This is a genomic window from Pseudarthrobacter adonitolis, from assembly GCF_055412845.1.
The window spans coordinates 1-56,343 of sequence record NZ_JBVAYW010000001.1 but is presented as its reverse complement, the minus strand read 5'-3'; the positions used below and the strand labels follow the sequence as shown (position 1 = coordinate 56,343).

Genomic DNA, 56,343 nt, shown 5'->3' with positions numbered 1-56,343 from the left:
TCGTCCAGGTAGACCTGTCCCAGGGGGCCGATCTTGCCTCCGTCGATGGCGTGGACGGTTGCGCCCTTGGCGAGCAGATCGTCGATGTCTTCCGGGCCGAGCATGGTGTCTCCTTGGATTTTCTATATGCGCAGGTTGGGGTGGCTTGTGGAAAAGTATGCGCAGGTTGGGGTGGCTTGTGGAGAAGTGAAATATCCGACGCTAAGGTCGTGTTCTTCGGCGTGACGTGTTCTTAGTAGATGACGGTGCCGGTGGCCTCCACTGTGGTGCCGGAAATGGCGTTTCGGCCGCTGACCTCGAGCTGTATTCCTGTCCGCCGCAGCGGTGTTTCCAAGGCCGTGGAGAGGTCCGGAATGACCCGGGTGTTGATCCTGTGGAGGACGTCCTGGATGTCGGCGCGGTTGTTGACCGTGACTTTCATCGTCAGATCCGGGTCCACGGCTGTGCCGCGCAGCAGTGCCGAGGAACCCACAACCCCGGGCAGGGTATTGATCTCGTTTTCCACCGCGGAGCCCAGCACTGAGGCTTCACACAGCGTGGTTCCGGAGGCGGGGTCCTGATGCAGCCGGTACCTGTCGGCGGGATTCCTTCGTGGAATCTGTGCCAGGATCCACGACAATCCCAGGGAGCCCATGACAACCCCGGCCACCAGGATAATGGCTTTAGCAGCGGCAGGGCCGAAGACCGTGTGCAGGTCCCCTGTCACGACGGGACTCTCTGCAGCGACCGTTGAGGGGTTCATGGCGTGCAGCGTTCCGCTGGCCATCAGCAGTATCAGGACGCCGCCGGCCAGGGCGAGAATGCCAAGGATGACCAGGCACGTGCGGTTCAGCGCTCCGGCGTGTTGTCGCATGGGGTGCCTTCCTTCCGGAATGCGTGAGGATGGTGGCCGCGGTCATTCCTTGGACCGGACGGACGCCGTGATCTTTGGGACCGGGTTGAGTCCGGCACTGGCCAGTTGGTCCCTGGCCTCGGCAATGACACGGCCGTGCAGCTCCCGTGTTTCATGCAGGGCCGTGGTCACGTTAAGATGGACCGCGCGCGCCGAGGCCGTGGCCGATGCTGAACCGACGCCGTCGACGTATTCACAGTGCGCCGCCACGTACCGCGCAACGGCCCGCCGCGTCATGACAATCTCCTGCGTGCCTGCCACCGGCACTTGCCCCTCGTCCCCGGGCGACTGCAGCCGCAAGGCGTTAAAGCGGCCCGGAACCAGTGCTGCCGCCAGCAGGACCAGTCCCACGACCGCCGCCGCAGCTCCGACGGCCCAGACTCCCGGATCGTTCCAGGTCACACCGGCCAGCCAGTCACGGGGGCCGGCCAGAAACACCGGCCACGAACCCGTGGCCAGCCGGGCCAGTGCCGCCCATACCAGTGCCACGCCGGCGGCCAGAAGCAGCGTTCCCAGAATCAGGGCAGGAACCGCCCGGCTGGGACGGTGCCGCAGGGGTGTGGCTTTCCCATCGTGCCGGCTCATAACAGCCTCCGGCGGCCGGTGGATTCATCGGCAGGTTTCAGCCAGGACACTGTGATGTCGATCTGGCGCACCTCCACCCCGGTCAGGGCGGTGACGCGTTCGCTGATCCGGCGGCGCAGCTGGTCGGTTACCTGGCGCAGCGGTACCGGGTAGAGCAGCCCTATTTCCACGCTGAGCACGGCGATATTGCCCGCCAGCTCGACCGTAACTTTGGGCCGGGCGGAAAAGTCCGAATGTGCTCCGATGCCCAGAAACCCACCTGAGGACCCGCCGGCAAAGGACTCTTCGCTGGCGACCTGACCTGCGATCTTCTCCAGCACCTTCCGGTCAAGGACGGTGCGCCCCCGCGAATCCAGGTCCCGGGAGCCGGCATCCGCTGCGGTGGTATTCATCGGCTGGATGCTTTGCCGAACAAGGCCTGCAGATCCAGTTTCCCTTCCGCAATACGGCCCACTACCAGCCCAATCAGGCCAAAGAGGACCGCTATCACCAGGGCTGTAAAACCTCCGAACGCCAAAACGATTCCAAGTACCAGGCCGACTGCCAGACACCATCGTGTAGTGGACATGCGGCACTCCTTCCAAAATCGGTTACCGCCCGAGAACGGGACGGAGCGGGTGAGCTGGTTACTCCAGTGGCGTCTTGGCGTCCTGTTCGGGCCGCTCATCCTCGGGCAGATGAACATCGGTGACGTGGACATTCACTTCCAGCACCTCCAGACCGGTCGCGCGCTCCACCGACTGGATGACATTGCGCCGGATATCCTGGCTCACCTCGACAATGGACGTTCCGTACTCGACGACGATGCTCAAGTCGATGGCGGTCTGGCGTTCACCCTTCTCCACGCTCACCCCACCGCTGACATTCGTCTGGGAACCTGGAATGCGCTCGGTCATCGCGCCGAACGCACGCCGGGCAGCGCTGCCCATCGCATACACCCCGGGAACCTCACGCGTAGCCATGCCGGCCAGCTTCTGGACCACGGTTTCCTCAATGGTGGTATCCCCCCGGTCCGTGTGCAGCAGGTCGGTGCTGCGGCGCGTCTCAACGGGGGCGTTCCGTTTCCGCCCCTCCTCGGGAGCCGCCATGCCACCGGACTGTCCAGGGAACTGCGGGGCTTCTGTCACGGGAACCATCTCCTCAATCAACCGATGCGATGTTGCCTACATGGTTAAAGACGCACGTCACCGCCAAACGTCACGCGGATAGGCAAACTGATTTGTCTCTGCTTCCCCGCACCGGGGCATTCCCATTACCGGCGCCGTCTGAAAACATTGGTCATAAGCCCCGGAACCCGGGTGGTGCGGTTCGGAGGCACAGAGGACGGCGGTGACGATGGATGAACGTGAACCCGTTGTCCTGACACGGCTCGATGATCTGGACGAGGCGACCGTCGTCGCCCGGGCCCAGGACGGCAACCTGGACGCCTTCGAATACCTCGTCAAGGCGTATCAGGGCAGACTTTTCCGTCTCGCTTTCCGGATGCTGCATGACCGGGGCGACGCCGAAGACGTCGTGCAGGACACCCTCGTGGCCTGCTGGAGAAACCTGCCGCTGCTGATAAACAGGCAGGCTTTCAGCGGGTGGCTCTACCAGATGGCCACCAACCGCTGCCTGGACAGGCTGCGGCGACGGACCAGCCAGCCGGAGGTCGTCCAGGAACCGGCCACTCTGCAAACAACCGCCGATTCCTCCACCGATCCGGGAGCCGGAGGCGATCCCGCCCGCGAAGCGGAAATCTCCTGCGAGATCGACGGCCTGGCCACAGCGCTGCTAACCCTCCCGCCCGAGCAGCGCGCCTGCTGGCTCCTGCGGGAAATCCACGACCGCAGCTACGCTGAAATAGCCGCAACACTGAAGGTCAGTGAACAGACGGTCAGAGGCCGCCTCGCCAGAGCACGCGCAGAACTCGCGGAAAAGATGAGTCAATGGCAATAGACGAAACCATCCCCCGCCTGGGCTGTGGCCGCAGCATCGACGAATCCTGGGCAACCATCAACCAGCCCCCCACCGCCCACGAAAGCGGCTGCGTCCAGTGCCGGACGGCACGGGCCAGCCTGGCAAGGCTCGCGGAGGCCACCCGCGCGCTTCGGGAAAACGATGCAGAAGACGCCTCCCTGCAGCCCCATCACGCCGTCAAGGACGCCATCATGAACCTGGCCCGGGCCGAAGTCCGGAGGGGCAACCGGCTCCCCGTCTACCAGGCTGACCAGGGGGGCATCACCATCAGCGAACAAGCCATCACCTCAGTCATCTGGTTCGGCGCGGACGCCCTTCCGGGAGTACGGGCCCGTCGCTGCCGTGTCCACCCTGACCCGGATACCGCGGAGACCCGCTCTGCCGGGACCGCCGACATCGCGGTTAACCTTCGAATCGCCGTGGCCTCCGGCACCGACATCCCCGGAACCGCCGAGCTGCTGCGTGAACGGATCACCAGCATGATCACAGCACACGTCGGACTCAACGCCGGAGCCATCAACATCACCGTGGAGGATTTCTACGATGTCTGAGCATCCCCTCGAAGCCCGGCTGATCAGCAGCCACCTCATTGCCGACCTTGCTGCCCGCACCGCCCTCGATACACCAGGTGTCCTCCGACTCGAACCGACCCTGAAAAACCTTCTCACCCGCCTGGGAACAGGAACAATCCAAAATCTCCGCAGGACAGACACCCGAACCACTCCCGCCCGGCACGACGGCGTCTTCGTCACCGTCCACAACGGCATCGCCGACATCCAGCTCGACATCGCCACCGATATCGCCTTCGCAGCCCTGAACGTCGCCCAGGCCGTGCGGGAGCAGATCGCCCGGACCATCAGCCACACCGGCCTCACCCCCGGGCGCATCGACATCTCAGTCCTGGCCATAGAGCACCCACCCACCGCCACAGCGGCCCACCCTCCCAAGCCCCTATGATCCAGGACACCAGCATGACGGCCACCCCACCATCATCGTTACGGATCAGCCTGACGATTCCGAACCACCGCACCGCACCCGGACTCCCGAACGCTACTCTTCCCGGCATGGAACCGGCATGAACTCTGAACACAACCAGGAGAATCCGGCCGAAGGAAACACGAGCGGAACCGGCCGGCACCAAGGCAGGACATTCTGGGCAACGGCCATCCTCCTCCCGCCGGCGCTGCTGCTGTGCGGCGTCTGGATGCTGCTGATTGCCAACTACCTTCCCGCCACCGTGTTCTTCTTCGCCGCCATGGCGTCTCTGGCCTACTTCGCAGCCAGACGCCGACACGGCCGCAGCCCAAAATAGACGCCGGAACGGCCTTCCGGCCGGCAGGCCAACTTTCCCTGTTGGAACAGGTCTCAGCTTTAAGCATCGGGTGCCGTCTGCCTGTTTTACCTCCGGGGTATGTGGAATGCTTCAGCCATGCCGTTTTACGTCGAATACACCGTTAATCAGAATGCCGACATCCGTTCTGCGCTGGACGCCGCTGACCGGGAGGAAGCTCTGAGCAGGGCCACCGATGCGGTGAGGGAGGCCGGGTGCCGGGCCGCCCTGCTGCGCTTCGAGGCCACAGCGAGTACCTCTTTCGGCCAGGGTGTCTTGGTTGCCCGATACTCGGAAACCGTTGGCTGGGAAACGCTGTAGGACGGCCCTCGGGGAGCCCTGCGGATCACTCGTCGCGGCAGCACTGTGAAGGGTCACGACTGCGGGCGGACAAGCTCCTAATCAAGCCAGGACCAGCGGGTCAGGCCGGCGCCGGCAGTTCAAGGGACACGTCAAAGGGAAGGCACGCGCATTTGCGGCCAGCATTCTCGAGGGTCACCTCTTGCTGCCGACACCAACCCTTCCGGATCAACCCCTCCGGGGCCACCTTAAGACTCACAGTGTGCTCGTTCGTCCCGTGTTGCCACGGTGAGTGAGGATCACAGAAGTAGACCGGAACGCCGGTGACTGCGGTGAATCCGGCATGCTTGGCCACCTCACTTCCCTGATCCCAGGTCAGCGTTTTCCGCAAACCCGCCGGAAATGGAGTCAGGGCCCTGATGAGTCCGTCGCGCAGTCCGTCGGCACGGTTATTCCCGGGCACGTGCACCAAGAGCAGGTATCGGGTGCTCCTCTCGACCAACGTAGCGATAGCGGAACGGTTCTGCGTACCCATGATCAGATCGCCTTCCCAAGACCCGGGAACGGAACGTCGCCCGCCTCCTCCGGCCGGTCCCTGATCATCAATACGTCCCCGGCGAATCCAGGAGCGTGACCGATGACGCGGCAGGGCTCCGGGATCGCTGGCGAGGAAAAGATAAACGACGACTGGAACATGCTGGCAGGCCGCACCGTCGAGATTCGCTGCGACGACAAACACATCCGCACTGCAGAACTCGAAATAGCAGCAGCAGATTCCACCATCATGTGGTTGCGGTCCCACGGCAACGACCCTCGGCAAGCCATTCTGCAAAGCGATGGCTACGCCATTCACCTCATCGGCTGACCCGAAACCGCCGGCGGCTCTATGCAATAACCAGCCAAACTTCAGAATCCGGCAGTGTCCCAGTTCCTTGGGAGGTGGAACACCCTTGGTGGAACGCTCCCTCGCCGGCTCGGACACGACCGGCGTGAAAGCTGTTCTACGTTTGGGATAGACCGTGCATCAGCTCTGCCATTGGACGATGTCTGCGCGGCTGCGCTCTGCTCGGCGAGGAACTCTGCCCAGCTACACATCATGCGCTGCGCCACGGGACCGGCTAAATTCTCACCGGCCCCACGTACACCCACGCACCCCTGCCCCCTCGGATGCAGACGCCAGCACCGACAGGATCCCGGCCCTCGCTCAGGCGCCGGGTCTCGTTCACGGGCTCACCATCACGCTACCCGGGAACCCAGCAGCCAGAAAAGCCCAACGCGCAGCCGCAGTTACGGCGAAGAAGGCAACCCGCACAATGGGGCGGGCGCTACAACAACACCGCCGCATAGTATCGGTGGTCGCCGCGGCCGCGGCATTCATGGTCGTAGTGGGCGCCGTGGCCGTGTGGTGGCGGCACATGTCGGAGAAGAGTGGCCCGGAGGGAGAGCGCGAGACCGACACCCGACCTTCGCCGCTTCCCGAGGAACTGGCCGGCCGGATGTCGCCCTAGGCAGTCTTCCGACCCACGCATCCGCTCCGCCCGCCGCGGTACCGTCAGCGCAGCGGACTTCGGCGATCTGATCCGCGGCCCGCGATTGGTATAGCCACGTTGTCCCGCCGGTCCCCATACGTTCCGGCAGGACTTCTCTTTTACCCCGTCCCACATCCTTGGAACCGGGACACCCCCGGTGGGACGCTCCCCACTGATCGGGATGTCGTTTTCCGACTTGCTTGCACGGAATGTCCAAAGTCGTTGGCATGCAGATCCTGACGGCGCTTCCTCCGGCCTAAGCAGCCGCCCGGCTTCACGCGCGCTATGCGTGGCGTGCCGGTGGCTGGTGCAGGCCGAATGCTGAGCCCTGATCATCCCTGCAGAGCTTGAACCGGCCGTATCCGCGGCGCTGCCCTCGTCACCCAGTCAACGTCTTCCGCGGTGCCGCCCAGCTCCCGCACCGTGGCCAAGGCAGCGTCCAAGTCGTCCACGTGGAAGAAAAGGTATGGAGCCGCGCCGGCATCGGCGCCATGCATCCCGCCCGGGATTCCCGGCGTTTCAAATCGTGAACCCTACTTCTCCGGAAGGTCCGGGGGCAAAGTCCCAGCCGAAGAGCGCGCTATAGAACGCCCTGCCGCGCTGGGGATCTTGGACCCCAATCTCAAAGAACACCGGTTCGCCAGACATCGTTTCCTCCTGGCTCGGGAAAAGGACGAATCAACCTTAGACCCCCGCGCGCCCGTGGGCAACGGGTGTGCCTGCGGCCTGGTGCGTTCCCACACCGTGCCGGCCGGTGGGGCATCCGTGACGATCTTGGAGCCGAAGAGCGATATCGCGGAAGGCAATTCGGTCACCGGCAATGACAAGACCGGCATTCGCCAGGCGAAAAGCTGCTGTCCCACATCCTTGGAACCTGAACACCGCCAGTGGGACACTCCTCCACAGAGCGGGATGTCGCTGTGCGAACTCATCTGCACTGAATGTCAGAAGTCGCGTGCACTGATCGTTCAGCCCGTAACACTCGTGAATTGTATGTGGGCAGAATAGCGGACAAACTGGAACCCGTCACCGGGCTGCCCCCGCCCACCAGCTTCTCGGACTCGAGGGGTCGGTTTCCTAAGGTCTTATCCCAGCCTGCGCCCGCTTCCGGGACCAGCTTCAGCTGCTTTCCTTCTTGGCGGAAGCGAATCCAAGCCAAATGTGGCGGTTTCCCGCCCAGCACCAGCCCACCTTCGGCGCTCCCTTGTTGGTGCGACCGTCACGCCCCGTGCCGCCGCTGATCCAAATAGCCGGTGTGCGGGTGTCCAGTGCCTTGCCCTTCTTTTTACGAGAGGCGATTGTCATAAAGCAGTAGCCCGGCTCCAGACGTTCCGGTTGTTGCAGAAGCCAGGAGATCCCTTCATTCACAGTGAGCGGCCGGCGCCCCTCGTTTTCGATGTGAGGCAGCGCCTCGTCGGGGCTCCAATTCGACATTTCGTCTCCTCGGTTCACCTCATCTATGACATAGAGGGGTTCGGACGGAATGGAAACGCCTGTAATTGGAGTGAAGTCGTTGAGGTCATTCATGTCTGAAACGACAAAACCCGCCTTTCCCTCCCGGTTGAGTAACGGCGTCAGGAGGGTAGGTGAGACAAAAGAGGGGTGGACCACAACAATCCCGTCCGACCCGCCAACAGACAACGAGGCTGCGTGCTGGCGGAATTCCGCTGGTGTGCACCCAGCCAGAGCCGGTACTCCCAACTCCACGAGTCTGTCGATCTGCGCCGGTACGTCAGGGGAAGTGGGCGGCAATGTAGCTTCAAGAACCAAGGAGGAACCACCTATCGTCGAGGATGCGGGGACTGGTACAGCCAAGGGGGTGTGTTCTTTATTCCCACGCTTGTTCCTCACCCGGGCGGCGTTGCCTCCACTCGACGACGCGGGGACGGCTTGCCGGAGCGTCGGCGTACGTGCCCTGCGCCGCGCCGATGGTGACGCTCGCTACGCCGCCACTGAGTGACTGCGTGATCTCGGTGGTGCGCACTGAGCCGTTCTCGTAGTCGACCGTTGCGCCGTCGTCCTCAAAGAGCGTGAACGCGCTCTGCTGCTCGTCGGAGAAGACGCGGGCGATCAGCTCCGGGTGGGCAACGGAGTCGCTGCGATCGCCTTCGATGTTCTTCGTGTTCGAGTCCACGAACGCCTTCGGCAGGATCGCCCCGGCCCTGGCGTATGCGGGGAGTGTGAATTCCCCGTTCCGCCAAAATGGAACATCCTGAATCCATTGCCCGGTGCTCTGGATCCGTTCGTTCGTATGCAGATCGATCCACTCGCCGGCGGGCAGGTAGATGTTGCGTTGGCGCTCACCCTCGCTTGCCACGATCCCGACCAGGAGATCGCGTCCGAGCATCTTCTCGTGGCCCATCTCCCGCACTGCGTCATCGTCCTGGTAGTAGTAGGCCAGGGGCGGCGCCAGCGGTTCACCGTAGCGGTTGGCCCGGTGCGCGAGGGAGTAGTAGTACGGGGCCAGTTCGTACCGCTGCCTCAGGTTCGAAAGGTTGCTGGCCGCGTGGCCAATTGAGTCCGGCGTGGTCTCGAAGCAGTTGCACAGGTTCTCCGTGTGCGGGCGCAACGGGGTGTCGAACCAGGCGCTATTTGCGAACCATTGGGTGTAGAGCTCGTTGAGATCGGAGTTCTGTCAGCTCAGGGCTTCAATGCAGTCGATCGCGGCGAAAGATCTGTCGGGGAAGATCCGAGGAATCCATGTAGCAGCGATGCTGTTCCCTGCAGATGATCTTGCGCCGCCCTAAAAGCTTCCTCGTCGTCGCCCCGGAGTATGGCGTCCACGATTTCCTGGTGCTGCAAGTTGGAATGTTCCAGGTTGGGCTGGAGAAGAGGTATCCGGTCCAACAGGTCGCTCACCTTAGAGCGGACATCCGCCACCGCAAGGGCAAGGCTTGGCGATCCAACCACTTCTGCGATCGCCACATGGAACCTTGCGTCCTTCGGCCGGTACAGATTCGCAGGTGCACCGGCCACCTCGGCCAAAGTCCTCAGCAGGTGGCTGCGCTGGGCAGGGGATAAAGTCGCCCTGGCAGCCAAGGACGCGGCTGCCGGTTCGAGTACGCTGCGAAAGATAAGAACGTCTTCTACCTCGGCCGGATCGAGTTCCGGGTAGGACCCCGACCCTGCAGCTGGCCGGCTGCACACGTACGTTCCTCCATAGCGGCCGCGCTGAACCTCGACGTATCCGGCCTTCTGCAGCTCGGCTAAAGCATCCCGCAGCGTAGCGCGCGATACGCCCAGCATCTCGGCAAGTTCCCGTTCAGCTGGCAGTTTGGTCCCTACGCCGAAGAGACCGAGTTTGATGTTCTGGAGCAAGCGTTCGATCGTTTCCTCGAAAGCATTGCCGTGCCGGACGGGGCGGAGAATCGGGGCGGGAGTTCCGAGCAGTTCCTCTTCCATGCCCCTATCATAATCGGTCCAAAAAAAGGCCTATGACCGGGGATCAATGGACCGAGACAAACCTCGGCACTCGCGGAAGGCTGGTTGATTCGAGAAAAAAGGCCGCACAAATCAAGGAACCTCTTGACCGTGCACGTGATCTGACCCACACTGTAACGAGCTTATGGTCTTATTCCATACCAATACCCTTGGACGAAGGGAACTTACAGTGCCATCCTCTGATTCAACCCAGCTTACCGACGACGACAAGCAATATCTCCAGCACCGCCAACTGAAGCGCGGGGCCGCAGGCTGGGTCCTGCTTGCCGGACTTGGAGTTGCTTATGTCATCTCCGGCGACTTCGCAGGCTGGAATCTCGGCCTGGCCCAAGGCGGATGGGGCGGGCTCCTCATTGCGTTTGTTCTCATGGGCATTATGTACACCTGTATGGCTTTCGGCTTAGCCGAGCTATCCTCCGCACTGCCTACCACCGGCGCCGGATACGGCTTCGCCCGTCGGGCACTCGGTCCCCTGGGCGGATTCGCCACCGGAATGGCGGTGCTCATTGAATACGCCGTTGCACCGGCTGCGATAGCCATCTTCATTGGCGGCTACGTTGAAGCGCTGGGACTCTTCGGCTTGACGAACTCTTGGCCGGTCTACTTGGTGACCTACGCTGTTTTTGTGGGCATCCATCTCCGCGGCGTGGGAGAGGCTCTCAAGATGATCTTCGGCATCACCGCAGTCGCCGTCGTTGCCCTGGCCGCCGTAGTCGTGGGCCTGATCCCACATTTCAACGCCCAGAACCTCTTTGACATAGTCCCTGACGGCTCGCCCACCTCGAGCGCTTTTCTCCCGATGGGAATCAGCGGCGCCGTCGGTGCGCTCGTGTATGGCATCTGGTTCTTCCTTGCAGTCGAAGGGGTTCCCCTGGCCGCTGAAGAGACGGCCAATCCGAAGAAGGACATGCCGCGGGGCATCATGGTCGCTGTTGTGATCCTGGTGGTCTTCGGGGCCCTGATGCTCGTCCTCGTTCCGGGCGCCGCAGGGTCAGCGGCCATGAGCGAATCCGATAACCCCCTCCCGGAAGCCCTGCGTCTGGCGTACGGTGGCAACACTTTCCTGGCAGACTTCGTCAACTATGCTGGCCTCGCCGGGCTGGTAGCCAGCTTCTTCTCCATCATTTATGCCTACTCCCGCCAGCTCTTCGCGCTGTCCCGGGCAGGGTATCTTCCCAAATGGCTGTCCCTGACAGGCAAACGGCGAACCCCCTATTGGGCACTGATCATCCCCGGCTCAATCGGCTTCATGCTGGCGGCAATAACCGGTGACGGCGCACTCCTGATCAACATCGCCGTCTTTGGTGCCACAGTCTCCTATGTCCTCCTGAACCTCTCGCACATTGTTCTGAGGAAGAAAGAACCGGACCTGCCCCGCAGTTACCGGACCCCAGGAGGGGTCGTCACCACCTCAATCGCGCTGGTTCTTGCTGCGGTCGCGGTCGTCGCAACATTTGTGGTCGACGTATTCGCCGCGTCCATAACAGCTGCAATCTTCGGCGCAGCGCTCCTTTACTACTGGTTCTACGGCCGGCACCGCATTGTTGCAGGCGCTCCCGAAGAGGAATTCGCGCAGTTGGCTGCGGCCGAGGCCGAACTCAAAAGCTGACACCCATCCCGTCAGGGTCCAAACACTTTCCCTCATAAATACGATCAAAGTTACGGAAATCAAATGACGAATCAAACACCCGGTACGTCCGCGCAAGGCCAACTCAGCGTCGATGAGCTGCGAAACCTGGTCGCTTCCGGTGACATCGACACCGTTGTCGTTGCCATCACCGATTCGATGGGACGCCTGCAGGGTAAACGCTGTGGGGCAAGGTCTTTCCTCGAAGACGTGCTGGGGCACGGGGCCGAGGGCTGCAACTACCTCCTCAGCGTGGATGTGGAGATGAACACCATCGAGGGGTACTCCATGTCCTCGTGGGCGAACGGCTATGGAGACATGGTGATGCGGCCTGACGTCTCAACCCTGCGCCGGGTGCCGTGGCTGGAAGGCACTGCCATGATTCAATGCGACGTCCTCTGGCTCGACGGCCGCCCCGTCTCCCAGTCCCCACGCCAGATCCTGCGCGCGCAGATCGAGCGCCTGGAGGCCTTGGGATACCGCGCCCATATCGGCACCGAGCTCGAATTCATCATGTTTGACGACAGCTACGAGGAAGCATGGGACAAGAAATACGAGGGCCTTACCCCCTCCACCCGCTACAACGTGGACTACTCACTGCTAGCCACGGCAAGACTGGAACCGGTCATCCGAAGCATCCGTACTGGGATGGAAAAGGCTGGGCTGGTCGTTGAGTCTTCCAAGGGCGAGTGCAACCTGGGCCAGCAGGAAATCACGTTCCGGTACGCAGAAGCGCTTACTGCGTGCGACAACCACGCCTTCTACAAAAACGGGGCCAAGGAAATCGCCGCGCAGCAGGGCAAAAGCATTACGTTCATGGCGAAGTACAACGAACGTGAAGGCAGTTCCTGCCACATCCACTTCAGCTTGACCGACCTGGACGGCAATCCGGTCCTGGCCGGCGATGGCGAGCACGGCTTCAGCCCTGTTATGGAGCACTTCATCGCCGGCCAACTCGCCGGGCTGAAGGAGCTGGCATACTTCGTCGCCCCGAACATCAATTCCTACAAACGCTTCGTCGAAGGCAGCTTCGCTCCCACAGCCATCGCCTGGGGGCTGGACAACCGCAGTTGCGCACTGCGCATCGTCGGACGCGGTCCCAGCCTTCGGGTGGAAAACCGCGTTGGAGGCGGGGACGTCAACCCTTATCTCGCAGCCGCCGCACTTATCGCCGCCGCCATCCACGGTATCGAGAATGAGCTCCCCCTCGAGCCCATCATGACCGGTAACGCCTACCAGTCCGACGCTGATCGCATACCCACCAACTTGCGGGACTCCCGTGCGCTGCTGACCAACAGCGAGATTGCACGCAAATCCTTTGGCGATGAGGTTGTAGACCACTATGTCTTCGCAGCAGATGTCGAGCTGAAGGCTTTTGATAGCGCCGTAACGGACTGGGAGCGCAAGCGTGTCTTTGAACGTCTCTGATACCTACCGCCCACGGATCGGGCTGACAACCTACTTCCAGGAAGCTTCCTGGGGCGTCTGGACAGCAGATGCAGCAGTTCTTCCGGGAACCTACCTTCACGCCGTCGTCGCTGCCGGCGGCACTCCTGTCCTGTTGCCGCCCGTCGGGACCGACCCCTCGATCGTGGAGATGCTGGACGGACTGATCATCTCCGGAGGCAGCGATGTGGACCCGGAACAGTATGGGGCGCAGCCCCACCGGCTCACCCGCGCCCAACCAGCCAGGGACGTACACGACATCGCCCTGACCAAGGCAGCTCTGGACGCTGAAATTCCCCTCTTCGCCATCTGCCGTGGAGCGCAGATCCTCAATGTCGCCATGGGCGGATCGCTGATCCAGCACATCCCGGATGTGAACCCGGAGGCCGACTACCAACCGGCGTCGGGTGTCTTCGGCAACGTGGAGTTCACGACGGCGCCCGGCAGCATCAGCCGGCTTCTGCTGGGGCCATTGTCCAGCGCACCCTGTTACCACCACCAGGCCATGGACCGGATCGCTGACGGCCTTTCCGTCACGGCTGTGGCTGCTGACGGCACGGTGGAAGCCCTCGAAACGACAACGGGCGGATGGGCGCTAGGGGTCCAATTCCACCCGGAACAGAATCCCAACGACCTCAGGCTTTTCAATGGATTCATTGAGGCTGCAACGAACTACCGCAAAAATCGAACGGAGAGCTCCGGCAATGTCCACCAGCACGTTTGACGTACTGAATCCGGCAACGGAAGAGGTAATCGAGACCATAACCCTTGCAACACTTGAGGACACTGACAGGGCGATCGAAAAAGCCGTCCAGGCATTTGAGACCTGGCGCCATGTTGCCCCTGCAGACCGGGCTCTCCTGCTGCGCAGGTTTGCCGCGGCAGTAGACGCCGACCTGGAAAATCTTGCCCAGCTCGAAGTACGCAACGCCGGGCACACCATCGGTAACGCCCGATGGGAAGCAGGGAACGTCCGCGATGTCCTCACGTACTACTCCGCGGCCCCCGAACGGCACCTTGGCCAGCAGATTCCAGTAGCGGGAGGGGTCAACGTCACCTTCAATGAACCCCTCGGGGTCGTTGGGGTAATCGTCCCGTGGAACTTCCCCATGCCCATCGCCGCGTGGGGCTTCGCCCCCGCCCTTGCTGCTGGCAATACTGTCGTTCTGAAACCGGCGGAACTGACTCCCATGACTGCCATTCGGATCGGACAGCTGGCCAGGGAAGCAGGCCTGCCCGAAGGAGTCCTGCAAATCATCCCGGGCAAGGGCTCAGTCGTCGGGGAACGGTTCGTAACCCATCCTGCAGTGCGGAAGGTTGTCTTTACCGGTTCAACCGGCGTCGGTAAGCGGATCATGGCTGGCTGCGCTGAGCAGGTCAAGCCCGTGACCTTGGAGCTGGGCGGTAAGAGCGCCAACATCATTTTCGCCGATGCGGATCTTGAAGCCGCTGCTGCAGCAGCACCCGGAGGAGCTTTTGATAACGCCGGGCAGGACTGCTGCTCCCGCTCCAGAATTCTGGTCCAGAACAGCGTCTATGAAAAATTCCTCGAACTCCTGGAACCAGTAGTGAAGGCCCTGCGGGTCGGGGACCCCAGCGACGAGGCTTCGTTCATGGGCCCGCTGATTTCTGCAGCCCAGCACCGCACAGTTTCCGGCTTCGTCCCGGACGGCTCATCTGTGGCTTTCCAGGGATCCGCGCCGGACGGAAAGGGGTTCTGGTTCCCCCCTACTGTGCTTACACCTTCCCGCGAGGACCGGGTAATGCAGGAGGAGATCTTCGGCCCCGTCGTGGCAGTCGTTCCCTTCAAGGACGAAGCCGACGCACTACACCTGGCGAATGACTCGATCTACGGACTCTCCGGATCCATCTGGACACGGGACATCGGTCAGGCGCTGAGGATGGCCCGAGGACTTGAGTCGGGAAACCTTTCGGTCAACTCCCACTCCTCGGTGCGCTACTCCACGCCCTTTGGCGGCTTCAAGCAGTCAGGACTCGGACGGGAACTCGGCCCGGACGCCCTGAACGCGTTCACAGAAACAAAAAACGTCTTTATCTCCACCAACCCGTAAACGTCCCCACCACCTTAAAGGAAGCAAAAAATGATTGAAGTAATCTCCAACCGCCTCAAGGGACGCAGCGCTGTCATCACCGGCGGCGCCAGCGGTATCGGGCTCGCCACAGCTCGCCGCTTTGCCGCAGAAGGGGCCCATGTGGTTATCGCTGATCTGGACCCGACCGCTGGGCAGCGAGCCGCCGACGAGGTCGGCGGCCTCTATGTGAAGGTGGATGTCACCAGCGAAGAAGAAGTAAAGAACCTCTACGCCGTGACCAACGAAACCTATGGCAGCGTTGACATCACCTTCAACAACGCCGGAATTTCGCCGGCAGACGATGCCTCAATCATCGATACTGGGATCGATGCGTGGCGCAGGGTCCAGGAAGTGAACCTGACTTCCGTTTTCTACTGCTGCAAATACGCACTCCCCTACATGCAGGCCCAAGGCAAGGGCTCCATCATTAACACGGCGTCGTTCGTTGCGGTCATGGGTGCAGCCACCTCCCAGATCTCCTACAGCGCATCAAAGGGCGGGGTGCTGGCCATGAGCCGGGAACTCGGCGTCGAATTTGCACGGCAGGGAATCCGAGTCAACGCACTCTGCCCGGGACCCGTCAACACCCCCTTGCTGAAGGAACTCTTCGCCAAGGATCCCGAGAAGGCAGCCCGCCGCCTTGTTCACGTTCCCTTGGGCCGATTCGCTGAACCAGAAGAGCTGGCAGCAGCAGTCGCCTTCCTGGCCAGCGATGACTCATCCTTCATCACCGCCTCGACCTTCCTGGTCGATGGCGGCATCGCAGGCGCCTACGTCACACCTGAGTGACGGTCAGGTCCTGCGTGGACCCCATCCAATAGAACCAGTAGAGCCGATCCAGGTCCGGATCGCCTTCTGGCGTGGGGTAACCATCGAGGAGTAGCGGCTCCCGTTCCGGAACGGGAGGGGGATAAACGCGAACATAGCGGACGACGGCGGGACTTCCCGCCGTCGTCCGCTTTCGTTTGTCAGGCGTCGCCTTGCTCCAGGCTGCCAATTTCGCTTCCCACCCCGTCCCTTTCGACGAACCGTGGAGGTGCCCCCCGGTGCGGTAAGGTTCTGCACCATGAACCTGTCATCGTCGGCCATGCTTTACGCGTCGGGCTGGCCTGCACAGACCACGGCGTCGCATCCATCGGCGTACCTTTCGCCCCCTGACCCCTGACCGCTGACCGCGCGTCGAGCCCCTACCCACATCAGGAATACCGTGCCTCACAATCCGCTCTTCCTGCCCGACGACGGCCTCCGGGCAGCGCTCCGATCCACGCGCCGGAAAGCGACGTCCGACGTCGACTGGCTGGCGTTCGAGGCGCGCTTCGACACTGAATTCCCCCGCCTGAAGTCGCTGTTCCACCGCATTTACGGGCCCGGGGCGGATGATGAACTCCTGCGCGTGGTGCTGGACGCCGCAGCATCCTGGCAGGACCGCCCCGCGGACCTCAAAGCCATCGATGCCTCCCGTGCCAAGGCACCGGACTGGTTCCAGTCCAACCGGATGCTCGGAGGTGTCTGCTACGTCGATCTGTACGCCGGCAACCTCGCAGGCCTCCGCGAGCGCATCCCCTACTTCCGGGAACTCGGGCTGACCTATCTGCACCTGATGCCTCTGTTCCTGGCTCCCGAGGAGAATTCCGACGGCGGATATGCAGTCTCAAGCTACCGTGATGTCAACCCGGCACTCGGCACGATGGACGAACTGGCGGACCTTGCACGCGAGCTCCGCGAGAACGGCATCGCCCTGGTTGTCGACTTCATCTTTAACCACACCTCGACCGAGCACGAATGGGCCCGCCGGGCCGTTGCGGGGGATCCCGAATATCAGGATTTCTACTTGATTTACCCGGACCGTGAGATGCCGGACGCCTACGAGCGGACCGTTCGGGAAATCTTCCCCGACGACCACCCGGGCTCCTTCGTGCAGCTCGACGATGGCCGGTGGATCTGGGCCACGTTTTACTCCTTCCAGTGGGACCTCAACTACAGAAACCCGCGAGTGTTCAGGGCCATGGCCGGCGAGATGCTGTACCTCGCGAACCAGGGCGTCGGGATTGTCCGCATGGACGCCGTCGCCTTCATCTGGAAGCAGCTGGGCACGGCGTGCGAGAGCCTGCCCGAGGCCCATCTCCTGTTGCAGGCCTTCAACGCGGTATGCCGGCTCGCCGCGCCGTCGCTGTTGTTCAAGTCCGAGGCGATCGTGCACCCGGACGAGGTGGTGCAGTACATCGACCGCGGTGAGTGCCAGCTCAGCTACAACCCGCTGCAGATGGCGCTCATCTGGAACTCGCTCGCCACCCGGGAGGTCTCGCTGCTCGCCCAGGCCCTCGAGCGCAGGCACAACCTCCCCGAGGGAACGGCGTGGGTTAACTACGTGCGGAGCCATGACGACATCGGCTGGACGTTCTCCGACGAGGAAGCCGCGGAGCTGGGCATCAACGGGCAGGACCACCGCAGGTTCCTGAACAACTTCTTCGTCAACCGGTTCCCGGACAGCTTCGCGCGCGGAGTGCCCTTCCAGGACAACCCCCGCACGGGCGACTGCCGGATCTCAGGCACGACGGCGTCGCTCGCCGGGCTGGAAGCGAACGATCGCGCCGCCGTCGCGCGCATCCTCCTGCCGCACTCAATCGTCCTCAGCACGGGCGGCATCCCCCTGCTTTACCTCGGGGACGAGGTGGGCCAACTCAATGATTACTGCTACCTCGGGGACCCCGCCAAAGCGGACGACAGCCGCTGGGTGGGCCGGCCCGCCTATCCGGCGGACCGCTACGCGTCGAGGAATGACCCCATGACCGACGCCGGTGCGATCGCCACAGGGCTCGGCCGCCTCATTGAGGTCCGTAGGCAGGCGCCGGAATTCGCCGGCGGAAGGCTGGTGCCGTTCCACACGAACAACCCCCATGTCCTGGGCTACCAACGCCCGGGAATCCTCGACGGCGAGGAATCGACGGTCGTCGTGTTCGTGAATTTCGCGGAAACCCCGCAGGACGTCAGCGCCGAGACGCTGTCCGGCCTGCCAGAGACTGCGCTGGAACTGATCAGCGGGGTGGCCGTCCTGCTGCGTGCGGGCGTCACCCTGGAACCGCACGGAGTGCGCTGGTTCAGGACCTGAGAAAGTCCTGTCCGGCTGCTCCGCACTTAGAGGAGATGACGTCGTGGCCCTGTTGGGCGCCCACCACAATGAGGATTTACAAGCGTCACCGTCGCCGCACGGATCAGCAGGCATAAGCTGATACGAGAACGTCTCTTCCAGCACCGGGGAGGTCATCGTGGACGCTGAAACCGCCGATGTGATCGGTCATGATGTCACCACCATCACCTGCGTGTGCGGGAACACCGTCAGCAAGGACGGGTTGATTCAGGCCAACTCAGAAGGCGTCCCCGTCTACATCGGAGAGAACACCCCGGTCCCGGCGGAGCTGGCGGAATGGCCTGCTGACGAGGATGTCCACACCCTGTGCCCCTCATGCGGCCGCGTGTACCGTGACGCGATCATCGAGGAGACAGGGACCGCGCCCGTTGCTTTCCGGGTCGACGTCACCGCTGGCCCAATGGCAGAGGCCATCCGGGTCCACTGGAGCCTCAGCACCTGACAGGCGAATCCTCATCAGCGAGAACCTGGTGAGCGGACGACGGCGGGACCTCCCGCCGTCGTCCGCTTCCGTTTGATGACAAACCCAGCAGCTGTAGCCTGTACGTCCGGTCCGGTGACGTCACGGCTCCGAATCCCTAGTAGAGATCAGCAACGGAAGGCGGGCATGAGCGTTCGGCAGGAATCCGCGACGTGGGTGGCCACGCTGCGGCGGCACACAATTCCAACAGAGCTGGGCCCGTGCACTGTGCGAGTCCAACAGGGCATCGGAAGCGGGGCTCCGGCGTCCGGCACACCGGAGGTGTACCTGCACGGCGCCGCGGGATCCTGGACCACCTTCCGGCCGCTGCTTTCCGAAGCATCGCCCCACGATCGTGTCCTGATTGACCTGCCGGGCTGGGGCGAATCCACTAAGGGAGCCCGGCTGGAACACTTCGGCATCGAGACGATGACACGCGCAGTCACCGATGTACTGAACTTTCTCAACTACCCGCGATGGAACCTCGTGGGCCACTCCATGGGAGGCTTTCTGGCTTTGCATATTGCCGCGACGTGGCCGGAGCGGACCGCCAGCGTCGCTGCCATTTCGCCCACGACATTCGGCGTGTCTGAGGCCGCCCGCGAGCCACTGCGCAGCCTGTCCCGGTTCCCGGCGTTTGTCGGCATGATGCTGCTCATGCGCTCACTGGCGGCCCTAGGTCCAGCCGGGCTGGCAATGGTCCGTGCAGTCGGTGCCACACCCGTGATGGGACCGTTGATGTCACCGTTCTTCGCAGATCTCCCAGGCATGTCAGCTGGGGTGATCCGCGGGCTCGGCCATAACGCCCGTCCGGCCAGCTTCTCCGCGGCTGCCCGGGCAGTGGCGTACTACGACTTTGACCAGTGGCGCGGCATCCGCTGCCCTGTGCTGGCGACCCGCGGGGAAACTGATGTATTCACGTCTCCCTCCGACCTGGACCGGCTGGCCGCCACAGTGCCGCAAGTCCAGACTGTGACGATCCAACATTGCGGGCACTTCGCCAACGTCGAGCAGCCGGAACAGGTGCAACGACTGCTCAAGGACCTGTGGTCACTGTGACCGGGCAGGGGGCCAAGCGGACGACGGCGGGACCTCCCGCCGTCGTCCAGTCCCCGCGCCCCAAGCTACGGGACAGAGCTGTTGGCTTCACGCTTGGTGCCGTGGCTAGAGCCAGTAGCCCGATGAGGCAGCCGCGATTAAACCCGCACTGCGCCCGGTTTGCCGTCTTCGACCTCGAACACCGCATGCGTGTACTGCCCTGCGGTCCGGGTGCCCACCCCGGTGGCCATGCGAAGCTCCGTGCGCCAGCGCTCGGGAGTGACCTGGCAACGGACGTAGCCCCGCCGGTCGCCATCGAAGAATTTGATGTGCGGGTTGAACCCGATCATGGGCTCATAGTAGGGCCCGTAAACTGGCACGTCGCCGTTCGTGCTGATGGAGGTCCCGACGAACTCGGTGGCCACCACCGGGGAGTCCGGCCGGTCGAAGTCGAGGTGGACGTCGTTGACGAAGGTGGAGTGCCAGTCGCCCGTGACGAACACAGCGTTGCGCACCGCCGGCTCGGCGATCACATCCAGCAGCCTCTTGCGGGCGGCCGGAAAGCCATCCCAGGCGTCGTGCCACAGCAGCTCGCCCGCAGCACCGTCGTGGTCGAGGCGGGAGACCATGACGTTGTTCCCCAAGATGTTCCACCGCACGTCTGAGTCTCGCAGGCCGGCGTAGAGCCACTGCTCCTGCTCTGAGCCGAGCATGCTGATTGACGGGTCGTAGGCCGCTTCGCATGCCTGGGCTTCGCCCCAGCCGCACGGTGGGGCGTCGCGGTACTGGCGTCCATCCAGAACGTCCAGCTGCGCGAGGCGACCATAGCGTAGCCGCCGGTAAAGCTGCATTTCCGTTCCGCGGGGCAGCGACCGTGCCCGCAGGGGCTGGTGCTCGTAGTACGCCATGTAGGCCGCGGCCCGCACTGCGGTGAAGGCCTGGGTCTGCCCCTCCCAGCCCCCGGCGTAGTCATTCTTGACCTCGTGATCGTCCCAGGTCACGATGAACGGGAACCGGGCGTGCGCAGCCTGCAGGTCGGGATCCGACTTGTAGAGAGCGTAGCGGGCCCGCCACTGCTCAAGCGTCTGCGGGGCCGGCTGGGCAGCCGCCGGCACAGGTGTGCGACGCAGCCCGCCGCCTGCGGCAATCTCGTACTCGTACACGTAATCGCCCAGATGCACCACAAAGTCGAGGTCCTCTGCGGCCATGTGGCGGTAGGACGGAAAGAAGCCATCCTCCCACTTCTGGCAGGAGGAGAAGGCAAAATCGAGCTGCCGTACATCCGCCCCGGGGGCCGGCAAGGTTTTGGTTCGGCCCACCGGGGACCAGTGGTTACGGAACTTGAACTCGTAGAAGTACTCACTGTCCGGTGCCAGGCCATCGACCTCCACGTGAACCGAGTGCCCCAGCTGCGCCGGGGCGTGCGCGCTCCCGCGCTGGACAACATCGCGCATCCCGGCGTCGGTGGCCAAACGCCACTCCACGACGGCGTGGCCCGAGGGCATGCCGCCGTTCGGGTCGAACGGCTTCGGGGCCAGGCGGGTCCACAGCACCACGCCGGAGGGCGTGGGGTCGCCGGAGGCGATTCCCAGCGTGAAGGGATCATCCTTGGCTCGCGCCGGCGTCGACGCAGCGTCCGCCCTGGTAGCTGGGGCGGCGGCCAGCGCAGCGGCCGCCGAGACACCGGCGACGCCCGCGAGGAAGAGGCGGCGGTCGATCAGATGGGAGTTACCAGGCAGTAGGAGAGGCATGGAGCCAGCTTGGTCGGGGGCGGTGAACAGGAAGTCTCTCTCCGGGAACTCCACGGGAACCCGACGGCTAACAAGCCATGAACCGGAGTACGCTCGACCGGGTCATGGCTTCGGACCTCCCGCCGTCGTCCGCTTTCTGTTTGTTAGGCGTGGATTCAGTAGAAGGAGATGAGCTCGACGAGCTCCCCGACCCTGTCCTCGGGGTACTTACGGGCGATGTCTGCCTGGCTGAGAATGCCCACCAGGTCGTGGCCGTCGATGACCGGCAGCCTACGCACCTGGTGCTCCCCCATGGTCCTGATCGCTTCTTCGATGGAAGCGTCCGCACCGATGGTCACCGGCTTGCCCTGGCCAAAATCCCCGGCCTTGCCGTTCGCGGGTCACCACCTTCCGCGAAGCATTTGATGACAATGTCGCGGTCCGTGATCATGCCCTTGAGCCGGTTGTCCTCCCCGCATATCGGCAGGGCGCCGACGTTCAGCTCCTTCATCTTCCGGGCGGCTGCTTCCAGCGTTTCGTTTTCACCGATGCATTCAACGCCGCCGGTCATAATCTCACGTGCTGTGGTCCTGGCATTCTCCTCATACGATCCGAAGGGCACTTCTAGAGCTGCTGGCCCGTAGGCCCGGTGTCCTCGACTTCGCCGCGCCAGGCGCCGGTTTCGGTACCACGCGATTCGATGAAGTCCTTGAACTTACGCATGTCGGCCTTTACCTGCATCTCGTCCATCTTCAGGGCCGCACCCGCCTTTTCTGTGAAGGTTTCCGGCGCCCATTCAAAATGGACCTTGACTTTGGTGTGATTGGCATCGAGCGGTGTGAACCTGATGATGCCGGCATGGGACTTGCCGTCGGTGCTGCGCCAGGCGATCCGGTCGTCAGGCTCCTGGTCAACTATTTCAGTATCGAATTCCCGTTGAACACCACCGACCTTGGTAACCCAGTGGTTGGTGGTGGCAGTCAGCTGGGTTACGGATTCCACACCGGACATGAACTGCGGAAAGGATTCGAACTGGGTCCACTGGTCATACGCTGTGCGCACCGGTACTGCGACTTCAACGGTCTCTTCAACGGTTTCCATCTGCTTCCTCCTGTCATGACGGACGGCCCGCAATAGCGGACCGGCGGCCGTTGCCGTCCGGTCAGTCAGGCAACCACCACCTCTGCACGATAAATCCGGCGCCTACCTGTGTCCAGACCTTCCGAGTCCACAGGACATCGATGTCACCGCTGGCCCGATCGCAGACGCATTCCGGGTCCACGGGGAGGTCAGCACGTAGGCCGGAGATACGGCCGACGACGGCGGCAGGCGTCCGCCGTACTCGGCTTTCGTTTGTCAGGCGGCGGCCATGTGCTCCGGCGTCGTACCGCAGCAGCCGCCCACGAGGCCTAGGCCGAATTCGCGCACGAACTGCTCGTGCGCGGTGGCGAGATCGGTGGGTGAGAGCGGGTAGTGCGCGCCGTTGGGGCCGAGCACCGGCAGTCCGGCGTTGGGCATGCAGGCGATCGCCACGGAGGACTGCTTGGACAGGTGGCGCAGGTGCTCGCTCATCTCGTCCGGGCCGGTGGCACAGTTCAGGCCGATGGCGTCGACGCCGAGCGGCTCGAGCGCGGTGAGCGCGGCGCCGATCTCGGAGCCCATCAGCATGGTTCCGGTGGTTTCGACAGTGACCTCGACGAAGATCGGGAGCCGTACGCCGCGGGCCACGATGGCCTGCTTGCAGCCGTTGACCGCGGCTTTGGTCTGCAGGAGGTCCTGGCTGGTTTCGATGAGGAAGGCATCCGCTCCCCCGTCGATGAGGCCCTCGGCCTGCAGGGCGAAGGTCTGCTTAAGGTAGTCGTAGCTGGTGTGCCCGAGGCTGGGAAGCTTGGTGCCAGGCCCCATCGAGCCCAGGACCCACCTCATCCGTCCGTCCACGGCTTCCGCAGCCTCCGCCCGCTCGCGGGCGATCTCCGACCCCTTCCGCGCGAGCTCTTCAATCCGGTCGTCGATGCCGTAGTCGGAGAGGTTTGACCAGTTCGCGCCGAAGGTGTTGGTTTCGACCGCATCGATTCCCACTGCGAAGTACGCGTCATGAATGTCCGCGAGGACGTCCGGTCGAGTGGCATTGAGGATCTCGTTACAGCCCTCCAGCCCCAGGAAGTCTGCCTCGAGCGACAGCTCCCGCTCCTGCAGCATGGTGCCCATCGCCCCATCGGCAATGACGACCCGGTGGTTCACCGCATCCAGCAGCTCCTGCGAACGGACGGGGCGGGGGACGGACTCAATATCAAGCGCAAAACGAGGCATCTAAACAGAGTACGGCGGGGCCCGAAACATTGCGCCGTGTTTCCATGTACTACGACGGCGGGTGGTGGGTAGTTCTGCTTCAACCTCCGCCACGGCTGCGCCATGTTTCCCCTACCTGCGTGAAGAGGACACGATGGAAATCGCCATCGAGAGGCTGGTCGGGCAGGAGCAGAAGCTGGTCAGCTTCCAGCGGTAACTGCTGAGGCGCAGAGACGGAGCGGACGACGGCGGGACTTCCCACCGTCGCGCGCTCACGCTTGATGCCGCTCCCTTACAGCGCCGACCAGCGGCCGTCGTCCGTTTCTGTTCGTCAGGCGTCATCGTGGGCGAGGTTGATGGAGAGCTCGTTGCGGCCAACGGGCCGTTTGCAATCGGGTTTTATGCCCTGTAGATCGGGCCCGCTTGCCACCGCCAAGGAGAGGACTGCTCCGAGGACATGCGAGACTCCCCACTGGCTGTCTCTCAGGTCAGGAAGCCGGGTCCGATTCAAGCTGGGTTGCAATCTTGCGGCGCTTGACGTTGGCATAAATCCCGAAGGCAATACAGGCAACGAAAAGAACTGGCCCGACTCCCGGTATCAAGCCCAACAACGCCCCCACAACCACCATCAGGATAATCATGGACACGCCGGCCGCACGGTGAACTGTCGGGCTATGCTTTCGGTCCGCCGGGGTAAGGGACACCACCTTCCTGGGCATAGCCGCGCGCTGTACTTCTGGTTTCTGCTGGACTGGCGCGGCAGATCTCGCTTTGTCCTGAACACGGATTCGCTCAGATTCACCGAAAGCTTCTGGAACGAGATAGGAATGCCCTTCAGCAATCAAGGCAGGCAATGACGGCAGCTCCTTGAGCCACGAATCGGGCAAATCTGTGGCACGCGCGCCCTGGATGATCAGCTCAGCCGCAAGGCCTGAGCCTTTAAGCTTGGCCCACACTCCCAGGAACTTGCCCATATCTTCTGCGTGCCCGATGCTTGGGAGGTAGTGAGCCGATGTGGCCGCAGTAAGCTGACCGACCCTTTCACCGTCGAGGCGCACCTCAACAAGCTCCCGCTCCGTTCCGTTTTTCAGCGCGTGGACGAGTTTGTGCAGTGTGAGAATCACCAAACCTTCGCCTAAGGCTGGCACGTAGTTGAAGAGATAGCTGAAGTGCTTGTCCTCCCCCGTAACCTGAAGCGCACCACCCCAAGGGAGTAGGGCGACACCTTCCGAAGGGGGGATATTCAGCGGCACCATGTGCTCGGGTGCTGGCATGTAGATGCTAACCCGTGAACGGAAGTCCGTCCGCTTCTCGTCCGTCCACGACCTAGAAGTCGTGGCCCATACACGTGCAGATGTCACTGCTTTGTGCCCGCTAGCAGCAATCCGATGAAGCACAGAGACATACGCAAGCGCATCTTCACGGCTGAGATAGCCAACAACGTGGTCTTTGATTCGGACTGAGATGGCATTGGAATCGTGGGGATTATCGGGTTCAGGCACCAGATGAGCTTCGTGCTGTTGTTCCACGTCCTCATCAAGTTTGGGAGTTCGACCGACGACAGCCTTTATTTGCTTACTTCGGTACGTTTCACCGACAATTTCCATGTTTTGCCAAGTGCTGGCTCCTGGCAGGATGTAATTGCTCATTTCCCCCAACTTTCCTTGTCTGCGTGCCGACGCACAACCGAAGTTGATGAAAGTCTAGGGCCGGGCCGTCCAATTCGACGGTTGATGACGCTGTTCCGTTTGCCTCGGTTAAGCAGGCTTGACGCCGGGCGCCATTTCGGCCCTCACGGATTGCGAGGAATCGCATTTTCGTGCCGACCCAAGATGGCTGTACTCACCCATATGGACGCAACTGACGCGTACATGCTGACGAACGCTGCTCCCTCGTCCCAGCATTGAGCGGGCGACGGCGTGACGTCCCGCCGTCGCCCGTTGACGTTTTGTTAGACGTCGGCGTGGGCGAGGTTGCTGGAGAGTTCGCGGTGGGCGTCGGCCTGGATCTGGAGGGCCTTGCCCCGTGCTTCGAAGACGCCCACGGCGTCCGCGCCGGCGGCGAAGCGCAACGGCGGCGAAGCGCAACGGCGGCTCGTCCAATTCGGCCAGCTGGATGGCCGGCGGGGTGTACGGCGCGACGACGTGTGCCTCTGGCGGCCCTCGCTGCGGCTGTTCGCTGAGCGTGGGATATGAGCAGACCTCCACAGAGGACGTCGCGAGCATCACTATTTCCACGTTGAGCCGCTCGCTCTGGCCCAAGTGCTGCGCCGCTGAGGGATCTTTGCTGTCCGAACTCATGGCCGCGCTATAGCACTCTAGATTCCTTTTTTTCGACAAGCAGATCTGTCAACGCCGCGTCAATCGTGGGGAAGCGAAACTTGAATTCAGAATTTTGGAGAACTGTCGGCAGACATCTTCGACCCGTAAGCGCCAGAGCGGGGTCTGTGCCTAGGAGCAAAGAACCCAATTTGATCATCCAGCTCGGTGTGGGAGGGGACCATCGCGGTCGATTCAGACAACGGCGAAGGGCGGCCATTAATTCGACATTCCGGATCGGCTCCGGTGCACAGATGTGAAGCACTCCCTCGAAAGAAGACAGTGAGCCAGGAGCTAATGCGGTGGAGGTGGGAGCAGGTACCAACGTATCGATTGCCCGCAAGAAATCAGTGATGTGGATCCAGGTCACCCATTGTCGACCGCTTCCAACTGTCCCTCCCAGGCCCCAACGGGTAATTAGTGACAGTCTGTCTAGAGCCGGGGAGCCAGATTGAAGGACTACTCCTGTTCGAAGTATCACCAAACTAGTGATCGCATCTGCAGGTGCGACTGCGTTCTCCCAGGCAAGCGCAACACCGGTCATCTGCGAAGGTCCGCGTTGAATTGAAGAGTCTTCTTTGATGAATTTGTCTCCAGCATCCCCATATACCGCTGTCGTACTCATCTGCAACCAGCGAATCGGAGGGAATTCCTCCGCTGCTTTCAGGAGGGCCTGGACAGGCAGCGTGCGTGACGACCGGAGCCTATTGATTGTTCGCTTCGTGGGTCGTTGATCGACAGTTTCTCCTGTTAGGTTCAGGAGAACGCTGCCCGCAATCTCTTTCGCCCAAGGCCCTATGTTGGTGCCGTCCCATAAGACCTGCTTCACCGCTAGGTCATGCCGTGGGCGCCGGGTCAATAGAACTACTTCGTCTCCCAGCGACGCTCGGTGAGAGGCTACCGCCCTACCGAGCGACCCTGTTCCACCAGCAATAACAAACTTCATCAGAACCGTCCCTAAGATTTGGCTTCTCTGGCCCAAGTTGCACATGTGCCATGAATCAACCGTAATGATGCACCGGCGTTGGAATGTCATCGTGACCGAGAGGCACAACGTGCATCGACGGCGGCTGACGCCGCCGAGGAGAGCGGGTCTTGCCTGCTCTCCTCGGCGAGTATGTTCTGTTTGGTTGATCAGCGCTGAACGGACGCGACCAATGAGGGCGAACCGCACAGTCCCGTCAAGCAGTTGAAGCCTTCGTTATCCTTATTGAACAATGTGACCCAGAATTCGGCTCCGGTATTGTTGAACCTCACGTAGCCTTCGTGGTTAGGAACAGGATAACGGTTACCTACTACTTCCACGAGCCCAGAGCGATAAAAGCGGGTGAGGACGTTGTACGTAATTTCACCTGGGCTGCAAAATGGGTTGCCCGCCTTGTGGTTGAACCTTGATTGTGCGTAAGAACCGCTTCGGTAGGTGTCTTGGAATAGCATCTTATCCATGCTTGCAACTCGCGTTTCGACAAGGGTTCCATTGTGATACTTCTTCGTTGCACCGATGCCTTTAACCGCAATCATGGAATATTCATCCGGATTACCCCAACTAACATTCATAAACATCATCGTTCGATAATCTTGGATGTTGTCCGGTTCGGCTATGCGAGGCGTACGGAATGACCGGTTGTCACCGCCAAACGTGTATCCAGAGTGACCGAGCACGCCGCAGGCAGTGGCTCCGACAAGATCAACAGAAGTTTGTGCATCCGGGATAAAGGTCTTGTAAATGAAGGCGGTATTGTAGGGCTGATACGTAAGCGGCTGAATCGTGGGAACTTCAAGCGACTTTGGGTCATCACTTGCAAGCGTCGTCACTGGTACTGTCCTTGTGACTTCTTGGATGGATCCATCACTGTTGTGACCCAGAATTCCCACTACCTCATATGTGTATTTAGTTCCTGGTGAAAGATTCTTGTCCTTAAAGTTCGTTGTAGCATTTTCTGATATGCGCACCCCATCTCTGGACACTTGATACTTCTTTATGCCCGGTGTTGGTGTCCATGAAATGGTGACTGTTGTACTTGTAACGCCCGAAGCTATGGAAGGAACCATCTCCGGGTTCGTGGCAGGGGCCTGAACTATTGGCACTTCCTCGATTGTCCGATTGGTTGGTGACCACGCTTTCGTCCAGTCCGTATCCGAGAGTTCGAGTGACTGCTGCGCAGGGTTAGAATCAAGCGGTTTACTGTAAACTACGACCCTCACGCCTTTTTGTTTTGAATCGACAGCGTCGATGGTGCGTTCGCCTGTTTCGTTTGTTGACTTCAAGACGCTTAGGGCTTTGCCAGCTGAATCTGTCATCTGTAACGATTGACTTATGTCGATGTCTACTGGTTCGGATGCATTCGAACCAGGATCGGCTGTAGACGGCGCGGAGGTTATCCCTGTAAGTAGAACGGCCGCAACGCTCACCGTACACAACAATCGTGAACTTCTAATCATGTTTCCCCCATTTTTTGGTCGCAAGCGCGAGCATCCTGACTATATATGCATTTGATGGACTAATCCAAGTTGCGGTTAGCCCCTTAAAGGTCTCCGAGGGCGTCAAACCAGAGGGCGGGCTGCGTTGATTGGACCGAGATCGGCACTGCACCAGCCGGACTTCAACTCTTTCCGCTACAGCCACTGCTTTGTGCTGCGCCCTGATAGCTGGTTTGGGTTAGAGCCAAGCATGAGCAGGGGAATGGAGCTGATTCGGGTGGAGGTTCTCGCCTATTTTTGTGCTGATGGAGCGCCTGAGTTGGAAGGACCTCCGAGCAGCTAGCCCTACGGGGCGTGCTGCACGCCCGACGCTGATAGACGCCTGTGACCCCGGCAAAGGGCGCCTTTCAGTTCACCAGTGGAGGACGGCAGGTGGAGCAGTGTCACCATGATTCGGCTAGTGTGTCGCCCATGGTACTTTCCACCTCACGACGTTCGAACAGAGTTGCACTGCCGCTCTTGGTCCGGGCGATGTTTACGGGGGCCATGTTGGGCGCATGCATCAGCGCGGTTTTCTCGGTCTTTTCTTCGGTTCAGGCCGCCCTGTATCCCGCGGAGTTCGGGCTTTGGGGTATGAACGGCGGACAGATAGCCTTCATAGTCGTGGTGGGGTCCCTTGTTGGAGCCTTTGCCGGCCTTGCAACAGGTGCAGGTTCAGTAGTGGCACTCTGGGTTGCGGCCAAGATGGCACCCGCTGGCGCGCTGCCACGAGCACTTACTTCAGGACTAGGTGCAGCTGCAGTTACGGCTGTTTACAGTCTCATCACTTTAAGTGTCATTGGGGCAACGGGCATGGGTCTGATCGGGCTCGGGGTTAGCCTCGCCGCTGTTTCAGGCCTGCTAGCGGGTCTATATACAAGACGGTTGAATCGCAAACGTCGGTCCTCTAACTGATGCAGATCCACCGAACATCGTTCCAGAAGCTATGTCCCCAGCTATGGGTTCGTTGCCCTCGACTTCGAATTTCCGGCGGGAGACGTACTGATGAACGGTAGTACTACGTTCCCTTATGCTCTTCCTCTTCCTGAATTCGCTGATCCCAACGAGTGGGAGTAGCGTCCTGAACACCGCCGCAACCAGAGCTCGCCTAAGCGGATTGAGTCCGCCTGAGAACATTGGGCCAGTGCCGCGAGATACGTTTCCTGCACCAAGTTCATTGCAGTGGAGGCGTTATGCCGGCGATTGCGCCAATCTCTGCTGGCCGCATCTAGCTTGTCATCTAAGTCCAAGGCAACCTCCGGTCCGGACTGTTCAACGGGGCGTTCCCAGACATTTTCGTTGAACGACTTCAACCACGAACGGTAGGCCGGACCGTCGAAGTCGAGCCCGGTTTTAGACTTTACTTGCCGTTCGATTTGCCACCGCGTGAACCCTAGCCAACCGCTTACTTTCTTGGCGAGTAACTTGGCATGCGGAGCCAAGATCTTCTCGACGTATGGTGCGACTACTTCCACCAGTTTGGCCCCCAGATATGAAATGTCGCGTGTTCGTCACGGGATTCCCCGAAATTCAGCCTAAGGCTTTGAGTAACAGCGGAGTTACCACGTTCAAAGGCTGGCCTCTGGCCCGCTACCTGTGCAATAGCTGTTCTCCCCGGAGTTGGCGCTGCGTTGCAGGCAAGTCGTGCATTATCTCCGCCGGATGCCCACTCAGGCCTGAATTTGCGTCCGATATATCGACACGCCCGTGAGGCCAATCTCCCGCGTCACGGAGAGTCCTTAGACCTCAGAGCCACCGGTGCCGCGAACTGCGCCTCATACAGCCGCGTAAACCCCGACCGCAGCCAACAAGGACGCGTGCGTCCCCTGCTCCACGATCTGCCCGGCCTCCATCACCAGGATGAGGTCGGCGTCGCGGATGGTGGACACGCGGTGCGCGATTAGAAAGCTAGTCCGGTCGGACCGCAGCGCACGCATGGACTTCTATGCGAGCACCTCGGTCCGGGTGTCGACGGAGCTCGTCGCCTCATCCAGGATCAGGAACCGACGGCCGGGCCAGGAACGCCCGGGCAATCGTCAGCAGCTGCTTCTCACCGGCGGACACATTGGAGCCCTCGTCCTCCAGCACCGTGTCGTAACCCTCCGGAAGCGAATGCACGAACCGGTTCCACATACGTCGCCCGCGCCGCCTCCAGGATGTCGTCCTCCGTAGCAGTAGTCCTTCCGTACGCGATGTCGTCCCGGATGGTCCCGCCGAACAGCCACGTATCCTGCCCAGCACCATGCCCAGCCGCGAGCGCAGCTCGCGCCGGGGCACTGAGGTGACGTCCACGCCGTCGAGCGCTATTCGCCCCGCATCCAGCTCGTAGAACCGCATCATCAGGTTCACCAGCGTGGTCTTCCCCGCCCGGTGGGAGGGAGCAAAGCAGTTAGCGGACCACGACGGGACCTCCCGCCGTCGTCCGCTTCCGATTTGTCAGGCGTCGGCGTGCGCGAGGTTGCGTGAGAGTTCGCGGTGGGCGTCGGTCTGGTCCCGGGCCACCGTTCAGGCCTGGTCGGTGGGCATGATCCAGAGCTCTCCGATGGAGGCGTGCCGGGGCCTGGTGACCATGTAGGCAACGCCGTCGGCGATGTCCTCCGGGGCGAGGACCTCGGTCTGCTCGTAGAAGGGGTCGATCATTTCGCCGCGGACCTCGGCGGTGTTGTGTGAGCCCAGCTCGGTGTCGACGCCACCGGGTTCCAGGACGCCGACGCGCACGTGGCGCTGGGTGACTTCCTGGCGGAGGGACTCGGTGAAGCCGTTGACGCCGAACTTGGTGAGGTTGTAGACGCCGTACCCGTTCCAGGCGACGCGGCCGGCGATCGAGCTGATGTTGACGATGTCCGCGACCCGGCGGGGACTGTCCTCGGCGGCTTTGAGCAGGTGCGGCAGGGCGGCGTGGGTGGTGTGGAGCAGGCCCTGGACGTTGACGGCGATCATGCGGTCCCAGTCCTCGGCGTCGGCGCCGACTACCGGGCCGAGGAGCATCAGGCCGGCGTTGTTGACCAGGATGTCCAGTTGCCCGAAGCGCTCCACGGTCTGGTCGACGGCGGCCTGGGCCTGGGCGCGGTGGGTGATGTCTACTTCGATGACCAGGGCTGTGCCGCCGGCTTGTTCGATCTCGGCGGCGAGGGCTTCCAGCCGGTCACGGCGCCGGGCGACGAGTGCCACGGAGGCGCCAAGTGCGGCGAGCTGCCGTGCGGTCGCGGCTCCGATGCCGCTGCTGGCGCCGGTGACGAGGGCGGTGGTTCCGGTCAGTTTTGATGTCATGGGGTGTTCTCCTCGGGGGTTGGTGCCGGTTTTTGGGCAGCCGGAAGCTGCTGGCGTCCGGCTGGACTGTGGTCGTGGGGCCTTGCGTTGGTGGGTGATGGACGACGGCGGGACCTCCCGCCGTCGTCCGTTTCCGTTTTGTCAGGCGTCGCTTAGGGCGAGGTTGCTGGAGAGTTCGCGGTGCGCGTCGGCCTGGACCTGGAGGGCCTTGCCTCGGGTCTCGAAGACGCCCACGGCGTCGGCTCCGGCGGCGAACCGCAGCGGAGGCTCTTCCAGCTCGGCCAGCTGGATCAGCGCGTCGGCGAGCTTGGCCGGGTCCCCGCCCTGGAGGCCGTTCATGCTCTTCCAGCCGGCGACGGTCTGCGCGGTGCGTTCGGCGTAGTCCCCGATGGTGGATTCCGCGTAGCTGGTGGATTCCGGGGTGAGCAGCTCGGTGCGGAAGAACCCCGGCTCCACGATCATGCTGCGGATGCCGAACGGTGCGACCTCGGGGGCCAGCGACTCGGCACAGCCCTCCACGCCGAACTTCGACGCGGCGTAGGCGGACAGGAACTCGCCGCCTGCGAGGCCGGCGGTGGAGGAGATGGTGACCACCAGGCCGGAGCGCTGGGCCCGCAGGACCGGGAGGGCGGCGCGGGTGACGTTCATGGGCCCGAACATGGTGGTTTCGATCTGTGCCCGGAAGTCCGCGGGGGTGATTTCCTCGAAGAACCCGGCGTAGAAGTTGCCGGCGTTGTTCACCAGGACGTCGATCCGGCCGAACCGGTCCACGGCTGCCTGGATGGCGGCGGCCGCGTCGGCGGGATCGGTGACGTCGAGCTTGACGGCCAGCAGGTCCTCGTTTTCGCCGACGGCCTGGGTGACCTTTTCGGGGTTGCGGCCGGTGGCGACCACGGCGTGGCCGGCAGCGAGGGATGCCTGTCTCATCTAAGTTGAGGCAGTCTCACTACAGATGATGAATTGGCGTTTTTTGTCTCATTACAGCTAAGGCCGCACCTGCTCCCACTCGTCTTTCAACATGAGGGTTGCGTGGCACATTGGTGAGCCGCCGTTAGATAAGCCGCTGGTTGTGAGACGAGTAGTACTGAGAGAGTAGCTGTTTGGCTTGTTTGGGGTGCACAGTTGTCTCGTAATCTCTGAGGTGTCTACCGACTCGGCTGGTGCCAAATACTGTTGTGAGAGAAGCTCGGGGCCTGAAGGGGCGCGCCTCCAGCCGTAGCTGAAGCCGGGTTTCAGTTCTGGCGGGCCCGGTCGAGCTCGCGGATGAGTCCGAACGGAACGTCTGCTGAAAGAGCCACAGAGAAATGGTCAAAATCGTGACGGGTCACGAGAACTCCGTGACTCCGGTCGTCCAATGCATCGCCGTAAGCTGCCGCGACAGCAGCATCCAGTTTTTCGTACAACTCTGTCTTGCGCTCAACTCGGAAGTCAGCAATAACGTGCATCATCTTCTTGTATCCTCTCGGGGTCATTTGAACGTGAGTGGCAGCCGACAGTTAGCTCTTCCCGCTGTTACAGAGCATGCGACCGCGCCGTGGGCGCGGCGGCCCTGAAACCACTGGGCTAGTCGGCGTAGGGGTCGGCGATGCCGATGTACTGGGTGGTGGTGTATTCGGCGATGCCTTCGGAGCCTCCTTCGCGGCCCAGGCCGGATTGCTTGACGCCGCCGAAGGGCGCGGCTGCGTTGGAGATGACGCCGGCGTTGAAGCCGACCATGCCGAATTCGATCTGTTCTGCCACGCGCAGTAGCCTGTTGAAGTCGCGGCTGTACAGGTAGGAGGCCAGGCCGTATTCACTGGCATTGGCCAGCCGGATCGCGTCCTCTTCGGTGCTGAAGGTGGTGACCGGGGCGACTGGTCCGAAGATCTCCTGGCGGAGGATGGCGGCGTCATTGGGCACGTTGGCCAGCACCGTGGGCGGGTAGAAGTAGCCGGCACCCCCAAGCGGTGCGCCACCGGTGAGCGCTGTGGCGCCGGCGTCGACGGCGGCGCTGACCAGGGCGTGCACGTCATCGCGGGCGCCGGCGTCGATCAGGGGCCCGACCTGAATGTCGGGTTCGGTGCCCCGGCCAACGTTCAGGGCGCCCATGGCCGCGGCCAACTTCTGCGTGAATTCGGCCACCACGGACTCCTGGACCAGGAAGCGGTTGGCGGCGGTGCAGGCCTCGCCCATGTTCCGCATCTTGGCGGCCATGGCCCCCGCGACGGCCTTGTCCACGTCCGCGTCTTCGAAGACGATGAAGGGCGCGTTCCCGCCAAGCTCCATGGAAGTGCGCAGCACGTTGCTGGCGGCGTCGGCCATCAGGCGCTTGCCGACCCGGGTGGAGCCGGTGAAGGAAACCTTGCGCAGCCGCAAATCGGCCAGCAGCGGCCCGGAGATCCCGGCGGCGCTGGCGGATGCCACGACGTTGAGCACGCCTGTGGGCAGGCCTGCCTCCAGCATGGTCTGCGCGAATAACTGGGCCGTCAGCGGGGTCAGCTTGGCAGGCTTGAGCACCATAGTGCAGCCGGCCGCGATGGCCGGGGCGACCTTGCGGGTGGCCATGGCCAGCGGGAAGTTCCACGGCGTGATCAGCAGGCAGGGGCCCACCGGCTTTTTCTGCACCAGGATCTTGTTCTTGCCCTCCGGGGTGGTGAGGTAGCGGCCATAATCCCGCACCGTTTCCTCGGAGAACCAGCGCAGGAACTCGGCACCGTAGGTGACCTCGCCGCGGGCTTCCGCCAGCGGTTTGCCCATTTCCAGGGTCATGAGCAGCGCGAAGTCCTCGGCGCGTTCGGTGACCAGGTCAAAGGCGCGGCGCAGGATTTCGGCGCGTTCACGCGGCGGCGTCCGGGCCCAGGAAGCCTGGACCTTGTCCGCCGCGTCGAGCGCGGCCACCGCGTCCTCGCTGGTTGCCGAGGCGAGGGTGGCCAGCACCTCCCCGGTGGCGGGGTCGTGGACATCAAAGGTGCCGCCGTCGGACGCATCGCGCCACTGCCCGCCGATAAGCAGGCCCTTAGGGACGGAGTCAAGAAGCTCCGCCTCACGCTTGCGTGAGGCGGAGGGCGGACCTACGAGGGAAGTAGTCATAGAGTTTTTTCCTAAGAACGTGTATGTCGGTGATGGCCCGTCAAGGAATTGACGGGCCATCACCGTTCTTCGATTGATCAGTCGGGCTCCAGCCCCGGGGGCCCGACTGGCCCCGCGGGTCCTGCCAGGGGATGCACCCCATCTCAGTCAGGTTGCGCGGTCCCTGACGAAGCCGGCGATGTCGTTGACCGTTTGTTCGCCGCGTTGGATCCGCCCGGCGGAGGTGAGCAGTCCGTGCGCGTACCCGGAGAGGTGCTGGTATTGGACCTCGGTTCCGGCCTGTGCCAGGGCTGCCGCGTAGTTTGCCCCCTCGTCAACCAGTGGGTCGTTATCCACTGTGATGACGTAGGCGGGTGGAAGCCCGGCAGGGAGCTCCGCCAGGGCGGGGCTGATGTCGGGCCGCGCCCGGTCCGTTCCCTCGGGCAGGTAGTGGTCCGCGAACCAGGCGATGGTGTCCGCAACTAAGGGGAAGCCTTCAGTGACTCGGTTATATGACGGAGCAGACATCGTCAGGTCGACCATCGGGTAGATGAGGACCTGCGCCGCGATCGGCCGCGGATGAGCGCTTTTCGCGTTTTCGATTGCCAGCACCGCGGCCAGCTGCCCGCCTGCACTGTCACCGACCAATACGGCCTTGGTTGCGTCCAAGCCGCGAACCGGACCTGCGGTGAACAGCCAGTTCAGCGCAGCCCGGCTGTCCTCGATTGCCGACGGGTACGGGTGCTCCGGGGCGAGCCGGTAGTCCACCGCCACGACCGGTAGGCCCGTGAGGGCAGCCAGACGACGACACAGCCCGTCATGGGTGGAGAGACTTCCCATGACCCATCCGCCGCCGTGGAAGAACAGCACGACGGCGGTGGGCCCACCCTGGGCCCGCGGCTCATAGACCCGTACCCCAAATTCCTGCACCCTGAAGTCGGAAACCGAGAAGAGCGAATCGCCGCTGAGACCGTTGGCGGCACAGCCGTGCTCGTACATGTCACGCACCTCGCCCACGGGGTAGGTGTGGAACGGGCGTCCACCGGAGGCCCGGAACCTTTCCAGAACGGCTGCTGCGTCCTCGGCTACGGGCCTTCCGCTGAACAGATCCTGGCTGGTCACTTACCCGAACCGGTCGCGGCCAGCTGGAGGTAGTCCTCGAGCTGGAGTTCCTGTGTGTGGGCTCGGTACTCGTTGACGGTCCCGGACCAGTTGTTGATAACGCGGCCGTCTTCGTTCTTGTACCAGGAGGAGCACTCGGAAGAGAAGGCGGACTTATCGAGCTCTTCCTGAATGTGAGCGTTGAAATCGTCGAGCACGCTGCGGTCAACTTCCAGTACCCTCGTCTCGTCGGCCGCAATGTACGCAACAGCCTGCGCGATGTAGCGGTGCTGGGCTTCGAGCATGGACACCACGGAGTTGTGGTTTAGGTTGGTGTTCGGTCCGTAGACCATGAAGAGGTTGGGGAAGTTGTCGACAGTGATGCCGAGGTATGCCTCGGGGGCGCTGCCCCACCTCTCGTCCAGAAGGAGTCCGTCGCGTCCTGCGACGCGCATAGAGCCCTGGAATGCGTGGCTCTTGAACCCGGTGGCGTAAACGATCACATCGAATTCGTGCTCGACGCCGTCTGCAGTCCGGATCCCACGGGCTGTGTATTCGGTGATCTTCTCGGTCACAAGGTCCACGTTTTCGCGGGTCAGTGCGGGGTAAAAATCATCGCTCCGGAGAATGCGCTTGCAACCGAAGTCGTAATCGGGGGTGAGCTTGGCTCGCAGTTCAGGGTCCGCCACCTGGCTCTCGAGGTGCTGGCGGGCCTGCTGGACGCCTTCCTCGGACGCTGCACTGTGGCGGCGGGTACGTTCGAATCCGGCTTCACGGACCTCATGGATCTCTTGGCGCTTCGTCCGGTAAAGGTCCGGGTCCGCGAGAAATGCTGCGGTTTCTTCCGCCGTAAAGACGTACTGGTCGCGGGGGAGGATGTAGTTGGCCGAACGCTGGAACACCGTGAGGTTCGAGGCGATCTTGGCTATCTCGGGCACATATTGGACGGCGGTGGCCGCGGAGCCGATGGATGCGACGCGCTTACCGGTCAGATCCACGTCGTGGCGCCAGGAGGAGGAGTGGAACACCTCTCCTTCGAAGGACTCAATGCCCGGGATCTCCGGGATGTTTGGCACATTCAATTGGCCCCAGGCTGCCACGACGGAACGGGTCAGGAATTCGGAGCCGTCTGCGGTATGCACGGCCCAGAGGCGGCGGTCCTGATCCCATTCGGTTGCTGTGATGTTCTGGTCGAAGCGGATGTGTTTGCCGAGGCCGAATTCCTCCACCAGGGAACGCAGGTAACCCTGCAGTTCTTCCTGGCCGGCGAACAGCCGGGAAACTTTCAGGTTGAGGAAATAGCTGTAGCAGTAAACGAGCGCCTGAGTGTCACAGGCGGCGCCCGGGTACGTGTTCTCGCGCCACACACCTCCGACGTCGTTGCCGCGCTCAAGGATCAGGAAGTCCTCGACGCCTTCCTGCACGAACTGGGCACCTTGGCCCAGGCCTCCGAAGCCGGCGCCGATGACGATGGCACTGTAGATGTGGTCGTTGGTGATTGACATGGTGTTATCTCCTCAGGGAATGTCTGGTGGTTCAGGAAAAGGTGATGATTTGGCGCAGCGCGTGGCCGCCGTCGAGAGTGTCCATGGCCCGGTTGATCTCTTCGAGGGGGATGGTGTCCGAGACTAGGCTTTCAACGGCCAGTTGCCCGGAGCGCCATAGCTCTTCGTAAATCGGGATGTCGTGTTCCGGAACGGCTGAGCCGAGGTAGCTGCCGACGATGGTCCGAGCCTCAGCCGTAAGGGCGAGCGGGTCGATGGAGGCGGGCTGTCCAGGGGCCGGCAGCCCGACCGTCACGGTGATACCGCCGGGCTTTGTCAGGGCGATGGCCGCTTCCAGTGCGCGGGGGTGTCCGGCGGCTTCAATGACGGCGTCGAACTTCTCACCGCGTTCCAGCGCTACCGCGGAGGTCATGGCGTCACTCGCGCCGAGACTCATGGCGGCTTCCAGCTTGGCCGGCAGCGTGTCAATGCCGACCACGTATTCGACTCCGGTGGCTTTGGCGGTGATGAGCGCGGCCATCCCTACACCGCCGAGTCCGACTATGGCCACCCGGGCGGAAGGACCGGGCGTGGCAACGTTGAGAATAGCTCCGCCGCCGGTAAGCAGGGCACAGCCCAGCAGCGCGGCGACGTGCGCCGGGACGTCCGGGCCGACGGGCACAACGGAACGGCGGGAGACCACGGCGTGCGTGGCGAATGCGGAGACTCCGAGGTGGTGGTGCACAGGCTCTCCGCCTCTGGAGAGTCTCCGGCTACCACCGAGCAGGGTGCCTTCCGCATTGGAGGCGCTGCCCTGCGCGCACGGCGTCTTGCCGTTCGAGTGGCATCCGGCGCACTCTCCGCACCGGGGCAGGAAGGTCATCACAACACGCTGACCCAGTGAAATGTCAGTGACACCCTCACCGAGTTCCTCCACGATTCCGGCGGCCTCATGACCGAGCAGCATCGGAACTGGCCGTGGCCGGTTTCCGTTCACCACGGAGAGGTCCGAGTGGCACACCCCGGCGGCCTCTATGCGGACAAGGATCTCGCCCTGGCCGGGACCTTCCAGCTCAAGTTCGTTCACACGGAGGGGAAGCGTGTCTTTGTAGGGCCGGTCCGCCCCGATAACTGTAAGCACGGCCCCACGGATGGTCCTCGTGCGGCCGGTCGTCTTCGTGGTTGGCTTTGTGTCTTCGATCGTCACGATCGTCCTCTCGTTCCTTCGCCGGACTGTCCATTGAGAGTAGGCAAACCCACGATGTCAGTCACCGTGCAGAACGTCGTGACTTGGCCTTTTCTTTGTACGATTCGTCAAAAGTCGTGATGGCAGGCTAAAGAACGGCAGGGCTAAAGAACGGACCCCGTTTAGTGGTGTGCCCGGATCGACTCCCGGCGGGGGCGCGTCAGCCGAGGGGGCAGCCGATTGGCTGGGGTTCCTTGGTTCTATTCTTTGTGGGGCGCTTGGGTCCGGCCCCTGAGAGCCAGCCAGAGTTGGGCTGCCACGTCGGGGTCATCCAGGTCGACCCCCAATAGTTCCTTGGCCTGGGCAATCCTGTATCGCACCGAGTTCCGGTGCACGCCAATTTCGCGCCCGGCGGCCTCCCATTGCCCGCGGTGGGCCAGATATGCGCGGACAGTCTCGAGGAGGTGGCCCGGGTGCGCCATCAGCTGGTCCACCCATTCGTCGGCCGGCAGATCGAGTCCGTGACCGACGCGTATGAGCTGTCCGGGAGGGGCGGAGGCTGCAATCTCGGCGACTTGGGCCCGGATCTCATGAAGGCGCCGAAGCGGCATCGGCCCGCCCCACGCGCCGCGGGCGCCCTTGGGCAGCTTCGGGGAGGGGCTGGATGCTGCCTGGAGCACCAACATAACGCCGGAACGTTCGAGCACGAGCCCGTCCGGTTGTGGCTGCGTTGCCAACTCTTCAAGGTCTGGAAGCACCACGACGAATGCTGTCTCGGGCAGCGGATCGGAGTCCATTTGCGTGGCAAGGAGGCGCGCGGCATCATCATGTCCCTCCAGGACGAGCGCTGCGAGCATCCCCTCGGCGCGGCGCCGTTCAGCCGCCGCCCGACGTTGTCCTGCCGCCCTGGCAGCAAGGAGCGTGGACGCAGTCAGGAACAGGTGACGTTCCGCAGCACCAAGTTGCCCGCTTCGGCCCAATGCAAGGTAGCCGGACATCGCCGGACCGTCGGATACCGGATAGAGGGAAGCCGTACCGGATTCGAGTTGAATATTGCCCGTCGCCCCCCGACGGGCGGTCCGCAGCCGGGCAGATTCGCGCGCCAGTTCCGCCAGCAGTCCGGTTGGCAATTCACCACCGCTGGCAGCCGCCGACGACGGAGTCCCGTCACTTTCCGGTAAGTAAGCAACCCAGGTGCCGAGGGCGCGGGAGAGCTCACGGACGATCTCGGGCTCCGCATCCTCTTCCGCGGCGGCGCGTGTCAGTGCCACCTGAAGGCCCAGAAGGGCAGTAAGTTCGGCCTCGCCACCTTGTCTGACAAGCTCCCAGTAGGCCCGCGATACGGCCAGGAAGGGGGATTCCCGGGGTACCGTCAGAAGGGGAAGCCCCGATTCCACGCATGCCGCCCGCAGCTCGTCGGGCACCATGGCATGGCCTGAGCCAAGGCCCAAACCCAGAGCCGCCACTCCGCCGTCGACGAGCCGTTGCACGTAATTTCGGGCTGCCTCCGCCCGTGCGTCACCGTTGAGGCCGCCGAGCTGCAGTCCCACGGTCAGGAGCAGTTCGCCTCCGTAAAGGAACACGGTCGGATCCTCAAGCTCGGACACATGAACGCCCGTCAGTTCAACGCGGGGGAGCGGGACCGGCCAGAATGGCACTAGGTCAGGCTTTGCAGCCTCGACAAGCCGAGCGAGGGTGATCATGCCTAAATCATAAGGTACGAGCCTTTGTACAATCCGGCTTCTGTGGGCTTTCGGCAGGATGAATCATCCAAAGACAGCAGGCTCCGCCGTCCTTATCCTGGGATCCAGACACACGAGGAGGACCCATGACCGTCACACCAGAACTCGCCCCCAGCTGCGCCACTGACCCGGCCCGCGTCACAGCAACCGCCCGCCGCCTGCTCACAGAGCTCCCCGGCCCGCGCTCCCGCGAGCTGGAAGCCGAACGCCGCCAGCACGTTACCGACGCATTCGGCATCACCATGCCGGTGTTCATCGACCATGCGCTAAATGCGCTGCTCGTAGATGTTGACGGCAATCACCTAATCGACTTCGCCTCAGGAATCGCGGTGACTAGCGTCGGCGCGGCGAACCCCAAGGTGGCCAAGCGCGCCGCCGCCCAGCTCGAGCGTTTCACGCACACCTGCTTCATGGTCACCGAATACGCGTCGTTCATCGAGGTCTGCCGCTGGCTCAACGAGCACACCCCCGGCGACTTTGAGAAGCGGACCGCCCTGTTCACCACCGGTGCCGAGGCTGTCGAAAACGCGGTCAAGGTTGCACGGGCCGCAACCCGGCGCCCGAACATCCTCGTCTTCGATGAGGCCTACCACGGACGCACCGCGCTCACGATGGCCATGACGGCAAAGGAGAACCCCTACCGGCTCAACTTCGGACCTCTCCCGGGTTCCGTATTCCGCGGACCGACGGCACCCGCGCACACCTCACCGGACGGACCCGCGGAAGCCCTCGGCCGGGTCGAGGCCCTACTTGCGCAGAACGGACCGGAGACTTTCGCCGCGATGGTCATCGAGCCGATCCAGGGCGAGGGAGGCTTCATTGTCCAGGCCCCAGGATTCCTCACGGGGCTGCGCGAGATCGCAACTCGCCACGGCATCGTCCTAGTCATCGACGAAATCCAGTCCGGCATGGGCCGCACCGGAAAGCTGTTCGCATCTGAGAACGAAGGTATTGCCGGGGACATCACGTTGACCGCGAAGGCCCTCGGCGCCGGTCTGCCGCTCTCGGCCGCTACCGGGCGGGCCGAGCTCATGAACGCCGTTCACACCGGAGGTCTCGGCGGAACCTATGCCGGTAACCCGGTGGCCTGCGAGGCCGCACTGGCGGTATTCGAACTCCTCGAAGAGGGCACCCTCCTGGAAAACGCCGCTCGCATCGAAGCCGCCGTTCGTCGCCGCTTCGAGCCTCTTGTGGCTCTGGACGGCGTCGCCGACGTGCGCGGCCGTGGCGCTATGATGGCAATCGAGTTCCGCGACAGCTCAGGACCCCGGGGGGACCTTGCAAGCGCCGCCGCCAAGGCAGCAAACGCCCATGGCGTCCTCACCCTCACGTGCGGTACCAACGGAAATGTGATCCGGCTGCTTCCCCCGCTTGTTATCGAGGCCGACGTCCTCGACGAGGGCCTCGCCGTGCTGGAGGCATCCATTCGCTCCGTGCTCTCATGAGTCTTGCGGGAACGCGGCCCGATTGGGGTCAGCCATGAGGCCGGAGCCGGGATCCGGCGCTCCCCTCGCGGGGATCCTCGTCGCGGACTTTTCCCGCGTGCTCGCCGGGCCGCTTGCGACCATGACCCTGGCCGATCTCGGCGCCCGCGTCATTAAAGTCGAACGGCCAGGAACCGGAGACGACACCCGCCAGTGGGCTCCGCCGTCGTCGAAAACGGGGGCCACCTACTTCGAGAGCGTCAACCGGAACAAGGAATCCATCACCCTGGACCTGACCGACTCTGAGGACCTGGAGCTTGCCCGGGAACTCGCGCGCCGCGCCGACGTTCTGGTTGAGAACTTCAAGCCAGGCGGGCTCGCCGGACTCGGGCTCGGGTATGAGTCGCTCGCCGAGGAGAACCCGGGACTCGTGTACGCATCGATCTCAGGGTTCGGGTCCACCGGCGGCCGGGATCTTCCTGGGTACGACTTCATCGTCCAAGCGCTCGGCGGGCTCATGAGTATTACCGGCGACCCGGACGGCGAGCCCTACAAGGCCGGGGTCGCGCTGGTCGATGTCCTGACAGCAAAGGATGCCACCATCGGCATCCTCGCGGCCCTTTCCGAGCGTGCCTCCTCAGGGCGGGGCCGCCGGATCGAGGTCAACCTTCTGTCCAGCCTCCAGGGCGCACTCGCCAACCAGGGACAGGCGTATCTCGGTGCAGGTGTCGTGCCCAAACGGATGGGCAACGACCACCCCTCCATCGTCCCCTACCAGCTCCTGGCCACGGCCGACGCCCCGCTGGCCGTCGCCGTGGGCAATGACGCGCAGTTTGCGCGGCTATGCAAGGCAATCGGGGCGCCGGAGCTTGCCGTGGACCCGCGCTTTGGAACGAACTCGGACCGGGTCAGGTACCGCCGCGACCTCATCCCGCTGCTTGAGTCCGGGCTGGCCGGGGCAGGGGCGGAGGCGTGGCAGGACAACCTGGTCGCCGTGGGGGTACCCGCCGGGCGTGTAGCCAGTATCGGCGAAGGCATTGCCTTCGCGGAATCCTTGGGTCTGGCGCCCACCATCGAAATGCACGACGCCGGCGGCTCAGTCATCGGACGCCAGATCCGCCACCCCATCACCTGGACGCCGCCGCTGCCGCCACGGACCCACGCAGCGCCCGCACTCGGGGAGCACACCGAGGACGTAGTGGAGTGGCTGCGGCACCCGAAAAGTAAGACTTCCCCCTAAAACCTCCAAGCCCCAATTCCCCGAGCCGTTCAGGCCCAAGAAGGACCACACCATGAGCCTTGCCCCCAGTTCAGCCGACCTCGAGGCAGCCGCTGCCGTGGACCCCTCGGACCTGATCTCATTCGATTCCCTCCTCAGCACCGAAGAGCTCGCCCTGCGCGACAGGGTCCGGATGTTCGTCCGGGAAGAAATCAAGCCGAACATCGCCAAGTGGTACGAGGAGGCCAGGTTCCCTATCGAAATCGTGCCGGAACTTGCCAAACTCGGCCTGCTTGGCATGCATCTCAAGGGCTACGGCTGCGCAGGAGGAACCGCGGTCGACTACGGCCTCGCCGCCGCCGAACTTGAAGCCGGCGACTCCGGCATCCGCACCTTCGTGTCGGTCCAGGGGTCTCTCGCCATGTCCGCCATCGCCAAGCACGGCTCCGAGGAGCAAAAACAGGAGTGGCTCCCGCGAATGGCGGCCGGCGAGGCAATCGGATGCTTTGGCCTCACCGAACCCACCGCGGGGTCAGACCCGTCAGCCATGACCACATTCGCCCGCCGTGACGGCGATGACTGGATCCTGAACGGCACCAAGCGTTGGATCGGACTCGCCAACGTCGCTCAGGTAGCTGTGATTTGGGCCCAGACGGACACCGGCGTGCGCGGCTTTGTCGTGCCCACTGGCACTCCTGGCTTCACGGCCACTCCGATCGAGCCGAAACTCTCGATGCGCGCCTCGGTCCAGTGCGAAATATCGCTGGAGAACGTGCGCCTCCCCGATGACGCGGTCCTGCCCGACGTCTCCGGCCTCAGAGGCCCGTTCTCGTGCCTGAACGAGGCACGCTACGGCATCGCCTGGGGCACGATGGGCGCGGCACGCGATTCCTTCGAGGACGCTCTCGTCTACTCCAAGGAGCGCCTTCAGTTCGGCCGCCCGCTCGCCGGGTACCAGCTCACCCAGCAGAAGCTCGTGAACATGGCTCTGGAAATCAATAAGGGGTTTCTCCTGGCCCTGCACCTGGGACGGCTTAAGGACGCAGGAAAACTGCAGCCCCACCAGATCAGCGTGGGCAAACTCAACAACTGCCGCGAGGCGATCGAAATCTGCCGGGAGGCCCGTACGATCCTTGGCGGCAACGGTATTACCCTCGAATACTCACCGCTGCGCCACGCCAACAACCTCGAATCAGTGCGAACCTACGAAGGCACTGACGAAGTCCACACCCTCATCCTGGGTCAGAAACTAACGGGCGAGGGGGCCTTTCGGTGAGTGCCGCGGTCGATGTCACGGCCTTGTCGCGCACCGGCCCTGCTCGCCAGGCGGCAGTCTGGCAGAACCGGGTGGGCGACGTCGTTGAGATCCGCCAAAACGAACACCTAGTTCGCCGAGGCATCGTCGAAGAAGAAATGCCCGACGGCTCGGGTTTATGGCTGGCCGCAGATGCTACTGATTGTCGAGAGTACTTCCACAAAGATCTTGGCTTCGAGCTCTGGGTTTAGGTCAGAGAGCAGACAGACAACCGACTGCCTGAGGGCAATGAACTGCTCTCAATTCCCTGCGGTTCGTTGGGAAGCCGTTCATTCAATCGGGTTTTGAGCGCCGTACGCCGGAGTCGTCGTCAGCATCGATTCGGTGCGCCGCTGATCGGAATTGCATTTACCGGGAATGGTGCTTGCCCACTTTGACTGTTGCGTGCTGGTGAGTGGCTGCTGGCCACTGCCGGGTTCGGGCGATACGAGCCGCCGGTTGTCGTTGCTTTGTACCAGGCTTTTGCGTTTCATGGCTTTACTGTCCTTCTGGGCGAGTGCGATTGATGGATCGAGTAAAGAGACGCCTCTCTTAGCGCTGCCGGCTTCGGGAGCGGACTCTTAGCGACGGATCGAGTTCATGGACGAGCATCCACAGAGTCTGTGCCCCCTCGAGAGAGGGCATGATTTCCCCCTGTTGCAGGTAGCGGAATGGCTCTGGGCCGTCGTCGGGCCGCCACCAGCCGCTCGTGGGCGCATGGTGACCGGTTGTGGCGGTGACGGTCGACTCGTGGGGACGGTTTGTCTGGAGTGGCATGGGAGCTTCTTCTTTCAGTCCTACGGCCCAAGTTGCAGACCGCCGAAGTAGTTTCTGGGTGGAGGAACAGACCGTCCACTGAGCGTATGCACCCCTGTGACACCCGTCACCGTGCAGAACGTCAAGGTTTTTGCCTTTGTTTGTACGCTTTCGCAGCAAGTTAGGCCGGTGCCACAGGCGCCGGCCACATGGGCCGCCACGAACCGGGAGATCAGCGCGGTGCCTCCGGCGCTTTCCGTGAGCTCGTCGCCGGTGCCTGGGGCTCCTTGCTGTCCAGGGGACGCAGGATGTTGCGCTAAGACCCGAACCGAAAGATACAGTGGCGCTATGGATGACAGGCCACAACTTTGCGCGCAGATCCCGCCACCACGCTGCGGGACCGAACTGTGACTTCAGACCTGGCACCGCAGCCATCCTCGCAGGGAGCCCGGGCGGCAGTTTTTGCCCAGCTGTCCGGCGCCGGCCGTTCGGAGCAGGTCGCCCAGCGGCTCATCGATGCGATCCTCCTGGGCGTCCTGACGCCGGGGGACCGCTTGCCCAGCGAAGCGGAACTGGCACAGCGGTTCGGTGTGGCCCTGGTGACTGCCCGCGAAGCACTAAGCGCCATGCGGGACGCCGGATTGGTGGAAACCCGACGCGGCCGCGAGGGGGGCAGCTTCGTTCTGCCTGTGTCCCGGACCCCGGAAGCACTGCTCTGGGCCCGGCTGCGCGGCATGGCCCGGGTCGATATCGAAGACAGCGCCGTCTACTTCGGGGTGCTCAGCGCCGGGTGCACCGAACGGGCCGCGGAGTTGGCATCGGATGAGGAATCGGCCCGCCTGCGGCTATGGCTGGAGAATGCCGACTTTGCCACGGTGAGCGATGCTGCCCGGAACGCGGGTGGTTTCTATCTGGAAATAGCCGTCATCAGCCAGTCGCCGCGCCTTGTCCGTGAACAGATCCGTCTGCAGGCCGAATTTGGTTCCCTGTTGTGGCTGGGAGTTGCCGACGAGGATCTGCGTCGGAACATTTTCGGGCAGAACGTGAAGATCGCGGAGGCGATTTCCGCCCATGACCCAGAGCAGGCCCGCGCGCTGGTGCGGGTTCAGCTGAGCGAACTGTCGAGTTGGTTGTTGGCAGCAAAAGAAAGAATTGAGCAATGAGAGCATGGCCATGCGCATAAGGGACAACGTGCCGGACGCTGAACGCGGGAGGGAATGCTCGGCCGCCATCGGTGCTCTTTTCACCGGCGTATTCACCACGTTGGACAGCTGGCGCTCAGCTGTGGAGAAGGCGGGGGCAGAGAACGGCACCACCCGGATCGAGTCGCTGGTGTATTCCCTGGTGGAGCCAGAGCTGACTGCAGCTGATCCACTCGTGATCGGGGCAGGCTTCATCGCAGCTCCGGAATCAGACCTCAGCCAGGCGCTGAATTTTTCCTGGTGGCTGGGCCCGCTCTCGGACAATCCCCTGCTGGGCACCACTACGAAACCCAGCAGGCTGGACCTGGCATCGCGCGAATATGCACAATACCTGCGGGACTTCACGGCCTTTGAGTGGTACCAGGTCCCCGAAACCACCAGGGCCCGCCACATCACCGGCCCGTACGTAGACCACCTGTGTACCTGCGACTACATCCTGACCCTCACCGTTCCCGTGGGCGTCGGCGAGTCCATGCGGGGAGTTGTCGGGGCGGACATCCTGGTCAGGCGGTTAGAGCCCGACGTGCTACCGCTGCTCCGTGCAACGGAATCAGCGATCGCACTCGTCAGCAGCAGCGGCCGGGTCATTTTGTCGGTTTGCCCGACCCTTCGGGTCGGTTCCGTCGTGTCCGACGCTAGTGCAGCAAGCCAAGGATGGCACGCTGTCCCGTGCCCTGGCACCGGGCTGAAACTCCTCATGGGAGAAGACATATAAATTAAACATCCTATTCCAGATGAATCAGGTGTAGTCTCACTTAGGCGCTGTGAACCGCGTCACGGAGCGGGCCGCAAGGCCTCCGTCCTGATTGTTGTCTTTGGAAGGGAAACCCATGAGTGTGCGCGAACTACAAAACTTTGTCGACGGCCGATACGTCGAGTCTTCCTCTACGGAAAGGCTGGAAATTATCAATCCGGCCAACGAAGAGGTCATAGCCAGAACCCCCATTTCTAACGAGGAGGACGTAGCCGCGGCGTATGCTGCCGCCTCTGTTGCATTCGAGACTTGGGGCGACACCACGCCGGCGGAGCGCCAGCGGGCGCTGCTTCGCATCGCCACCGCGGTGGAGACCCGTGCCGAGGATCTTGCTGACCTTGAATGCGCCGACACCGGCAAGCTCCGCGGCGGGATCGTCTCGGACGAAATCGATGTCTTGGTGGACCAGATCCGCTTTTTCGCCGGTGCCGCGAGGACGTTGGAGGGACGGGCTACGGCCGAGTATCTGGCGGACCACAGCTCCTCCATCCGCCGTGAGCCCATCGGAGTGATCGGGCAGGTGGCCCCGTGGAACTATCCGCTGATGATGGCTACATGGAAGGTCATCCCGGCGCTGGCCGCCGGCAACACCGTGGTCCTCAAACCCTCGGATTCCACTCCCAGCTCCACCCTGCTGTTCGCCGAACTGGCTAGCGAATTCCTCCCCGCCGGCGCCTTTAACGTGATCCTGGGTGACCGGAACACAGGCCGCGCCCTGGTGGCGGACAAGGTTCCGGGCATGGTGTCCATCACCGGATCCGTCCGCGCCGGCATGGAGGTGGCCGGAGCCGCTGCCGCCGATGTCAAGCGCGTACACCTAGAGCTTGGAGGCAAGGCCCCGGTCATCGTCTTCAGCGACGCAGACATCGCCGCAGCCGTCGAAGGCATCGTCCCGGCATCGTTCTACAACGCCGGCCAGGACTGCACGGCAGCCACCCGCCTGCTGGTGCACGAGAGCATCCACGACGAATTCGTTGCGGCTTTCACCGCCGAAGTCCAGAAAAACGCCAAGACTGGCGCCCCGGACGAGGAAGGCATCCTCTTCGGGGCGCTCAGCAGCGCCGAACACCTTAAACGGGTTGCGGGGTTCGTCAAGCGCCTCCCCGATCACGCCGTCGTCGAGACCGGTGGCAAACGGCACGGAACGGTGGGCTACTACCACGAAGCGACCGTGGTGTCCGGACTGAATCAGGACGACGAACTGGTGCAGGAAGAAGTCTTCGGACCCATCGTGACCGTGCAGAAGTTCTCCACCGACGCCGAGGCACTGAAGATGGCTAACGACGTGGACTACGGCCTGGCCTCCTCGGTCTGGACCCAGAACCACACCCGCGCCATGCAGTTCGCCAAGAAGCTGGACTTCGGCTGCGTCTGGATCAACACCCACATCCCGCTTGTTGCCGAGATGCCACATGGCGGCTTCAAGCAGTCCGGCTACGGCAAGGACCTCTCCATGTACGGCCTGGAGGACTACACCCGGATCAAGCACGTCATGAGCTACATCGGGCCGGGCAGCCGTGGGTAACGGACGGACCCCGGCGGAGCCACCGGAAAAGAACATCGGCGACGGCGAACACCTCGCCGTTCTGGGATACCAGGACACCTTCGAACGCTCCATGTCACTGTGGGCCAACTTCGCCCTCGGATTCACATACCTTTCACCGCTCGTGGGCGTGTACTCGCTGTTCGCGATCGCCATGTCCACCGGCGGTCCGCCGTCGGTGTTCTGGATCCTCATTGTCGGCGCCGGGCAACTGCTGGTGGCCCTGGTGTTCGGCGAGGTCGTTTCGCAATACCCCATTCACGGCGGCATCTATCCGTGGACCCGGCGGCTCTGGGGCCGGCGGTACGCCTGGATGTCAGCCTGGATCTACATCTGGGCCATGATCGTCACCATCACCTCCGTCGCGCAGTTCGGCAGCGGATTCCTGGCGAGCCTCTTCAACCTCGAACTGACGCGGGAGGCCACGTTGTGGCTCTCCATCATTCTGCTGGTTGTTGCGCTTGTACTGAACTTCACCGGAACCAGGACCCTGAGCCGGGTAGCCCGGATCGGTCTGGCCGCGGAACTGGTGGGCGTCATCGCCGTAGGGCTGCACCTGCTGATCTTCCAGCGCAAGCAGGAATTCGGCGTCTTCTTCAACTCCATGGGAGTCCAGGGGGATCAGCCATACGCGGCCACTTTCATGGGTGCCGCCCTGGCGGGCCTGTTCCTGTTCTACGGGTTCGAGGCATGCGGCGACGTTGCCGAGGAAGTCAGCGACGCGGCCCGGCGCATCCCTCGGGCCATGATGATGACCATCCTGGTGGGCGGCGTCTCGGCACTGTTCTCCTTCTGCGGCTACGTGCTGGCGGCACCGAACCTGCAGGAAATCGTCAAAGGCGAGGACGCGGACCCCATCCCCGCCATCCTCGAAGCGGCACTGGGGCCGATCGGTGCCAAGTTCTTCCTAATCATCGCGCTCACCGCGTTCCTGTCCTGCGTCCTGAGCCTCCAGGCTGCGGCCAGCCGGCTCATCTATTCCTTCGCCCGCGACGGAATGATGCCCGGACACCAGTGGTTGTCCAAGGTCTCCGGAACGGCCAAGGTTCCCACCAACGCGCTGATAGTGGCGTGCAGCATCCCACTGGCGCTGTGCGTAATCATCTACCTGGGCCCTGATGGGTTGCTGACCCAGGTCACCTCCTTTGCCGTCCTCGGCATCTACGTCGCCTTCCAGTCCGTGGTGCTCGCAGCACTGCGGCAGCGGATCAAAGGCTGGCGTCCGGCCGGACCGTTCAGCCTCGGCGCCGCAGGCTTCGCCGTCAACGTCGCCGCCCTGGCCTACGGCATCTTCGCCATGGCGCTGCTGGCCCTGCCTGGCAGCACCGGCGATTTCCTGGCCGACTGGACGGTCCTGGCCGGCCTGTCCATGATCAGCGGAACCGGCCTGCTCTACCTGCTCCTTGCCCGCCCCGCTGCAAAATCAACCGCCCCCAGCGGTGACGCCGTGGAGGTTGCCGCGCTGTTGCGGAAACACCGGGCCACCACCGCTCCCGGCAACGTCGAATCCCCCTTGAGGAAGTGACATCCATGGCACCGAAAAAATCACTCAAGCGTTCCCTGGGCATGTGGGCCATCGTGGGCCTGGGCCTTGGCTACATGACCCCCACGGTGGTCTTTGATACGTTCGGCATTGTCTCCCTGGAAACCGGCGGGCTGGTCCCCTTGGCATACCTGGTGGCCATGGTGGTGATGTTCTTCACCGCACTCAGCTACGGGAAGATGGTTGGGGTCTTCCCTGCCGCCGGTTCGGCGTACACCTACACCCGCGAGACCATGCACCCAGGACTCGGCTTCGTCGTGGGCTGGGCGGCGCTGCTGGATTACCTTCTGCTGCCGGTGGTCAATGCGCTGCTGATCCGCATCTACATGGAGGCGCTGTTTCCCGAGGCTCCGGGCTGGATCTGGGTAGTGCTGTACGTCGCCCTGATCACCGGCATCAACCTGCGCAGCATGACCTCAACTTCCAAGGTCACCTCGACGCTGGTGGTCTTCGAAATCGCACTGATTGTCGCGTTCGTTGTCCTGGCCGGCATCCAGCTGACCAACGGCGTGGGACAGGGCACCATCTTCTCCACAGCACCGCTGTTCAACGACAGCATGAAAGCTGCGGCGATCCTTACCGGAGCGACCGTGGTGTGCTTCTCCTTCATCGGTTTCGACGCCATCACCATGTACACCGAGGAGGCTAAGGACCCGAAGACCATGCCGCGGGCCATCCTGCTCACCCTGGGGATCGGCGGCGGCATTTTCTTCCTGGCGGCCTGGTTTGGCCAGTCCGTGTTCCCCACGGTGGACCAATTCCAGGTCACCGATGACACGCTGCCGGAAATGGCGCTCTACGTGGGCGGGCAGGTTTTCCAGCTGCTGTTCCTGGCCGGAGCGTTCGCGGCCACCATCGCTTCCGGCCTCTCTTCACACGCCAGCGTTTCCCGTCTGCTTTTCGTGATGGGACGCAACGGCGTGCTGCGCCCCGCCAAACTCTTCGCCTACGTTCACCCGAAATTCCGGACGCCGGTTTTCACCGTGGCGTTGGTGGGTGTGGTCTCGCTGCTGGCGATAACGCCGTCGCTGGAGTTGGTGGCGTCCATGATCAACTTCGGCGCGCTGATCGCTTTCACGTTTGTAAACCTCTCCGTGATCGCCTACTTCGTGGTCCGCAAGAAGCGGCACCGCACACCCAGGGACGTCTTCCACTATCTGGTGCTGCCCCTCATCGGAGCGGGCATGACCAGCGTGCTGTGGGCCTTCCTGCATCTGGAAGCGCTCATTTTCGGTCTGGTCTGGACCGTGGCCGGCGTGGTGTACCTCGCTGTACTCACCAAGGGCTTCCGCCGGAAGATCTCCGACTTTGTGCTCGAAGAGGAGCCCGCAGACGATGAGTTCAACGGGCATACCGACGACGGCGATCACCCCACCAGCGGAGCTCCGGCTTTGGCCGGCGCCGCACCCACCCACATCCACGACAAGGAATGATCAAGACCATGAAATTCGAGGAAACAGTTAAAACTCTCGACCGCGACATAGTCATCATCGGCGCCGGCGTCACGGGGCTGACAGCGGCCCGCGACCTCAAGGCCTCCGGCTTGACCGTCGCCGTCCTGGAAGCCCGCGACCGTGTGGGCGGCCGGACATGGACGGACACCATAGACGGCGCCTCCCTGGAGATCGGAGGCCAGTGGATCTCCCCGGACCAGGATGCGCTGAAGTCCATCCTCGACGAGCTCGGACTGGAAACCTTCAGCCGGTACCGCGAGGGAAAATCCGTGTATGTCTCACCGAAGGGCGAACGGACCGAGTATGCCGGGGACATGTTCCCGGTGCCGGAGGAGACAGGGCGTGAGATCCAGCGCCTGATCGACATCCTCGACGAACTCGCGGCCGACGTCGGCTCCACCGAGCCCTGGGCACACCCCAGAGCCCGGGAACTGGACACCATCTCCCTGCACCACTGGTTGCGCCAGCATTCCGCGGATGAGGAAGCCTGCGTCAACATCGGCCACTTCCTGGCCGGGGGCATGCTGACCAAGCCTTCCCACTCCTTCTCCGCACTGCAGGCCATCCTGATGGCGGCGTCCGCCGGCTCGTTCTCCAACCTGGTTGACGAGGACCTGCTCCTGGACAAGCGGGTGGTGGGAGGCATGCAGCGGCTCTCCGAAACGATCGCCGCAGAACTGGGCGACGACGTCGTACTGGGATCACCTGTACGGAGCCTGCAATGGGGGCAGCGGAAGGACGGCACTGGCGTGACCGCCGTGTCAGAGAAAGCCACGGTCCGGGCAAAGTACGCCATCATGGCCGTGCCGCCCAACCTCTTCTCCCGGGTTTCCTTCGATCCGCCACTGCCGCGCCGGCAGCACCAGATGCACCAACACCAGTCCCTTGGCCTGGTCATCAAGGTCCATGCGGTCTACGAGTCGCCGTTCTGGCGGGACGAAGGACTGTCCGGCACCTGCTTCAGTCCGGACCTAATCGTTCAGGAAATTTACGATAACACCAACCACGAGGACGCACGTGGGACGTTGGTCGCCTTCGTGCCGGATGAGAAGGCAGATGCCATGTTCGCGCTCGGCGCTGATGAGCGACGCCAGGTGATTCTGGAAGACTTCGCAAAGTCGCTGGGTCCCAAGGCGCTGGAGCCGGTGGTGTACTTCGAATCCGACTGGGGATCGGAGGAATGGACCCGCGGCGCCTATGCCTCCAGCTATGACCTGGGCGGACTGCACCGGTACGGCGCGGACCAGCTGACTCCCGTGGGACCGATCTACTGGGCCTCCTCCGACCTAGCCGCAGAGGGTTACCAGCACGTGGACGGGGCCGTACGGATGGGCCGCGGCACCGCGGCGAAGATCGCGGCTCGGGCCGCGGAGTCCGTGCCGGGATACGCCGCAAGCTGACGGACGAGGGTTCACGGCCGACCGTGAAACACCCGTAAAGAAATCGGCGGGGCCGGCGGTGAAAACTGCCGGACCCGCCGTTTGCGATGCTGGATCTAGACTTCGTTGTTGAACTGTCGGTCTTCTTGCATTTGGTAGTGATATGGCCTTCAGCTGGTCTGATGCGTGAGGGCAGGATCCAGCTCTTCATCGGCTGGGTCAATGGTCTCTATGGAGCTGATCAGACGAGGCGGTGAGAGTTTATAGGCGCCGTAGTAGACGCCGGCAGCCAACGCCATGGTGATCAGGGGGGTGAGCTGGGACACTACCGGCCACGCCGTTTGTTCAGTGAGCGCAATTCCCACTGCTGAAGCAAACACCCAGGCGACTGCTCCGGGGCTGATTGCCTTGAGATTAGCCGGCCGGATATCAGGGACGAGATCCTGCGCTTTCCAGTTCAGGCCAATGAATACCAGTGCGATGGCAACCCACGCGGTTACAAATACACCCTGCCAGGCCAGGGCCTTGAGGAGGTAACTCAAAACATCCGTGAGCATGAGCAAAAAGGCCAGAGCGCCGCTCACGATAACCCAGACAAAGCGGGGCAGGTCCAGTCTGAAAACCCGACTGGCAAAAGCATCGCGACCATGATGGCCCCGATCGCGTTCCAGTCGGGGTAGAAGTCGGCTGGCCGCGGATCGAGGAAGACGTAGCGGGCCTGGTTCGGCAGCCAGCCCGGAACATCCCGACCAAACGATACATCTGAGTTAAATACCTCGGAGTACAGGGCCCGTCCCAGCATGTTGCCGGCGAGCACGTCGCCACGGCCGTTCTGCACCATGCCGGCCACCCCCGGTCATCCCATCCAGCAGACGCAGCACTCCGGGACGGACCCGTTGCTGCGCCGGACGGCGGGGCGTCCGGCCCGACGGCGCGTTGGCCGTCCGCGCCAGGTCCATCAGGTGTGCCCGCTCGGCCTCGTCCAGCTGAAGCGCGGAGGCCACTGCCTCGAGCACCGAGTCTGAGACGCCGCGGATGCTGCCGCGTTCCAGCCGCGTGTAATAGTCCGTGCTCACCCCGGCGAGCTGCGCCACTTCCTCACGGCGCAGACCCGGCACACGCCGCAGCTCCCCATAGCTGGGGATCCCGGCCTGCTCCGGGCTGACCTTCGCACGACGCGAAATCAGGAACTCACGGATCTCTTCTTTTCTGTCCACAAGTTCCACGGTACGCAGGCTGTTTCGCTGGCGGCAGTGTCCTCGCCGTAGGGGCGGCCGCGGAAGTGCGCGCGGAGGTACTCCCCCACCACGGCAGCCCCAGATCATCGGTCTAGGGCGACACCATCCGGCCGCCCACCCCGCTGCCATGCGCTGAAGGGGGATTCTCGCCATTGTGGACAGCCGAAGGCGCAACTGCAACCGGCAATGGAGTCGATGGCAACAGAGGCTGAAGTGAGAGGCTGCTCGGCTTGCCAACTGGAGAGAAATGAACCTGGTTATAGCAGTGGCCGTTCGCTTGTCGAGACGAACGGCATCACTCTGTCCTTGGTTTCGAACGCGAGACCTGCACAGGTCCAAGGCCAATCGCCAGCCTGCGGTCTCACTGTAATGACACCCTTAGGACGGACTAAAGCTTGAGCGTCGGTACCTTGTCTGCGAGGACGGACAGAATGTCCATAGCTTTGTTTCCCAATGCCTGTCCAGCTTCGTCCCCCTGCGAGTTGCCGTTGCCCCCTGCAGCTCGGCCGAATGTTCGCTTGAGGAAGTCAACTTTCGCTTCTTCGGCGATGGTCGGGGTCTTTATGTCAGACAGAAAGGGTCCGATAGCTCGTAGCTCCAGTTCAGTCCTCTTGTAGTCGCGTGCGGTGGCTTGTGAGTGTTGACCCCTTCGTATCAGTACCGTGGCCACGCCTCCCAGGGCCAACGTCAGAGAGATCTTGAGGGCTATCCAGTTCCAGTTGAAGTCACTACGATCGCTGAAAGTCAGGATCGCGACCACAATAAGCCAGCCGACTCCGATGAGCGCGACGATCACTCCGGCCCAGAACGACTTGTTGCCCGACTCAAGTTCCGCAGCCGAGGACGTTTTGAATTCCTCGGCCAGTATGTGCCCTGTGGTTTTCCCGGCGGCCGCGTCGGTCTGATCCCCCAAGCTCCTGATGTGTTTCAGAACCTCTTCACCTTCCGAGACTGTGGCCTTTAGAACATTCACATGCGGTTTCGCAAGCTCCCCGAAATCCTCACGCTGTTTCTTGAGCCAATCGGCGAAGGCTGTTGTCCGGTCTGTCTGCGCGGATCTAAAGATCTCATCGTGACTTGTGACCGCGTCTTCGAGAACACGTTTGTCAGCCTTGATGGTGTCGTTGAGTTCGCCCACGGACTGTTGCGCGCCGATTACCAACGTCTCCAGCTCCGTGATCTTTTCCCGTAATGCTGACGCTTGTTGCTGCGCAGAAGATCGTTCCTGGTTCAAGAGGCCAACGAGGTTTTCGTTGACAGTCTTGTATGAGGTAATAACGCTCTCATATTCGTCCTTGGCCTGCCGTGCCAGGACGTTGCTTGAAGTCTGTGGCCTGTGCCAACCGCCCGCAACCTGAAGCCATGCCTCCGCGTAGGAGACGGCGGAGCCTTCGTAACCACCACTGGGATTTCCACGATAGTTCTCAAGGTAGTTCAGGACGTTCTGCCATTGGTCGTCCGCCAATCGCAGTTGCTCCGGCGCGAAGAATCTCGGGTCGACGGCCCGGAACTTCTCAAGTTGAGCGGCAATCCAGCGAAGTCTGGCGAACGCAACCGGGGAAGGGTTTTCGTAAGATACTTCAAACTCTCCCAGCACGGCCAGCATAAACGCGGGTTTTGCCCACAACGGATGATTCTCAAACTCAGATACTTCCATAACCCCATAACCCATCACTCTTGCTTCGGCCCAATGGAGTCGAGACTAGCCGAAATAAGCGGCTCAGCACCTAGCCAGGCGGCTTCAGGCAAAGCCAACACAATATCGCCGGCTCCCGCCCCTGCAACGGATGCACTGGACTCAACAGTCGGCCGCGCCAGCGGACGCCTATATGGGCGCGAGCCCTGAAAGCTCTCACTCGCGTGCCGACCAATCACTGACACTTCCTGAAAGTCCAATACAGGCATCGAACGTAGGCACTCCAATCTTTTTTGGACGGGAACTGCATAGTGAACCGTGCCGGGTTTTAGGCCGTCTTCTTGCTGGTGTCCTCGTCGTGTGATGAGGCGTCTATTTGAGCGTAGTAGTTTTGCTCGAATTCGTTGGGTGGGATCATGGCCAGG

At 62.7% G+C, this 56,343-nt stretch carries 54 protein-coding genes and 2 pseudogenes (1 of these 56 only partly in view); 24 read left to right on the top strand and 32 right to left on the bottom strand.

Going from position 1 to position 56,343, the window contains the following annotated elements:
* From ACZYZ4_RS00280 to ACZYZ4_RS00255, 6 genes are all read right to left on the bottom strand, one after another.
* Positions 1–104, bottom strand: partial view of a PRC-barrel domain-containing protein gene (locus tag ACZYZ4_RS00280; protein ID WP_463857165.1) — the beginning only. The gene continues 364 nt to the left of window position 1, outside the view; only the first 104 of its 468 coding nucleotides appear in the window; it begins with the start codon at positions 102–104; its stop codon lies off the left edge, out of view.
* 128 nt (positions 105–232) lie between these two features.
* Complete coding sequence (locus ACZYZ4_RS00275) at positions 233–853, bottom strand: Asp23/Gls24 family envelope stress response protein (RefSeq protein WP_463857164.1); 621 nt, start codon at positions 851–853, stop codon at positions 233–235.
* 42 nt (positions 854–895) lie between these two features.
* Positions 896–1,477 carry a DUF6286 domain-containing protein gene (locus ACZYZ4_RS00270; RefSeq protein WP_463857162.1) on the bottom strand — a complete coding sequence of 194 codons (582 nt, stop codon included), beginning with the start codon at positions 1,475–1,477 and terminating at the stop codon, positions 896–898.
* Positions 1,474–1,869: an Asp23/Gls24 family envelope stress response protein gene (locus tag ACZYZ4_RS00265; protein ID WP_463857160.1), complete on the bottom strand. Its 396-nt coding sequence runs from the start codon at positions 1,867–1,869 to the stop codon at positions 1,474–1,476. Before ACZYZ4_RS00265 ends, ACZYZ4_RS00270 begins: the two co-directional genes overlap by 4 nt.
* Positions 1,866–2,045 (bottom strand): hypothetical protein, encoded by a 180-nt coding sequence (locus ACZYZ4_RS00260; RefSeq protein WP_463857158.1) that lies wholly within the window; start codon positions 2,043–2,045, stop codon positions 1,866–1,868. The genes ACZYZ4_RS00265 and ACZYZ4_RS00260 overlap by 4 nt, the downstream gene beginning before the upstream one ends.
* Before the next feature lie 58 nt (positions 2,046–2,103).
* Positions 2,104–2,613 carry an Asp23/Gls24 family envelope stress response protein gene (locus tag ACZYZ4_RS00255; RefSeq protein WP_463857156.1) on the bottom strand — a complete coding sequence of 170 codons (510 nt, stop codon included), beginning with the start codon at positions 2,611–2,613 and terminating at the stop codon, positions 2,104–2,106.
* 199 nt (positions 2,614–2,812) lie between these two features.
* Between ACZYZ4_RS00255 and ACZYZ4_RS00250 the strand changes: the two genes are divergently transcribed.
* The 5 genes from ACZYZ4_RS00250 to ACZYZ4_RS00230 all read left to right on the top strand — a co-directional run bounded on the left by ACZYZ4_RS00250 (position 2,813) and on the right by ACZYZ4_RS00230 (position 5,087).
* Positions 2,813–3,415, top strand: a complete 603-nt coding sequence (locus tag ACZYZ4_RS00250; RefSeq protein WP_463857154.1) for an RNA polymerase sigma factor — start codon at positions 2,813–2,815, stop codon at positions 3,413–3,415.
* Positions 3,406–3,987, top strand: coding sequence for an Asp23/Gls24 family envelope stress response protein (locus tag ACZYZ4_RS00245; protein WP_463857152.1), 582 nt, complete (start codon positions 3,406–3,408; stop codon positions 3,985–3,987). Before ACZYZ4_RS00250 ends, ACZYZ4_RS00245 begins: the two co-directional genes overlap by 10 nt.
* Positions 3,980–4,393 carry an Asp23/Gls24 family envelope stress response protein gene (locus tag ACZYZ4_RS00240; protein WP_463857150.1) on the top strand — a complete coding sequence of 138 codons (414 nt, stop codon included), beginning with the start codon at positions 3,980–3,982 and terminating at the stop codon, positions 4,391–4,393. The genes ACZYZ4_RS00245 and ACZYZ4_RS00240 overlap by 8 nt, the downstream gene beginning before the upstream one ends.
* Before the next feature lie 118 nt (positions 4,394–4,511).
* Entirely contained in the window at positions 4,512–4,748 is a 237-nt protein-coding gene (locus ACZYZ4_RS00235) for a hypothetical protein (RefSeq protein WP_463857149.1), read from the top strand.
* A gap of 117 nt (positions 4,749–4,865) precedes the next feature.
* Positions 4,866–5,087, top strand: a complete 222-nt coding sequence (locus ACZYZ4_RS00230; protein ID WP_456504060.1) for a hypothetical protein — start codon at positions 4,866–4,868, stop codon at positions 5,085–5,087.
* 100 nt (positions 5,088–5,187) lie between these two features.
* On the opposite strand, the gene ACZYZ4_RS00225 is transcribed toward ACZYZ4_RS00230, so the two are convergent.
* Positions 5,188–5,601, bottom strand: coding sequence for an IS30 family transposase (locus tag ACZYZ4_RS00225; RefSeq protein WP_463857147.1), 414 nt, complete (start codon positions 5,599–5,601; stop codon positions 5,188–5,190).
* Between the two features lie 102 nt (positions 5,602–5,703).
* Here ACZYZ4_RS00225 and ACZYZ4_RS00220 point away from each other — a divergent pair, with 102 nt between their 5' ends.
* Positions 5,704–5,931, top strand: a complete 228-nt coding sequence (locus tag ACZYZ4_RS00220; protein ID WP_463857145.1) for a hypothetical protein — start codon at positions 5,704–5,706, stop codon at positions 5,929–5,931.
* Positions 5,932–7,114: 1,183 nt separating this feature from the next.
* On the opposite strand, the gene ACZYZ4_RS00215 is transcribed toward ACZYZ4_RS00220, so the two are convergent.
* The 4 genes from ACZYZ4_RS00215 to ACZYZ4_RS00200 form a co-directional block, all read right to left on the bottom strand.
* Positions 7,115–7,243 carry a VOC family protein gene (locus tag ACZYZ4_RS00215; RefSeq protein WP_463857143.1) on the bottom strand — a complete coding sequence of 43 codons (129 nt, stop codon included), beginning with the start codon at positions 7,241–7,243 and terminating at the stop codon, positions 7,115–7,117.
* A 471-nt stretch (positions 7,244–7,714) separates the two neighbouring features.
* Complete coding sequence (locus ACZYZ4_RS00210) at positions 7,715–8,302, bottom strand: DUF5701 family protein (protein ID WP_463857864.1); 588 nt, start codon at positions 8,300–8,302, stop codon at positions 7,715–7,717.
* 121 nt (positions 8,303–8,423) lie between these two features.
* Positions 8,424–9,164, bottom strand: coding sequence for a DUF5110 domain-containing protein (locus tag ACZYZ4_RS00205; protein ID WP_463857141.1), 741 nt, complete (start codon positions 9,162–9,164; stop codon positions 8,424–8,426).
* Positions 9,165–9,235: 71 nt separating this feature from the next.
* Positions 9,236–9,997: a FadR/GntR family transcriptional regulator gene (locus ACZYZ4_RS00200; protein ID WP_463857140.1), complete on the bottom strand. Its 762-nt coding sequence runs from the start codon at positions 9,995–9,997 to the stop codon at positions 9,236–9,238.
* A 208-nt stretch (positions 9,998–10,205) separates the two neighbouring features.
* Between ACZYZ4_RS00200 and eat the strand changes: the two genes are divergently transcribed.
* From eat to ACZYZ4_RS00160, 8 genes are all read left to right on the top strand, one after another.
* Complete coding sequence (gene eat, locus ACZYZ4_RS00195; RefSeq protein ID WP_463857138.1) at positions 10,206–11,645, top strand: ethanolamine permease; 1,440 nt, start codon at positions 10,206–10,208, stop codon at positions 11,643–11,645.
* Positions 11,646–11,708: 63 nt separating this feature from the next.
* Complete coding sequence (locus ACZYZ4_RS00190) at positions 11,709–13,091, top strand: glutamine synthetase family protein (RefSeq protein ID WP_463857136.1); 1,383 nt, start codon at positions 11,709–11,711, stop codon at positions 13,089–13,091.
* Entirely contained in the window at positions 13,072–13,833 is a 762-nt protein-coding gene (locus ACZYZ4_RS00185) for a gamma-glutamyl-gamma-aminobutyrate hydrolase family protein (protein ID WP_463857134.1), read from the top strand. Before ACZYZ4_RS00190 ends, ACZYZ4_RS00185 begins: the two co-directional genes overlap by 20 nt.
* Positions 13,814–15,181: an aldehyde dehydrogenase family protein gene (locus ACZYZ4_RS00180; protein ID WP_463857132.1), complete on the top strand. Its 1,368-nt coding sequence runs from the start codon at positions 13,814–13,816 to the stop codon at positions 15,179–15,181. The genes ACZYZ4_RS00185 and ACZYZ4_RS00180 overlap by 20 nt, the downstream gene beginning before the upstream one ends.
* Before the next feature lie 30 nt (positions 15,182–15,211).
* Positions 15,212–15,991, top strand: coding sequence for a 3-oxoacyl-ACP reductase (locus ACZYZ4_RS00175; RefSeq protein WP_463857130.1), 780 nt, complete (start codon positions 15,212–15,214; stop codon positions 15,989–15,991).
* Between the two features lie 418 nt (positions 15,992–16,409).
* On the top strand, positions 16,410–18,311 hold the full coding sequence (locus ACZYZ4_RS00170) for an amylosucrase (RefSeq protein WP_463857128.1): 1,902 nt from the start codon (positions 16,410–16,412) through the stop codon (positions 18,309–18,311).
* Between the two features lie 157 nt (positions 18,312–18,468).
* A complete protein-coding gene (locus ACZYZ4_RS00165; protein ID WP_463857126.1) occupies positions 18,469–18,792 on the top strand; it encodes a hypothetical protein in 324 nt (107 codons plus the stop codon).
* A gap of 165 nt (positions 18,793–18,957) precedes the next feature.
* Positions 18,958–19,869, top strand: a complete 912-nt coding sequence (locus ACZYZ4_RS00160; protein ID WP_463857124.1) for an alpha/beta fold hydrolase — start codon at positions 18,958–18,960, stop codon at positions 19,867–19,869.
* Positions 19,870–20,006: 137 nt separating this feature from the next.
* Here the strand turns inward: ACZYZ4_RS00160 and ACZYZ4_RS00155 are convergent, their stop codons facing one another.
* From ACZYZ4_RS00155 to ACZYZ4_RS00080, 16 genes and pseudogenes are all read right to left on the bottom strand, one after another.
* Positions 20,007–21,599, bottom strand: coding sequence for an alkaline phosphatase D family protein (locus ACZYZ4_RS00155; RefSeq protein ID WP_463857122.1), 1,593 nt, complete (start codon positions 21,597–21,599; stop codon positions 20,007–20,009).
* A 155-nt stretch (positions 21,600–21,754) separates the two neighbouring features.
* A pseudogene (locus ACZYZ4_RS00150) lies at positions 21,755–22,149 on the bottom strand (CBS domain-containing protein).
* 53 nt (positions 22,150–22,202) lie between these two features.
* The gene (locus tag ACZYZ4_RS00145; protein ID WP_463857121.1) at positions 22,203–22,679 is read right to left on the bottom strand and encodes an SRPBCC family protein; all 477 of its coding nucleotides are present in this window, start codon (positions 22,677–22,679) and stop codon (positions 22,203–22,205) included.
* A 261-nt stretch (positions 22,680–22,940) separates the two neighbouring features.
* Positions 22,941–23,888, bottom strand: a pseudogene (locus ACZYZ4_RS00140) (homocysteine S-methyltransferase family protein); the annotation flags it as partial.
* A 467-nt stretch (positions 23,889–24,355) separates the two neighbouring features.
* Entirely contained in the window at positions 24,356–25,516 is a 1,161-nt protein-coding gene (locus ACZYZ4_RS00135; protein WP_463857119.1) for an HIRAN domain-containing protein, read from the bottom strand.
* A gap of 658 nt (positions 25,517–26,174) precedes the next feature.
* Entirely contained in the window at positions 26,175–27,131 is a 957-nt protein-coding gene (locus tag ACZYZ4_RS00130) for an epimerase (RefSeq protein ID WP_463857117.1), read from the bottom strand.
* 188 nt (positions 27,132–27,319) lie between these two features.
* On the bottom strand, positions 27,320–28,486 hold the full coding sequence (locus ACZYZ4_RS00125; RefSeq protein WP_463857115.1) for a fibronectin type III domain-containing protein: 1,167 nt from the start codon (positions 28,484–28,486) through the stop codon (positions 27,320–27,322).
* A gap of 2,145 nt (positions 28,487–30,631) precedes the next feature.
* Entirely contained in the window at positions 30,632–30,982 is a 351-nt protein-coding gene (locus tag ACZYZ4_RS00120) for an ATP-binding cassette domain-containing protein (protein WP_463857862.1), read from the bottom strand.
* 168 nt (positions 30,983–31,150) lie between these two features.
* Entirely contained in the window at positions 31,151–31,915 is a 765-nt protein-coding gene (locus tag ACZYZ4_RS00115; protein WP_463857113.1) for an SDR family NAD(P)-dependent oxidoreductase, read from the bottom strand.
* A gap of 141 nt (positions 31,916–32,056) precedes the next feature.
* Positions 32,057–32,842: an SDR family oxidoreductase gene (locus ACZYZ4_RS00110; RefSeq protein ID WP_463857112.1), complete on the bottom strand. Its 786-nt coding sequence runs from the start codon at positions 32,840–32,842 to the stop codon at positions 32,057–32,059.
* Positions 32,843–33,147: 305 nt separating this feature from the next.
* Complete coding sequence (locus ACZYZ4_RS00105) at positions 33,148–33,363, bottom strand: hypothetical protein (RefSeq protein WP_463857110.1); 216 nt, start codon at positions 33,361–33,363, stop codon at positions 33,148–33,150.
* Positions 33,364–33,478: 115 nt separating this feature from the next.
* Positions 33,479–34,984 (bottom strand): NAD-dependent succinate-semialdehyde dehydrogenase, encoded by a 1,506-nt coding sequence (locus ACZYZ4_RS00100; protein ID WP_463857108.1) that lies wholly within the window; start codon positions 34,982–34,984, stop codon positions 33,479–33,481.
* 147 nt (positions 34,985–35,131) lie between these two features.
* Entirely contained in the window at positions 35,132–36,085 is a 954-nt protein-coding gene (locus ACZYZ4_RS00095; RefSeq protein ID WP_463857106.1) for an alpha/beta hydrolase, read from the bottom strand.
* Positions 36,082–37,569, bottom strand: a complete 1,488-nt coding sequence (locus ACZYZ4_RS00090) for a flavin-containing monooxygenase (RefSeq protein WP_463857104.1) — start codon at positions 37,567–37,569, stop codon at positions 36,082–36,084. The genes ACZYZ4_RS00095 and ACZYZ4_RS00090 overlap by 4 nt, the downstream gene beginning before the upstream one ends.
* A 31-nt stretch (positions 37,570–37,600) precedes the next feature.
* Complete coding sequence (locus ACZYZ4_RS00085; RefSeq protein WP_463857102.1) at positions 37,601–38,689, bottom strand: alcohol dehydrogenase catalytic domain-containing protein; 1,089 nt, start codon at positions 38,687–38,689, stop codon at positions 37,601–37,603.
* 305 nt (positions 38,690–38,994) lie between these two features.
* Entirely contained in the window at positions 38,995–40,437 is a 1,443-nt protein-coding gene (locus ACZYZ4_RS00080) for a PucR family transcriptional regulator (protein ID WP_463857100.1), read from the bottom strand.
* A gap of 125 nt (positions 40,438–40,562) precedes the next feature.
* Here ACZYZ4_RS00080 and ACZYZ4_RS00075 point away from each other — a divergent pair, with 125 nt between their 5' ends.
* The 4 genes from ACZYZ4_RS00075 to ACZYZ4_RS00060 are packed head-to-tail and all read left to right on the top strand — an operon-like array spanning position 40,563 to position 44,625.
* Positions 40,563–41,921 carry an aminotransferase class III-fold pyridoxal phosphate-dependent enzyme gene (locus ACZYZ4_RS00075; protein ID WP_463857098.1) on the top strand — a complete coding sequence of 453 codons (1,359 nt, stop codon included), beginning with the start codon at positions 40,563–40,565 and terminating at the stop codon, positions 41,919–41,921.
* Between the two features lie 34 nt (positions 41,922–41,955).
* Positions 41,956–43,140 carry a CaiB/BaiF CoA transferase family protein gene (locus tag ACZYZ4_RS00070; RefSeq protein WP_463857096.1) on the top strand — a complete coding sequence of 395 codons (1,185 nt, stop codon included), beginning with the start codon at positions 41,956–41,958 and terminating at the stop codon, positions 43,138–43,140.
* Between the two features lie 52 nt (positions 43,141–43,192).
* The gene (locus tag ACZYZ4_RS00065) at positions 43,193–44,395 is read left to right on the top strand and encodes an acyl-CoA dehydrogenase family protein (protein WP_463857094.1); all 1,203 of its coding nucleotides are present in this window, start codon (positions 43,193–43,195) and stop codon (positions 44,393–44,395) included.
* A complete protein-coding gene (locus ACZYZ4_RS00060; protein ID WP_463857092.1) occupies positions 44,392–44,625 on the top strand; it encodes a hypothetical protein in 234 nt (77 codons plus the stop codon). Before ACZYZ4_RS00065 ends, ACZYZ4_RS00060 begins: the two co-directional genes overlap by 4 nt.
* A 78-nt stretch (positions 44,626–44,703) precedes the next feature.
* Here ACZYZ4_RS00060 and ACZYZ4_RS00055 read toward each other — a convergent pair whose 3' ends face one another.
* Entirely contained in the window at positions 44,704–44,907 is a 204-nt protein-coding gene (locus tag ACZYZ4_RS00055; RefSeq protein ID WP_463857090.1) for a hypothetical protein, read from the bottom strand.
* A gap of 669 nt (positions 44,908–45,576) precedes the next feature.
* Between ACZYZ4_RS00055 and ACZYZ4_RS00050 the strand changes: the two genes are divergently transcribed.
* The 6 genes from ACZYZ4_RS00050 (at position 45,577) to ACZYZ4_RS00025 (ending at position 53,065) form a co-directional block, all read left to right on the top strand.
* A complete protein-coding gene (locus ACZYZ4_RS00050; RefSeq protein ID WP_463857088.1) occupies positions 45,577–46,332 on the top strand; it encodes a FadR/GntR family transcriptional regulator in 756 nt (251 codons plus the stop codon).
* Complete coding sequence (locus ACZYZ4_RS00045; RefSeq protein WP_463857086.1) at positions 46,322–47,086, top strand: PDC sensor domain-containing protein; 765 nt, start codon at positions 46,322–46,324, stop codon at positions 47,084–47,086. The genes ACZYZ4_RS00050 and ACZYZ4_RS00045 overlap by 11 nt, the downstream gene beginning before the upstream one ends.
* 115 nt (positions 47,087–47,201) lie before the next feature.
* Complete coding sequence (locus ACZYZ4_RS00040; protein ID WP_463857084.1) at positions 47,202–48,650, top strand: aminobutyraldehyde dehydrogenase; 1,449 nt, start codon at positions 47,202–47,204, stop codon at positions 48,648–48,650.
* Entirely contained in the window at positions 48,643–50,193 is a 1,551-nt protein-coding gene (locus ACZYZ4_RS00035) for an APC family permease (protein WP_463857082.1), read from the top strand. Before ACZYZ4_RS00040 ends, ACZYZ4_RS00035 begins: the two co-directional genes overlap by 8 nt.
* 5 nt (positions 50,194–50,198) lie before the next feature.
* The gene (locus tag ACZYZ4_RS00030; protein WP_463857081.1) at positions 50,199–51,644 is read left to right on the top strand and encodes an APC family permease; all 1,446 of its coding nucleotides are present in this window, start codon (positions 50,199–50,201) and stop codon (positions 51,642–51,644) included.
* An 8-nt stretch (positions 51,645–51,652) separates the two neighbouring features.
* On the top strand, positions 51,653–53,065 hold the full coding sequence (locus ACZYZ4_RS00025; RefSeq protein WP_463857079.1) for a flavin monoamine oxidase family protein: 1,413 nt from the start codon (positions 51,653–51,655) through the stop codon (positions 53,063–53,065).
* Between the two features lie 149 nt (positions 53,066–53,214).
* Here ACZYZ4_RS00025 and ACZYZ4_RS00020 read toward each other — a convergent pair whose 3' ends face one another.
* The 4 genes from ACZYZ4_RS00020 to ACZYZ4_RS00005 form a co-directional block, all read right to left on the bottom strand.
* A complete protein-coding gene (locus ACZYZ4_RS00020) occupies positions 53,215–53,628 on the bottom strand; it encodes a purine-cytosine permease family protein (protein WP_463857077.1) in 414 nt (137 codons plus the stop codon).
* Positions 53,625–53,846, bottom strand: a complete 222-nt coding sequence (locus ACZYZ4_RS00015) for a hypothetical protein (protein WP_463857860.1) — start codon at positions 53,844–53,846, stop codon at positions 53,625–53,627. Before ACZYZ4_RS00015 ends, ACZYZ4_RS00020 begins: the two co-directional genes overlap by 4 nt.
* Complete coding sequence (locus ACZYZ4_RS00010; RefSeq protein WP_463857075.1) at positions 53,812–54,261, bottom strand: helix-turn-helix domain-containing protein; 450 nt, start codon at positions 54,259–54,261, stop codon at positions 53,812–53,814. The genes ACZYZ4_RS00015 and ACZYZ4_RS00010 overlap by 35 nt, the downstream gene beginning before the upstream one ends.
* Before the next feature lie 409 nt (positions 54,262–54,670).
* Positions 54,671–55,939, bottom strand: a complete 1,269-nt coding sequence (locus tag ACZYZ4_RS00005; protein ID WP_463857073.1) for a hypothetical protein — start codon at positions 55,937–55,939, stop codon at positions 54,671–54,673.
* Between the last annotated feature and the right edge of the window lie 404 nt (positions 55,940–56,343).

Excerpts from the sequence above, each read along its gene's own strand:
- ACZYZ4_RS00155 (WP_463857122.1), bottom strand. The coding sequence starts at position 21,599 with ATGCCTCTCCTACTGCCTGGTAACTCCCATCTGATCGACCGCCGCCTC.
- ACZYZ4_RS00260 (WP_463857158.1), bottom strand. The coding sequence starts at position 2,045 with ATGTCCACTACACGATGGTGTCTGGCAGTCGGCCTGGTACTTGGAATC.
- ACZYZ4_RS00100 (WP_463857108.1), bottom strand. The coding sequence starts at position 34,984 with ATGACTACTTCCCTCGTAGGTCCGCCCTCCGCCTCACGCAAGCGTGAG.
- ACZYZ4_RS00240 (WP_463857150.1), top strand. The coding sequence starts at position 3,980 with ATGTCTGAGCATCCCCTCGAAGCCCGGCTGATCAGCAGCCACCTCATT.
- ACZYZ4_RS00130 (WP_463857117.1), bottom strand. The coding sequence starts at position 27,131 with ATGAAGTTTGTTATTGCTGGTGGAACAGGGTCGCTCGGTAGGGCGGTA.
- ACZYZ4_RS00180 (WP_463857132.1), top strand. The coding sequence starts at position 13,814 with ATGTCCACCAGCACGTTTGACGTACTGAATCCGGCAACGGAAGAGGTA.
- ACZYZ4_RS00005 (WP_463857073.1), bottom strand. The coding sequence starts at position 55,939 with ATGGAAGTATCTGAGTTTGAGAATCATCCGTTGTGGGCAAAACCCGCG.
- ACZYZ4_RS00125 (WP_463857115.1), bottom strand. The coding sequence starts at position 28,486 with ATGACAGATTCAGCTGGCAAAGCCCTAAGCGTCTTGAAGTCAACAAAC.
- ACZYZ4_RS00025 (WP_463857079.1), top strand. The coding sequence starts at position 51,653 with ATGAAATTCGAGGAAACAGTTAAAACTCTCGACCGCGACATAGTCATC.
- ACZYZ4_RS00075 (WP_463857098.1), top strand. The coding sequence starts at position 40,563 with ATGACCGTCACACCAGAACTCGCCCCCAGCTGCGCCACTGACCCGGCC.
- ACZYZ4_RS00065 (WP_463857094.1), top strand. The coding sequence starts at position 43,193 with ATGAGCCTTGCCCCCAGTTCAGCCGACCTCGAGGCAGCCGCTGCCGTG.
- ACZYZ4_RS00135 (WP_463857119.1), bottom strand. The coding sequence starts at position 25,516 with ATGAGCAATTACATCCTGCCAGGAGCCAGCACTTGGCAAAACATGGAA.
- ACZYZ4_RS00270 (WP_463857162.1), bottom strand. The coding sequence starts at position 1,477 with ATGAGCCGGCACGATGGGAAAGCCACACCCCTGCGGCACCGTCCCAGC.
- ACZYZ4_RS00120 (WP_463857862.1), bottom strand. The coding sequence starts at position 30,982 with ATGCGGTTCTACGAGCTGGATGCGGGGCGAATAGCGCTCGACGGCGTG.
- ACZYZ4_RS00235 (WP_463857149.1), top strand. The coding sequence starts at position 4,512 with ATGAACTCTGAACACAACCAGGAGAATCCGGCCGAAGGAAACACGAGC.
- ACZYZ4_RS00255 (WP_463857156.1), bottom strand. The coding sequence starts at position 2,613 with ATGGTTCCCGTGACAGAAGCCCCGCAGTTCCCTGGACAGTCCGGTGGC.
- ACZYZ4_RS00160 (WP_463857124.1), top strand. The coding sequence starts at position 18,958 with ATGAGCGTTCGGCAGGAATCCGCGACGTGGGTGGCCACGCTGCGGCGG.
- ACZYZ4_RS00200 (WP_463857140.1), bottom strand. The coding sequence starts at position 9,997 with ATGGAAGAGGAACTGCTCGGAACTCCCGCCCCGATTCTCCGCCCCGTC.
- ACZYZ4_RS00110 (WP_463857112.1), bottom strand. The coding sequence starts at position 32,842 with ATGAGACAGGCATCCCTCGCTGCCGGCCACGCCGTGGTCGCCACCGGC.
- ACZYZ4_RS00030 (WP_463857081.1), top strand. The coding sequence starts at position 50,199 with ATGGCACCGAAAAAATCACTCAAGCGTTCCCTGGGCATGTGGGCCATC.
- ACZYZ4_RS00220 (WP_463857145.1), top strand. The coding sequence starts at position 5,704 with ATGACGCGGCAGGGCTCCGGGATCGCTGGCGAGGAAAAGATAAACGAC.
- ACZYZ4_RS00265 (WP_463857160.1), bottom strand. The coding sequence starts at position 1,869 with ATGAATACCACCGCAGCGGATGCCGGCTCCCGGGACCTGGATTCGCGG.
- ACZYZ4_RS00090 (WP_463857104.1), bottom strand. The coding sequence starts at position 37,569 with ATGTCAATCACCAACGACCACATCTACAGTGCCATCGTCATCGGCGCC.
- ACZYZ4_RS00015 (WP_463857860.1), bottom strand. The coding sequence starts at position 53,846 with ATGCTGGGACGGGCCCTGTACTCCGAGGTATTTAACTCAGATGTATCG.
- ACZYZ4_RS00245 (WP_463857152.1), top strand. The coding sequence starts at position 3,406 with ATGGCAATAGACGAAACCATCCCCCGCCTGGGCTGTGGCCGCAGCATC.
- ACZYZ4_RS00230 (WP_456504060.1), top strand. The coding sequence starts at position 4,866 with ATGCCGTTTTACGTCGAATACACCGTTAATCAGAATGCCGACATCCGT.
- ACZYZ4_RS00115 (WP_463857113.1), bottom strand. The coding sequence starts at position 31,915 with ATGACATCAAAACTGACCGGAACCACCGCCCTCGTCACCGGCGCCAGC.
- ACZYZ4_RS00105 (WP_463857110.1), bottom strand. The coding sequence starts at position 33,363 with ATGATGCACGTTATTGCTGACTTCCGAGTTGAGCGCAAGACAGAGTTG.
- ACZYZ4_RS00250 (WP_463857154.1), top strand. The coding sequence starts at position 2,813 with ATGGATGAACGTGAACCCGTTGTCCTGACACGGCTCGATGATCTGGAC.
- ACZYZ4_RS00055 (WP_463857090.1), bottom strand. The coding sequence starts at position 44,907 with ATGAAACGCAAAAGCCTGGTACAAAGCAACGACAACCGGCGGCTCGTA.
- ACZYZ4_RS00175 (WP_463857130.1), top strand. The coding sequence starts at position 15,212 with ATGATTGAAGTAATCTCCAACCGCCTCAAGGGACGCAGCGCTGTCATC.
- ACZYZ4_RS00080 (WP_463857100.1), bottom strand. The coding sequence starts at position 40,437 with ATGATCACCCTCGCTCGGCTTGTCGAGGCTGCAAAGCCTGACCTAGTG.
- ACZYZ4_RS00225 (WP_463857147.1), bottom strand. The coding sequence starts at position 5,601 with ATGGGTACGCAGAACCGTTCCGCTATCGCTACGTTGGTCGAGAGGAGC.
- ACZYZ4_RS00215 (WP_463857143.1), bottom strand. The coding sequence starts at position 7,243 with ATGTCTGGCGAACCGGTGTTCTTTGAGATTGGGGTCCAAGATCCCCAG.
- ACZYZ4_RS00145 (WP_463857121.1), bottom strand. The coding sequence starts at position 22,679 with ATGGAAACCGTTGAAGAGACCGTTGAAGTCGCAGTACCGGTGCGCACA.
- ACZYZ4_RS00070 (WP_463857096.1), top strand. The coding sequence starts at position 41,956 with ATGAGGCCGGAGCCGGGATCCGGCGCTCCCCTCGCGGGGATCCTCGTC.
- ACZYZ4_RS00190 (WP_463857136.1), top strand. The coding sequence starts at position 11,709 with ATGACGAATCAAACACCCGGTACGTCCGCGCAAGGCCAACTCAGCGTC.
- ACZYZ4_RS00275 (WP_463857164.1), bottom strand. The coding sequence starts at position 853 with ATGCGACAACACGCCGGAGCGCTGAACCGCACGTGCCTGGTCATCCTT.
- ACZYZ4_RS00040 (WP_463857084.1), top strand. The coding sequence starts at position 47,202 with ATGAGTGTGCGCGAACTACAAAACTTTGTCGACGGCCGATACGTCGAG.